Here is a 56,234-nt window from a genome sequence, read left to right on the forward strand (position 1 = left end):
CCGGCCGTTGTGCCCGCGGCGGGGTGCGGGCGGGCGGGCACCGCCCCCGCGGAACAGTTGCCCACAACGAGGGTGGCGGGGCTGGGGTGCGCCGACCGTTGCGTCCGCGGCGGGGTACGGGCGGGTGGGCACCGCCCCAGTGGTACGAATGCCCGCAACGGGCGGGTGGGCACCGCCCCGGCGGTGCGGACGCCCACCACGGAGGTGGGCGGGGCGCGTCGGCCACTGGGTGGGCACCGCGGGGTGGAAGGGCCGCAGGGTGCCGGGGACGGGGACGGCCCGAGCCCCGTGGGGCGGCGCTGGGCGCCGGCCTCACGGGGCTCGGGGTCGTACGGAAGGGTGCGGGGCCTCCGCTCAGGGGCCCGTCAGTGGCCGCCGCCCTGCTGTTCGTCGCGGCGGCGCTGCCACCGCTCTTCGATCCGGTTCATCATGGAGCGTCGCTGCCGGGTCTGACGGCCACCGGCCGCCACCCCACCCTTGGCCTGCTGCTCGCCCGGCTTCGGCGCCTTGCGCCATCCGGTGACCGCCAGGACCGCGCAGCCCAGCATGACGAGGAACCCCACCACGCTGATCCAGATCTGCTGTGCGACCATTCCGGCCATGAGGAGCGCGATACCCACCAGGAAGCCGGCGACTGCCTGGTAGACCCGTCGCCGGGTGTACGTACGCAGTCCGCTTCCCTCGAGCGCTGTCGCGAACTTGGGATCTTCGGCGTACAGCGCTCGCTCCATCTGCTCGAGCATTCGCTGCTCGTGCTCCGAGAGCGGCACGGAGTCCTCCTAGTCGTCGGTCGCGGGGGCGACCGGTTTGCGGCCCTTTCAGGATAGGCAGGGAATCGCCCCCGTGAAACCCGCCCTCAATGCCGAATAGCCAATCCGGGCCGCCATGCGGATCGGTTGCTGAGGCGTTGATTCCCCAGCCCCTCGTCCGTCATGCCGGATGCTGTCCCCCGATCATACGGGGCGGAGCCCGTTACGGGGTGGGCTGTGGCGTACTCCATGGAGTGCCGTCGCCCGCGCCGCCGATCGGGTGGCCGTCCTGCTCAGGCCCGCTTCTCGCCCAACAGGTGCAGTTGCGTGGCGATCGCGTGGAAGGAGGGCAGCTCCGCGGCGGCCGCCTCCAGCTTGAGCAGGGCCTCCGCCGCACCGGGCTCGGTGTCGACGAGGACGCCGGGGACGAGGTCCGCGAAGACCCGGACGCCGTGCACCGCGCCGACCGCGAGCCCGGCCCCGTCGGCGAGTTCGGTGAGCTGCTCGGCGGTGAAGCGCCGGGGCACGGGGTCGCCGGCGCCCCAGCGGCCCGCCGGGTCGGTGAGCGCGTGCCGGGCCTCGGTGAAGTGGCCGGCGAGGGCGCGGGCGAGGACGGCGCCGCCGACCCCGGCGGCGAGCAGGCTGAGGCTGCCGCCGGGCCGGAGCGCGGCGGCCGCGTTCCGTACGCCCTCGACGGGGTCGTCGACGTACTCCAGGACACCGTGGCAGAGCACGGTGTCGTGGCTCTCGCGTCCGACCACGTCGAAGAGGCCGCTGATGTCGCCCTGGACCCCGGTCACCAGATCGGCGACGCCGGCCTCGGCGGCCCGGCGCTCCAGCGCGAAGAGCGCGTTGGGGCTGGGGTCGACGACGGTGACCCGGTGGCCGAGGCGGGCGACCGGCACCGCGAAGTTCCCGGAGCCGCCGCCCGTGTCGAGGACGTCGAGGCTGTCCTTGCCGGTGGCTTCGACCCGGCGGTCGAGGGCCTCCTTGAGGACGTCCCAGACGACGGCGGTACGCAGGGAGGCGCGCGACGGGCGCGACGTCGCCTCTCGGCCGAAGGCAGCGGAAGGGTCCGGCACGGCTGTTGACTCCTCGGTGACGGGTACGGACGCTCCCCACCCTATGGCCTCGGCCTGGCCTTCCGGATCATCCTCCGGCTCCGTCCGCCCCCGGTCGGCGGGGCGGGACGGGCTGGAGGGCGAGGAGCCGCTCGACCAGGCGCAGGAAGAAGGAGGCGTCCCTGAGGAGGTCGTCGGCCTCGCGCCGGGTGGCGGCGCTCGCGATGCCGGCCTCGGCGCGGGCCCTGCGCTCGGCGCCCGAGGCGAAGAGGGCGCTCCACTCGGTCAGCTCGGGGGTCAGCTCGGCGAGGAGCTCCCAGGCGCTCCGTATCCGCTGCCGGCGGCGGGGGCCGGTGTCGGGTCGGGCGCGGGCGGCAAGGACGGCGGCGGCGGCCCGCAGAGCGGCGAGGTGGGCGGCGGCGTACCGCTCGTGGGGGCGGTCGAGGGTCGCGGCCTCGGCCAGCCCCGCCCGGGCCTTGGCGAGGAGGTCGAGCGCGGCGGGCGGGGCGGCGGAGCGGCGCGGGACGGCGTGGACGTCCGACGCGGGTCCTGACTGCGCGGGGACGGTACGGCCCCCGGGGTGGCGGTGGGGCGCGGCTGCTGCGGAAGGGCTTGCCATGACGAGTCCTCCTGTCGTCGCGTGACGGCACTGTGGCCGTATGTGCCCATCGTGCCCGGCCCCACTGACAACGCCGCCGACCTGGGCTTTTGCCTGGAAACCACGTCCGGGGGTAGTTTTTGCACTGACCAGTCAGTGCAAAAACGGGGAACAGGGGGGTGGGTCCGTGGAAGCGGAAGCCGAGGAGCGGCCGCACGGTGCCGCCGTCGTCGCGGACGGCTTCGGACTGAGGGGGCCGCGCGGCTGGGCCTTCCGGGAGGTCTCCTTCCGGGCCGCGCCGGGCTCGCTGACGGCGATCGAGGGGCCGTCGGGTTCGGGCCGCACCTGTCTGCTGCTCGCGCTCACCGGCCGGATGAAGGCCACGGAGGGCACCGCGGAGGTGGGCGGGCTCCCCCTGCCCCGGAAGATGGCCGGGGTCCGCCGGATCAGCGCCCTCGGGCAGGTGCCCGGCGTCAGCGAGCTCGACCCCGCGTTCACGGTCGCCGAGCACCTGCGCGAGCGGGCCCTGCTCCAGCGCCGTTACGACGGTTCCGTCCGGGCCCTCCTGCGGCGCCCGGCCGAGCGTGCCGCGGCGACCCGGGCCCGGATCGAGGAGGCCGTGGCGGCGGCCGGGCTCGACCTCTCCGCCCTGCCGAAGGGCGAGCGGACCTCCGTACGGGATCTGGAGCGGCTCGAAGCACTGCGGCTCTCGACCGCCCTGGCCCTGATCGGCCGCCCCCGGCTGCTCGCCGTGGACGACACGGACCTGAAGCTCTCGGACGCCGACCGGGCCGAGGCCTGGGCACTGCTGCGCGAGGTGGCCGCCGCCGGGACGACCGTCCTCGCCGTCTGCAGCGAGGCCCCCGAGGACGCCCTGCGCATCACCACGCTCGCGGACCCGAAGGAGCCGACGGAACCGGAAGAGCCGGAGAACCCGCCGCCGAACCCGCCGCCGCCGACGGACCCGACCGACCCGGGAGAGCCGGAGACGCCCGCCTCCGATCCCGACGCGAACGACGACGACGACCACACGACCGAGGAGGGGGCGGCCGATGCGCTCGCCGAAACTGGCCGCGCTTGAGCTGAAGCGCTTCGGCAGGGGGAAGCTGCCGCGCGCCGCGCTCGTCGCGATCCTGCTGCTGCCCCTGCTGTACGGCGCCCTGTACCTGTACTCGTTCTGGGACCCGTACAGCAGGCTCGACAAGATCCCCGTGGCCCTCGTCAACGAGGACCGGGGCGCCACCGCCGACGGCAAGCGGATCAACGCCGGTGACGACATCACCAAGGGGCTCCTGGAGAGCAACACCTTCGCCTGGCACCGGGTGAGCGACGCCGAGGCACGCGAGGGCGTCGAGGACGGGAAGTACTACCTGTCCCTGACCATGCCCGGCGACTTCAGCTCGCGCATCGCCTCCAGCTCCGGCGACGCCCCCGAGACCGGCGCCCTCCGCGTGCGGACGAACGACGCCAACAACTACATCGTGGGGCAGATCTCCCGGACGGTCTTCTCCGAGGTGCGCACCGCGGCCTCCACCAAGTCCTCGCGGTCCTTCCTCGACAAGATCTTCATCTCCTTCTCCGACATCCACGACGCCACCGCGAAGGCCGCCAAGGGCGCCGGCGACCTCAAGCAGGGCGTCGACAAGGCGAAGAAGGGCTCCAAGGACCTGGCGGACGGCCTCACGACCGCCAAGACCGGCAGCGGCGACCTGGCCGCCGGCCTGAAGAAGCTGGACAAGGGCGCGAAGGACCTGGAGAGCGGCTCCCGCAAGGTCGCGAACGGCACGCAGTCGCTCGCCGACAAGGTGAACGGCACCGCCGACAAGGTCCGCCCCTACCTGGCGAACAACGGCAGGTCGATCCGCGACACCGCCCGGCTCGTCTCCGACTCCACCACCGCCGTCCAGCACCGGCTCGACGACCTGGTCGAGCGGGCCCCGGTGCTCCGTACGGCCGCGCACAAGGCCGACGACGGTCTGGCCGCGATCCACCGGGAGGAGTGCGAGCTGAAGCCGGAGGCCGACGAGCGGATCTGCGCCCGGCTCAAGGAGGCCTCGGTCACCGCGGACGACGTGGCCACGATCGCGGACGACGTGCACGCGCTGACCAAGGACAGCAAGGGCGACATCAAGACCCTGGACGCCCGGCTCGTCACGCTCAAGAAGCAGGCCGACGAGCTGGCCGCCCGCGCCCCGCACCTCGACGAGGACGTCGAGGACGCCATCAGGAAGATCAACGAGCTCAACGCGGGCGCGAAGCAGGTCGCGGCGGGTGCCGACAAGCTCCACACCGGCATCACCGAGGCCAAGACCGGTTCCGTCAGCCTCGACACCGGCGTCGGCAAGCTCAAGAAGGGCGCGGGCGACCTCGACGGCGGCCTGTTCAAGCTGGCCGACGGCTCCGGTGAGCTGGCCGGCGGGCTGCGCGACGGCGTCGAACGGATCCCGGACTACGACGAGCAGGACCGTGACCGGCGTACGGAGGTCATGGCGGATCCGGTGCAGTTGGCCTCCCAGTCCCTGCACAAGGCGCCGAACTACGGCACCGGTTTCGCCCCCTACTTCATCCCGCTCTCCCTCTGGGTCGGCGCGATGGTCGCGTACATGATCATCCAGCCGATGAACCGGCGCGCCCTCGCCGCCGGTGCCTCCGCCTGGCGGATCGCGCTCGCGGGCTGGTTCCCGGTGGCGGCGATCGGCGTCCTCCAGGTCGCGGCCCTCATGTCGGTCCTGCACTGGGGCCTCGGGCTCCAGATGGCCAGGGCGGCCGGCACGGTCGGCTTCCTCACCCTGGTCACCTGCTGCTTCGCCGCGATCATCCAGTGGCTCAACGCCCGCTTCGGCGCGGCCGGCCGGATCCTGGTCCTCGCGGTCCTGATGCTCCAGCTGACCTCGGCGGGCGGCACGTACCCCGTCCAGACCAGTCCGGGCTTCTTCAACGCCGTCCACCCCTTCCTGCCGATGACCTACGTGGTCGAGGCGCTGCGCCGGCTGATCACGGGCGGTGGGATCGGGCCCGTCTGGCAGGCCTGCGCGGTCCTGACCGCGTTCACCGTGGGCGCCCTGGCCCTGACCGCGGTCTCGGCCCGCAAGCGGCAGGTCTGGACGCTCGACCGGCTCCACCCCGAACTGACCCTGTGAGACGGGGCCTGTGACGCCCGCGACACCTGTGAGAATCGACCCCATGGACAGCAGCAGCACCCGACGCCAGGCCACGCGCGCGAAGCTCTACGAGGCGGCCGTCACCCTCATCGCGGAGCAGGGCTTCTCCGCGACGACGGTGGACGAGATCGCCGAGCGGGCAGGCGTGGCCAAGGGCACGGTCTACTACAACTTCAAGAGCAAGACCGAGCTCTTCGAGGAGCTGCTGCGCCACGGCGTGTCGCTGCTCGCGGCTTCGCTGCGCTCGGCGGCCGAGGAGACCGCCGAGCGCGGCGGGAGCAGGGTCGACGCGCTCGACGCGATGATCCGCGCGGGCCTCGTCTTCATCGACCGCTACCCGGCCTTCACCCAGCTGTACGTGGCCGAGCTGTGGCGCACCAACCGGGCCTGGAACTCGACGCTCCTGGTGGTCCGCCAGGAGGCCGTCGCGGTGGTCGAGGGGGTGCTGCGCGAGGGGGTCGCGGCCGGTGAGCTGAGCGACGACATCGACGTCCAGCTGACGGCGGCGGCGCTGGTCGGGATGGTGCTGGTGGCGGCGCTCGACTGGCAGGCCTTCCAGAGCGAGCGTTCGCTCGACGACGTGCACGCGGCGCTCTCCCGGCTGCTGCACGGCCGGGTGGGCGGCCGCCGCTGACCACGCGCCCGCGTGGAACCCCCGTAACACTCCTCACGCTCCTTCGTACGGCGTGCCCCGCGGCGCCGTGCGCGCACGGCGAGAAGGCCGGTCCGACGAGGCTCGATCCCCCCGAGCCCCGCCGCACCGGCCTTCCGCCGTCCTCCCCCGTGTGCCCCGTGCCCCCCGTATCCCCCGTGGCACCCCCGTGCCCCGTACCGGCAGGCGCGCGGTCCCGGTTCCGCCGCCCCGTGTCGGCGGTTCCCGGGGCCGCGCCCCTTCCGTGGACTCCACTCTTCCGTCCGGGCCCGCTCGCGCCCATCCGCGCACCTACTCATCTCGACCTCTAGGTACGGGTACTCAGACCTGGTTACGATCGCGGGCGTGTCCGTACTCCCCCTGGTGTTCACCAGCGGCTGGGCGAGCGGGATCAACGCGTACGCGGTGGTCCTGCTGTTCGGCGTCTTCGGCGCGACCGGGCTCACCGACGAGGTGCCCGAGTCCTTGCAGCGCACCGATGTCCTCGTCGTCGCCGGCGTGCTCTTCCTGTGCGAGGCGGTGGCCGACAAGATCCCGTACGTCGACTCGATATGGGACTCCGTCCACACGGTGATCAGGCCGGTGTCGGGGGCCGTCGTCGGCGCCCTGCTCGCCGGGCAGAACGGTTCGCTGCCCGAGCTCGCGGCAGGCGCGGTCGGCGGTTCGACGGCCCTGCTCAGCCACTTCGTCAAGGCGGGGACGAGGATGGCGGTCAACTCGTCGCCCGAGCCGTTCTCCAATGTCGCGCTGAGCCTGGCGGAGGACCTCGGGGTGGCGGCGATCATCACCTTCGCCGTCTTCCACCCGCTGGCGGCGGCGATCATCGCGGCCGTGCTGCTCGCCCTCGGACTGACGATACTGGTCTTCCTCGCGAAGAAGATCCGCCGCTTCCTGCGCCGCAGGTCCCAGCGCCGCGAGGAGAGACGGCTCGCCGACGTGACGACCAGAGCCCGGTCACGGCCACCGTCCGACGACGGGTCGGAGCACTTCTGACCGGCCGGCCCCGGACGCCCGACGGGACCGCCGACCGGGTTTCCACCACTGTCCGAGGCGCCGGATAAAGTCGCCGGCATGGCACGGATTGTGGTGATCGGCGCGGGACTCGGCGCCATGGCGGCGGCGGCCCGACTGGCCGTGGCGGGCCACCGGGTGACGGTGTACGAGCGGGGCGGGACGTACGGCGGCGCGGTCGGCCGCTTCGAGCGGGACGGCTTCGCCTTCGACACGGGCCCGGGGCTGCTGCATCTGCCCGCCGTGTACCGGGACCTGTTCGTGAAGACGGGCAAGGAACCCCTGGAGGAGTGCGTCACGCTGACGCAGGTCGACCCGGCGGCCCGTCATGTCTTCGCCGACGGCGCCCGCGTGGACCTGCCGAACGCCTCCCGGGCCGGCACGGTCGCCGCCCTGGACGCGGCGCTCGGCGCCGGCGCGGGCGAGCGCTGGGGCGACTTCCTGGTACGGGCCCGTGAGGCCTGGGACCGCACCCGCCGCCCGCTCCTGGAGGAGCCGCAGCCGACCGATCCCGCGCCCCTGGCCCGTGAGCCGTACCCGGCCCTGAAGCCGGGCCTGTTGCGGCGGCCGACGACGACGCTCGCGCAGGTGGGGGCGCGGGAGCTGCGCGACCCCCGGCTCGCCGCCCTGCTCGACGCGTACGCGTGGACGTACGGCTTCGACCCGGCCACGGCCCCCGCCTCGGCCGCCGTCCTGCCGTACATGGAGCAGACCTTCGGCAGCTGGTACGTGGGCGGGGGGCTGCGGGCGCTCGCCGACGCGGTGTACGAGCGGTGCCGGAAGCGGCGGGTCGAGTTCGTCTTCGACACGCCCGTCGAGGGCGTCCTGGAGAAGGACGGCCGGGCGGTGGGCGTCCGGCTGGCCGGCGGCGACACCGTCGAGGCCGACCATGTCGTCTCCGGGGCCCCGCTGCCCGCCCTCCACCGGGACCGGGTCGTCGAGTGGGGCCCCGGTGACGACCGGCCGCGCCACCAGGCCCTCACTACGGGCCGGGTGACGGTCTGTCTGGCGCTGCGCGGGGCCCGCGAGCCGGAGGCGGTCCACCGGACCGTGGTGCACGCGGCCGGCGAGCGGCCGACGGTGACCGTGCTGCGCCCGGACGATCCGGCGCTGCGCCCGGACGCGGACCACGAGTCGGTGACGGTCACGGCGACCGTCCCCACGTCCGGGGAGCAGGAGTGGGAGGCCCTCGCCGGGCGGATGGTCGAGGCGGCCGGACACGCGGTGCCGGGGCTGCGGGAGCGGCTGCTGTGGCAGCACGTCCGCACCCCGGAGGACGTACGGCGGGACACCGGCGCCGCCGAGGTGCCGGGGCCCGCGCTCGCCGGGGCCGGCGGGCGGCTGCTCCCGGCGGACAACCGCTCCCCGCTGCCGGGCCTCTGGTTCGCGGGCGGCTGGTCCCACCCGGGCGGCGGGCTCGCCCACGCGGGCATGTCGGGCGCGCTTGTGGCGGGGTTCATCGTGGAGGGCGCGGACTTCCGCGGCTCGCAGTGAGCGCGCGGGGCCGTCGGCGCGATTCGCCGACGGCCCCACGGTCACTCAGTAGCGGTACTGCTGCTGGTCGTCCGGGTGCGGCTCGTAGCCGTACGGGCTCGGGGCCTGCGGCGGCTGCTGCGGCTGGGGCGCCTGCTCGGTGTCGCGCTGCTGCGGGACCCAGACCCCGCCGGGAGGCGTGTCGTAGGTGTACGAGGGGGCGTACGGATCGGTGTAGTACGAGCCGTACTGCTGGCCGTCCGTGCCGGGGCCGATGTACGGGTCGGAGTAGGCGGCGTACTGCTGCTGCGCCGCGGCGGCGCCGTAGTCGTAGGCGGGCTGCTGCTGGCCGTAGGCCGGCGCGTAGGGGTCGTACCCCGTGTCGTGACCCGTCTCGTACCCGGTGGCGTGGCCGTGCGCCGTGTCCTGGCCCGTGCCGTAGACCCCGTACTGGCCGGTGTCCTCGGGCAGGGGCAGGGGCTCGTAGACCGCGGTGCTCTCCGCTGCGGCGGGCTGCTGCTCACCGTCGCCTTCCGGCACGGCGTACGCGGTGTCCTCGCCGCCGTAGGACAGCTCGGTGACCTCAAGGGTGGGCCCGGCCTGCGTGGGAGCGCCGGACCTGCGGCGACGGCTCGCGCCGGGGCTGCCGCCGATCGCCCAGCCGGTGGAGAAGCCGCGGCGGAAGGACAGCGTCACGTACGTCTGGCCGACGGCGAAGGCGACCGCCCCCGCGATGATCACCGCCACCAGGGACAGCAGGACGCCCGCGACCACACCGAGGAAGCCGCAGAAGGCGAGCACCCGCCAGCGCAGCCGTGCCTTGTACTGGAGGAGCACCTCCCCCAGCAGCCACAGTGCGACCACGCCGAACGCGATGTAGAGGACCGTCCACCCCATGCCCCGCCGCCCCTCTCCACGGTCACCGCCGCGGGTCGGGGCGGGTACGACCGGTCACGACTGCTGGTGCAGTCCGAGATTCTCGTAGATCTCGAGCGTCGCGGTGGAGCTGTTCAGCGTGATGAAGTGCAGTCCGGGGACACCCTCGGAGAGCAGCCGCGCGCAGAACTCCGTCGCGAACTCGATACCGATGGAGCGTACAGCGGCGGGATCGTCCTTGACGGCGAGGATGCGCTCTTTCACATCGTCGGGGAAGGCCGCGTTGCTCAGCTGGGGCAGTCGGTCGAGGGTCTTCACGTTCACGACGGGCATGACTTCGGGGATGATCGGGGTCTCGCAGCCCGCCTTCGCGACGCTGTCGCGGAGCCGCAGGTAGTTCTCCGGATCGAAGAACATCTGGGTGATCGCGTAGTCGGCGCCCGCGCGGCACTTGTCCACGAAGTGCCGGATGTCGGTGTCCCAGTCGGTGGAGCGGGGGTGCATCTCCGGGAAGGCGGCGACGCCCACGCAGAAGTCACCCGACTCCTTGATCAGCCGGACGAGGTCGGCCGCGTACCGCACGCCCTCGGGGTGCTCGATCCACTCGCCGAGCGGGTCACCGGCCGGGTCGCCGCGCAGCGCGAGCATGTTGCGGATGCCGGCGTCGGCGTACTGGCCGAGGACGTTCCGCAGCTCGGCGACCGAGTGGTCGACGGCGGTGAGGTGGGCGACCGGGGTGAGCGTGGTGTCGGAGGCGATCTTCTGGGTGGCCTTCACGGTGCCGCCGCGGGTGGAGCCGCCGGCGCCGTAGGTCACGGAGACGAAGCTCGGTCCGACCGCCTCGACCCGGCGCATCGCGTTCCAGAGGCCCTGCTCGCCCTTCGCGGTCCGGGGCGCGTAGAACTCGAAGGAGTACGACGTGCCGCCGGAGGCGAGGATCTCGCGGACCGTGCGGGCGCGGTCCGAGCGGACAGAAGCGGTACCAAGGGCCATACCGGCAGGTTAGACGGGGTGCGCCGAGCGGCGTGAACGGTGTCCGGCTGATGGACACCTTTTCGGACAGGCGGCCGGGCGGATCCTTGGACGAACGCCCTACTCCCCCGCCCGCTCCCGGACCCGCTTGGCGAGGGCGGCCGTGGCGGCGGCCGGGTCGTCGGCCTCGGTGATGGCCCGGACGACGACGATCCGGCGCGCGCCGGCGTCCAGGACCTCGTCGAGGTTGGTCGCGTCGATGCCGCCGATGGCGAACCAGGGCCGGTCCTGGGCGAGGCCCGCCGTGTACCGCACGAGGTCGAGGCCCGGCGCGTACCGTCCGGGCTTGGTCGGGGTGGGCCAGCAGGGGCCGGTGCAGAAGTAGTCCACGCCCGGTTCGGCGGCGGCCGCGGCCGCCTCGCTCTCGGCATGGCAGGACCGGCCGATCAGGACCTCGTCGCCGAGGATCGCGCGGGCGGCGGGCACGGGCAGGTCGCCCTGGCCCAGGTGGAGCACGTCGGAGCCGATGGCGTGGGCGACGTCGGCCCGGTCGTTCACGGCGAGGAGCTTGCCGTGGCGGCGGGCGGCGTCGGCGAGGACGGCGAGGTGCTCCAGCTCCTCACCGGCCTCCATGCCCTTGTCGCGGAGCTGCACGATGTCCACGCCGGAGGAGAGCACGGCGTCGAGGAAGTCGGGCAGGTCGCCCTGGCGCTTCCGGGCGTCGGTGCACAGGTAGAGCCGGGCGTCGGCAAGCCGCTCACGAGGCGTGGGCATGGGTGGGGTCCCCCCGTCGGTGTCGCCGGTGCCGCGGTGGCCGGCCCGTGAGGGACCGGCCACCGCGGCACCCGCTGGTGGTGTCTTCGGTGCGTGCGCGCGTCAGAGGGCGAGCGCCTGGGCGCGGCGCTTCACCTCCGTGCCGCGGTTCTCGTTGAGCGCCTGCGCGGGCGTGCCGGGCAGGCTCTCGTCCGGAGTGAAGAGCCACTCCAGCATCTCCTCGTCGGTGAAGCCGTCGTCCCGCAGCACGGTCAGGAGCCCGACGAGGCCCTTGACGATCCTGTCGCCCTGGATGAAGGCGGCGGGGATCTGCAGGGCGTTGTTCTCTCCGCGGCGCACGGCGATGAGCTGGCCTTCATTGATCAGCTGCCGCACGCGCGTCACCTCGACATCGAGCATCTCCGCGATGTCGGGCACGTAGAGCCAGGCGGGGACGAGCGCATCGATCTTCACGTCAATCTTGGTCACAGGACAAGCCTGCCATCCCGGACCGACAGCCGGTACTCGGGCCCTACAGGACCGCCGCCTTCAGGGGTACGGACGGGTCGGCGGCCCGCGCCGGGTCGACGGGGACGGCCGCCTCGACGAGCTTGCGGCCCTGGGCCAGGTCGCGGGGGCGGCCGACGGCGAGGAGCGCCACCGGCACGCCGGCGCGCAGCCAGAGCACCGACCAGGCCTCGTCGGCCGGGTCGCCGCGCCACAGCAGTTCGTCCGCGTCGGCGTGGTGGCCGGCGTACTGGACGAAGCGGCCGAACTGCTCGGACCAGAAGTACGGGACGGGGTCGTACGGCGTGTCGGCGGACCCGGTGATCGCCGCGGCGACCGTACGGGGGCCCTGGAGGGCGTTGTCCCAGTGGTGGACGAGGAGGCGCTCGCCGTAGCGGGCGGAGGGGAAGGAGGCGCAGTCGCCGACGGCGTACACGTCGGGCAGGGAGGTGCGCAGCCGCTCGTCGGCGGTGATGGCGCCGCTCGGGTCGAGGGCGATGCCGGAGCCGGTGAGCCAGCCGGTGGCGGGGCGGGCGCCGATGCCGACGACGACGGCGTCGGCGGGGAGCTCGCGTCCGTCGGCGAGGAGGACGCGGCCGGGTTCGACGGTGTCCACGCGCGCGTGGGTGAGGAGGGTGGCGCCGTTCGCCCCGTACCACTCGGCCATGGGGGTGGTGACCTCGGCGGGCAGGGCTCCGGCGAGGGGGCGGTCGGCGGCCTCGACGACGGTGACGGCGCAGCCCGCCTCGCGCGCGGCGGTGGCGAACTCGGCGCCGATCCATCCGGCGCCGACGACCACGACGGTGTGGCGGCGCTCCAGGACGGGCCCGAGGCGTACGGCGTCGTCGAGGGTCCGCAGCAGGTGGACACCGGGGACGCCGTCGGCGCCGGGCAGGGTGACCGGCTGGGCGCCGGTGGCGACGACGAGGGTGTCGTAGCGGACGGGTCCGGCCTCGGTGTCGATCTCGTGGTCGGCGGCGCGCAGGCCGGTGACGTCGAGGCCGAGGCGGAGCTCGACGCGGAGGGCCTCGAAGTCGACGCCGAAGGCGGAGTCCTCGGCCTTGCCGAGGAGGATGGCTTTGGAGAGCGGGGGGCGGTCGTAGGGCTGGTGGGGTTCGGCCCCGATGAGGGTCACGGGGCCGGTGAAGCCCTGTTCGCGCAGGGCGACGGCGGTCTGTACGCCCGCCATCCCCGCGCCGACGATCACGACGTGCTGCTCGGCCTGCTTCTGCTCGCTCACCCGACCACCTTACGCATCTGACATACCGTCAGGAAGGGAGGGGTCTACGGCCTCCCGGAGGCGGAAGCTAGTCTGGCGGGCGTAAAGCACTCGCGGGAGCCCGGACGCACCGGGCTGAGAGGGAGGCTGGGACGGCCTCCGACCGTACGAACCTGATCCGGGTCATGCCGGCGAAGGGAGGGGCTGGACGCCCATGCGTTCTTCCGAAGTCTCACGCACCTCCGACACCTCCGACATCTGCGATGTCCTCGTGATCGGGGGCGGGATCATCGGTCTGGTCACGGCCTGGCGGGCCGCGCGGCGCGGGCTGCGCACCGCCGTCGTCGACCCGGACCCCGGCGGTGGCGCCGCGCGGGTCGCGGCCGGGATGCTCGCCGCCGTCACCGAACTCCACTACGGCGAGGAGACCCTGCTCGGGCTCAACCTCGCCTCCGCCGCGCGGTATCCCGCCTTCGCCGCCGAGATCGAGGAGGTCACCGGCCTCGACGTCGGCTACCGCGCCTGCGGCACCCTCGCCGTCGCCCTCGACGCCGACGACCGGGCGCACCTGCGCGAGCTGCACGCCCTGCAGACCCGCTGCGGGCTCGCCTCCGAGTGGCTCAGCGGCCGTGAGTGCCGCCGCCTCGAACCGATGCTCGCCCCCGGGGTGCGCGGCGGGCTGCGGGTGGACGGCGACCACCAGGTCGACCCGCGCCGGCTTGCCGCCGCGCTCCTCGTCGCCTGCGAACGGGCCGGGGTGGTCTTCCACCGCGCCCTCGCGCGGAGCCTGACGGTGGTACGGGACCGGGCGCGCGGTGCCGTGCTCGCCGGGGGCCGGGAACTGTCGGCCGACCAGGTCGTCCTGGCCGCGGGGAGCCTGAGCGGGCGGCTCGCGGGCGTCCCGGCCGAGGTGCTGCCGCCCGTACGCCCCGTGAAGGGCCAGGTGCTGCGGCTGCGGGTGCCGGCCGCGTACGCCCCCTTCCTCTCCCGGACCGTCCGGGCCGTCGTCCGGGGCAGCCACGTCTACCTGGTGCCCCGGGAGAACGGCGAACTCGTCGTCGGCGCCACCAGCGAGGAGCTGGGCTGGGACACCACGGTCACCGCCGGCGGGGTGTACGAGCTGCTGCGCGACGCCCACGAGCTCGTCCCCGGCATCACCGAGCTGCCGCTCACCGAGACCCTGGCGGGGCTCCGGCCCGCGTCCCCCGACAACGCGCCGCTGCTCGGCCCGACCGCGCTGCCCGGCCTCCACCTGGCCACCGGCCACTACCGCAACGGGGTCCTGCTCACCCCCGTCACCGGCGACGTCATGGCCGAGGTCCTCACCACGGGCGTCCTCCCCGACGAGGCGCGTCCCTTCACCCCCCGCCGTTTCTCCCCCGCCCCTCCCGTACGTCAGGAGCAGCCCGTATGAACGTGTCCGTGAACGGAGAACCGCGCGAGCTCTCCGGCCCCCTCACCCTCGACGCCCTCGTCGCCACCCTGACCACGTCCCGCTCCGGGGTCGCCGCCGCGCTCAACGAGACGGTCGTGCCGCGCGGGGAGTGGGCGTCGACGCCGCTCGGCGAGGGCGACCGGGTCGAGGTCCTCACCGCGGTCCAGGGAGGCTGAACGCGATGTCCGACGACGTTTTCACCCTCGGCGGTACGGAGTTCTCGTCGCGCCTGATCATGGGCACCGGCGGGGCGCCCAGCCTCGACGTCCTGGAGCGCTCGCTGGTCGCCAGCGGCACGGAGCTGACGACGGTCGCCATGCGGCGCCTCGACCCCACCGTCCAGGGCTCCGTCCTCTCCGTCCTGGACCGGCTCGGCATCCGCGTCCTGCCCAACACGGCGGGCTGTTTCACGGCAGGCGAGGCGGTCCTGACGGCCCGGCTCGCGCGGGAGGCGCTCGGCACCGACTGGATCAAGCTGGAGGTCGTCGCCGACGAGCGGACGCTGCTGCCGGACGGGGAGGAGCTCCTCGCCGCGGCCGAGACCCTCGTCGACGACGGCTTCACCGTCCTCCCCTACACCAACGACGACCCGGTCCTCGCGCGGAAGCTGGAGGACGCGGGGTGCGCGGCGATCATGCCGCTCGGCTCCCCCATCGGCTCGGGCCTCGGCATCCGCAACCCGCACAACTTCCAGCTGATCGCGGAGCGGGCGGGGGTGCCGGTCATCCTCGACGCGGGTGCGGGCACGGCGTCCGACGCGGCCCTCGCGATGGAGCTGGGGTGCGCGGCGGTGATGCTGGCGTCGGCGGTGACGCGGGCGCAGGAGCCGGTGCTGATGGCGGGGGCGATGCGGCACGCGGTCGAGGCGGGGCGGCTGGCGTACCGGGCGGGCCGGATCCCGCGCCGGCACTTCGCGGAGGCGTCGTCCCCGGCGGAGGGCCGAGCCGCCCTGGACCCGGAACGCCCAGCGTTCTGATCCCCGGCCGGGCCGGACGCCCGGCCGGAGCGGACGCCCGGTCGGAGCGGACGCCCGGTCGGCGGGCGACGGCGCGCGGCCGGGCCCGGGGGTCCGGGCGATGCTCGTCACAGGTGCGCTGCAACAGCGGGACGACCGCGCGGGGGCCCCGTCCACGGCTCGTAGACTCGACGCCGTGGACACGACCCTTCAGGACCCCCTCGTCGGGCGGCTGCTCGACGGCCGCTACCGCGTCGACGCGCGCATCGCCGTCGGCGGGATGGCCACGGTCTACCGGGCCGTGGACACCCGCCTCGACCGCGTCCTCGCGCTCAAGGTGATGCACCCCGCCCTCGCGACCGACGCCGCCTTCGTCGAGCGTTTCATCCGCGAGGCGAAGTCCGTGGCCCGCCTCGCGCACCCCAACGTCGTCGGCGTCTTCGACCAGGGCGCCGAGGGCGCCTACGTCTACCTGGCGATGGAGTACGTCGCCGGCTGCACCCTCCGCGACGTCCTGCGCGAGCGCGGCGCCCTCGCCCCCCGCGCCGCCCTGGACATCCTGGAGCCCGTGCTCGCCGCGCTCGGCGCCGCGCACCGGGCCGGGTTCGTGCACCGGGACATGAAGCCGGAGAACGTCCTGATAGGGGACGACGGCCGGGTCAAGGTCGCCGACTTCGGTCTCGTACGGACCGTCGGCTCGGCGACCGCCACCACCGGCTCGGTCCTCGGCACCGTCTCGTACCTCGCGCCGGAGCAGATCGAGCACGGCACCGCCGACACCCGCGCCGACGTCTACGCCTGCGGTGTCGTCCTGTACGAGATGCTGACCGGCGGCAAGCCCCATTCCGGCGACACCCCCGCCCAGGTGCTCTACCAGCACCTCAACACGGACGTGCCCGCCCCCTCGGCCACCTTTCCCGGCCTCGCCCTGGAGCTGGACGAGCTGGTCGCGGCGGCCACGGCCCGCAACCCCGACGTCCGCCCGCACGACGCCGTCGCCCTGCTCGCCCTCCTCCGCGAGGCCCGCACCGCGCTCGGTGAGGAGCAGCTGGACGCCGTACCCCCGCAGGCGCGGTCCGGGGCCCGGGACACCGCCGAGGACCGGACCAGCGTGATCGCCCGGCCCGTCCCGGCGGCCGTGGCGGAGGACCCGCAGCCGGTGCTGCACACGAACCGGCTGCCCGCGCCGGAGCCCCCCGCGCCCACGGCCACGGCCCGCCGGCGGCCTCCGCGCGGCCCGCTCCTGATCGTCCTCGGCGTCCTGCTCGCCCTCGGCCTCGGCGCCGGCGTCTGGTACATCAATTCCGGCCAGTTCACCCGGGTCCCCGCCGTCCTCGGCCAGACCGAGTCGGCCGCGACGAAGCGGATCACCGACGCCGGCCTGGAGGTCGGTTCGACGAAGCGCGCGTTCAGCGACGTGTACGAGCGCGGCACCGTCATGGCCGTCGACCCGGCACCGGGCGAGCGCCTCCGGGGCAACGCGGCGGTCACCCTGACCCTCTCCCGCGGCCCGGAGATCGTGAAGGTGCCCAACCTCAGGAACAAGCCGCTCGCCGAGGCCCGGCGCCTGCTGGAGCGGGAGGGCCTGGCGCCCGGGGTGACCAGCTCCGCGTTCAGCGAGTCCGTCGCCCGGGGCTCCGTGATCAGCTCCGACCCCGAGCCCGGCACCGAGCGCTCCCCCGACTCGGCCGTCGCCCTGGTGGTCAGCAAGGGCGCGCCGATCGACGTGCCCGACGTCACCGGCGAGACCGTCGGCGCGGCCACCGCCCGCCTCCAGGAGGCCGGGCTCACCGTCCGGGTCGCCCCGGAGCGGATCAACTCCTCCGAGGTCGCCGGCGCCGTCGCCGCGCAGTCCCTCGCCGAGGGCAGCCGGGCCGCCGAGGGCGACACCATCACTCTCACCGTCTCCAAGGGGCCGAAGCTGGTCACGGTGCCGGACGTGACGGAGAAGACGACCGACGACGCCCGCGCGGCCCTGGAGGACGCGGGCTTCGAGGTGGAGGTCAAGAAGTCCTTCCCCTACCTCGGCGACACGGTCTCGGGCCAGTCCGTGGCGGGCGGCGGGACCGCGCCCGAGGGCTCCACCATCACCCTCACGATCAAGGGACTGTAGAGACTCATGCGCAACCCCGTCGGCGGCCATGTCCCCGTGGCCGGAGGCCTCGCCACCACCGGCCTCGGCTACGCCCGTGAACTCGGCGCCGAGGCCGTGCAGGTCTTCGTCGCCAACCCGCGCGGCTGGGCCACCCCGCCCGGCAACCCCGCCCAGGACGAGCGGTTCCGCGCCGAGTGCGCCGCCGAGTCGATCTCGGCCTGGGTCCACGCCCCGTACCTGATCAACTTCGGCTCCGGCACCGAGGCCACCGTGGAGAAGTCGGTGGAGTCGATGCGGCACTCGCTGCGGCGGGGCCGGGAGATCGGCGCGAAGGGCGTGGTGGTGCACACCGGCTCGGCGACCGGGGGCCGCCCGCGCGCGGAGGCGCTCGCCCAGGTACGGGAGCGGGTGCTGCCGCTCCTCGACGAGCTGACGCACGAGGACGATCCGTATCTGCTCCTGGAGTCGACGGCGGGCCAGGGGTTCTCGCTCTGCTCCCGCGCGGAGGACTTCGGGCCGTACTTCGACGCGCTCGACCGTCATCCGAAGCTGGGGATCTGCCTCGACACCTGCCACATCTTCGCCGCCGGCCACGATCTGACCGGTCCGCACGGCGCGACGCAGACCCTCGACCAGCTGGTGGCGACCGTGGGCGAGGGGCGGCTGAAGCTGATCCACGCCAACGACTCCCAGGACGTGGTCGGCGCCCGCAAGGACCGGCACGCGAACATCGGCGTGGGCCACATCGGCGAGGACGGGTTCCGGAACCTGCTCCGGCACCCGGCGACCGACGGCGTGCCGCTGATCATCGAGACGCCGGGCGGCAAGGCGGGGCATCTCGCGGACGTGGAGCTGCTGAAGAAGCTCCGGGGCGTCATTTCGCGTTGAGGAATACCCTAGGGGGGTATACGGTTCCTGTGACGGCAGGAACCGCTACCCGCCTTTGGGGGCACCCGATGCAGCACGACGCACACACCCACCACGACCACCACACCGACCACGAGGGCCACGCGGGCCACGAGGGCCACGCGGGCCACTCCGGCAAGGTCTCCTGGTCCATGGCCGCCAAGGCCACCCTGCACTGCCTCACCGGCTGCGCCATCGGCGAGGTGCTCGGCATGGTCATCGGCACCGCGCTCGGCTGGGGCAACGTGCAGACGATGATCCTCGCGATCACCCTGGCCTTCTTCTTCGGCTACGCGCTCACCCTGCGCGGCATCCTGGCCGCCGGCGTCGACTTCAGGACGGCGTTCAAGGTCGCCCTCGCCGCCGACACCCTCTCCATCGCGGTCATGGAGATCATCGACAACGGCGTCCTCGCCCTCTGGCCCGGAGCCATGGACGCGCACCTCTCGGAGCCGTTCTTCTGGATCGTGCTCGCCATCGCCCTGGGGGCGGCCTTCGTGATCACCACGCCGGTCAACAAGTGGATGATCGGCCGCGGCAAGGGCCACGCGGTGGTCCACCAGTACCACCACTGACGGCCTGGCGCCCGACCCGCGCCTACAGCTCCGGGCCGTCCCCCGGCTCCTCCTGGTACGAGTAGCGCTGCTCGGTCCAGGGGTCGCCGAGGTTGTGGTAGCCGCGCTCCTCCCAGAAGCCCCGGCGGTCGGCGGCCATGTACTCCACGCCCCGGACCCACTTCGGGCCCTTCCAGGCGTACAGATGGGGGACGACCAGACGGAGCGGGAAGCCGTGCTCGGCGGTGAGCAGCTCGCCGTCCATGTGGGTGGCGAAGATCGTGCGGTCCGCGGCGAAGTCGGCGAGGCGCATGTTGGCGCTGTAGCCGTACTCGGCCCAGACCATCACATGGGTGACCTGGGGCGCGGGCGGGGCGAGGTCGAGGATCGTGCGGGCCGGGACGCCACCCCATTCGGCCCCGAGCATGCTGAATTTCGTGACGCAGTGCAGATCGGCCACGACCGTGGAGAACGGGAGGGCCGAGAACTCCTCGTGGTTCCAGCACCGCTTGTCGCCGTCGGCCGTCGCCCCGAAGACGCGGAACTCCCAGCGGTCCGGCTTGAACTTGGGGACGGGCCCGTAATGGGTGACCGGCCAGCCGCGCTGGAGCCGCTGGCCCGGCGGAAGGTCCGGTGAACGATCCGGCTGCCCCGCTTCCCGGTGTACTCCGCTCTCCGGCTGACCCATGTCATCCATGGTGACAGACGGCGAGGGGTGGTCATGACCAGGAGACCACCCCGCACCAGCGGATTCGGGCAACTCCGACTAAGCCTGCACTTACTGGACGACCCCCATTCGGGGTGCGAGGATGCGGCCATCCTGCCCAGTGACGGCATAGACACGTAACGTGGAAGGAGCCTCTGCGATGCAGGGCGACCCCGAGGTCCTCGAGTTCCTCAACGAGCAGCTGACCGGCGAGCTGACGGCCATCAACCAGTACTGGCTGCATTACCGCATCCAGGACAACAAGGGGTGGACGAAGCTCGCCAAGTACACCCGCGAAGAGTCCATCGATGAGATGAAGCACGCGGACAAGATCACCGAGCGCATCCTCATGCTCGACGGTCTGCCCAACTACCAGCGGCTCTTCCACGTGCGGGTCGGCCAGACCATCACCGAGATGTTCCAGGCGGACCGCCAGGTCGAGGTGGAGGCGATCGACCGCCTCAAGCGCGGTATCGAGGTCATGCGCGCCAAGGGCGACATCACCTCGGCGAACCTCTTCGAGGAGATCCTGGCCGACGAGGAACACCACATCGACTACCTGGACACGCAGCTGGAGCTGATCGAGTCCCTGGGCGAGGCGCTCTACATCTCGACGCTCATCGAGCAGCCGAGCTAGGCGGAGCCGGACCGGGCTAGGCGGCTTCCTCGAGCTCCACGGCGGGCTCTGCGACGGACTCAGCCGCCAGCGCGGGCATCCCCTGGTCCAGAAGGTCACGCCGGGGGCAGTTGCCGCGCCCGAGGATGGCCTGAATGCGACGGACGCAGGAACCGCAGTCCGTGCCGGCCTTGCAGGCCGAGGCGATCTGGCGGGGCGTGCAGGCGCCCGCGTCGGCATGCTGCTTGACCTGCTTCTCCGTGACACCGAAGCATGAGCAGACGTACAACGCGGTTCACCTCCCGCCGTGATCGATAAGGCTAACCTAACCTTACCCGGCGCGGCGGGACCGTAAAAGCCCTGGAAACGACGATGGGGCGCGGATCACATGGATCCGCGCCCCGTCGTCGTAGGTACCTACTTACTGATCGCGGTACATCTCCGCCACCAGGAACGCCAGGTCCAGGGACTGGCTGCGGTTGAGCCGCGGGTCGCAGGCGGTCTCGTAGCGCTGGTGCAGGTCGTCGACGAAGATCTCGTCGCCGCCGCCCACGCACTCGGTGACGTCGTCACCGGTGAGCTCGACGTGGATGCCGCCCGGGTGGGTGCCGAGGCCCTTGTGGACCTCGAAGAAGCCCTTGACCTCGTCGAGCACGTCGTCGAAGCGGCGCGTCTTGTGGCCGGAGGCGGCCTCGAAGGTGTTGCCGTGCATCGGGTCGGTGACCCAGGCGACGACCGCGCCGGAGGCGGTGACCTTCTCGACCAGCTCGGGGAGCTTGTCGCGGACCTTGTCGGCGCCCATGCGGACGATGAAGGTCAGCCGGCCGGGCTCGCGGTCGGGGTCGAGGCGGTCGATGTACGTCAGCGCCTCGTCGACCGAGGTGGTCGGGCCCAGCTTGATGCCGATCGGGTTCGCGATCCGCGCGGCGAATTCGATGTGGGCGTGGTCGAGCTGGCGGGTGCGCTCGCCGACCCAGACCATGTGGCCGGAGGTGTCGTAGAGCTTGCCGGTGCGCGAGTCCGTACGGGTCAGGGCGCCCTCGTAGTCGAGCAGCAGCGCCTCGTGGGAGGCGTAGAACTCGACGGCCTTGAACTCGGCCGGGTCGGTGCCGCAGGCCTTCATGAAGTTCAGCGCGTTGTCGATCTCGCGCGCCAGCTGCTCGTAGCGCTGGCCCGAGGGGGACGCCTTCACGAAGTCCTGGTTCCAGGCGTGCACCTGGCGCAGGTCGGCGTAACCACCGGTGGTGAAGGCGCGCACCAGGTTGAGCGTGGAGGCGGAGGCGTTGTACATCCGCTTCAGGCGCTCGGGGTCCGGGATGCGGGACTTCTCGTCGAAGTCGAAGCCGTTGACCGAGTCGCCGCGGTACGTCGGCAGGGTCACGCCGTCACGGGTCTCGGTCCCCTTGGAGCGGGGCTTGGAGTACTGCCCGGCGATGCGGCCGACCTTGACGACGGGCACGGAGGCCGCGTACGTCAGGACGGCGCTCATCTGGAGCAGCGTCTTGAGCTTGGCCCTGATGTGGTCGGCGGACACGGCGTCGAAGGCCTCGGCGCAGTCGCCGCCCTGGAGCAGGAACGCCTCGCCACGGGCGACGGCTCCCATCCGGGCGCGCAGCTGGTCGCACTCGCCGGCGAAGACGAGCGGAGGATACGACTCGAGGTCCGCGATCACATCGCGCAGAGCCTCGGCATCGGGGTACTCGGGCTGCTGCGCCGCGGGCAGGTCTCGCCAGGTCGCCTTGGCGACGGCGTGGGATTCAGCGTTCACGGTCACACGGACCACATTACGGGGTTCTTCGTCCGGTCCTGTCCCCCTGCCCAGTGGCTGAGACACGCGCCCGAAATGTCCAGCGGCGATCTTCACGCCATCGAGTGGTGTTACCCTCTGGCCCGTTTCACAAGTTGACACTCGAACCACAGGGGTGGGCGTGACCCAGAGGCACCGCAGGGACCGCAAGAAGAAACGAATCTTGTACGGAGCGGCGGCCGCCGTCGTGGCCACGGCCACGATCGGCACCATCGCGGTCGCCTCCCCCGGCCTCCTGGGCGTGGCGGCGAGCGGCGGCAAGGCTGCTGGGGACTCTTCCCTGCAGTCGCAGTTCGCAAACGCGGCGCGTGAGTTCGATGTGCCGCAGAGCGTGCTGATGGCCGTGTCGTACAACCAGACGCGGTGGGAGTCGCACGACGGCGAGCCGAGCGTCACCGGCGCGTACAACGTCATGGGCCTGACGAAGGTCGACGCCGATGACGTGGAGCAGGAAGTCACCGACGAGCAGATCGATCACTTCAACGGCTCCGGCCGCCCGGAGATCGAGAAGACCTTCGACCGTGAGAAGGTCCGCAGCATTCTGGAGAAGGCGATCGTCGACACCGACGACCCCCGCCTCCACACCCTGGACAAGGCCGCCGAGCTGATCGACAGCTCCACCGAGGCCGTCCAGAACGACTCCGCGGCCTCCATCCGGGCCGGTGCGGCGCTGCTCGCCGACTACCAGAAGCAGGCGGGCGCCGAGCTGTCGGAGGAGCCGGGCGACTGGTACCCGGCGGTGGCCCGCTACGGCCAGTCCTCCGACCGGAAGGGCGCCGACCTCTTCGCGAAGCGCGTCTTCGAGTCGATCAAGACCGGTGAGCGGGAGCTCACCCTGGACGGCGAGCAGGTCTCCCTGCCGGCCGACGCCACGGTCGAGCCGGTCAAGCCGGCGAACGTGCCGCTGGCGGCGAGCTTCGCGGCCACGACGGCCGCCGCGCTCCCCGAGTGCCCCACCGGCCTGAACTGCAACGTCAAGCTGTCCGTCCCCGATGCCGAGGGGAGGAAGAACTACACCGCGGGCGACCGCCCCAACCAGGGCGTCGACATCCGCCAGATCGTCATCCACGACACCGAGGGCGGCTACGACGGTTCGCTCAAGGTGCTCACGACCCCGACGAGCGGGGCCAGCGCGCACTACCTGATCAAGGCCTCCGACGGCCTGGTCACCCAGATGCTCGAGAACAAGAACCTGGCGTGGCACGCGGGCAACTGGACCCACAACATGCACTCCATCGGCGTGGAGCACGAGGGCTTCGCCATCAAGGAGGGCAGCTGGTACACGGAGCAGCAGTACCGTTCCTCCGCGGAGCTGGTGAAGCACCTGGCGAAGACGTACGGCGTGCCGCTCGACCGTGAGCACATCATCGGTCACGACGAGGTGGCGCTCCAGACGGACGCCGGCCTCGGCAAGCTCCACTGGGACGCGGGCCCGTACTGGGACTGGAACTACTACATGTCCCTCATGGGCGCCCCGCAGGGCGACAAGGGACCGGGCGGTCTGCTCAAGGCCGGCCAGGTGGTCCGTGTCGTGCCGCCGTTCACGACGACGAACCAGCCGAAGCTGACCACGGGCGGCAACGCCGTCCCGCCGCGTCCGTCCAACTTCGGCTACCTGTACACCTCGCCCACGACGACCGCGACGACGCTGAAGGACCCGTACTTCAGCTCGCTCTGGTCCGAGGGCTCGAACTACGGGAACAAGGTCAGGGCGGGCGGCTCCTACGTCGTCGCCGAGGCCCAGTACAACTGGACGGCGATCTGGTACGCCGGCCAGAAGGCCTGGTTCTACAACCCGGGCGGGCAGTACACGGCGCCGGTGACCGGCGCCACGACCGTCAAGGTGAAGTCGGGGCTCACCTCGGCCAGGATCTACGGCCGTTCCTTCCCGGAGACCGCCGCGTACACGGCGGCCGGTCTGGCCGCTCCGCAGGACGACGGCGCCTACCTGACCAAGTTCACCTTCGCCCCCGGTCAGGCGTACGTGAAGGCCGGTCCCGCGGTGAAGGGCGACGACTGGTTCGGCTCCGCCCAGAAGAACGTCGTCGGCAGCACGATGTACGTGCCGATCCGCTTCCACCACAAGGTCGTCTGGGTCAAGCAGAGCGACATCGCGGAGGCGCCCGGCGCTTCCCCCGTCGCCACGACCAACCGCTACAACGTCATCGCCCGTGACGCCTCCGGTGTCCTCTGGCAGTACCAGGGCACCGGCAACGCCTCCGCGCCGTTCCTGGCCCGGTACCGGGTCGGCAGCAGCTGGGGCGGCTACAACGTCGTCACCCCGATGACCGCTCTCCGGGCCGACGGCACCGGTGACGCCGTCGCCCGGGACACCTCCGGTGTGCTCTGGTACTACCAGGGCAGCGGCAACCCGTCCTCCCCGTTCAAGGGCCGGCTGCGGACCGGTGGCGGCTGGGGGGCCTACGACCGGATCGTCGCCGTCCGCGACGTGACCAACGACGGCAAGCCGGACCTGATCGCGCGCGAGAAGTCGGGCCTGCTGTGGCTGTACCAGGGCACCGGCGTCCCGGCCACCCCGTTCGCCACCCGGACCCGGGTCGGCGCCGGCTGGCAGGCGTACAACGCGATCGTCAGCACCGGCGACCTCTCCGGTGACGGCAAGGCCGACCTGATAGCCCGCGACACCGCCGGTGTGCTCTGGTCGTACACCGGTACGGGCAAGGCCACCTCGCCGTTCGCCACCCGCGTCAGGGTCGGCTCGGCCTGGGGCGGGTACAACAGCATCGTCGGTCCGAGCGACCTGTCCGGTGACGGCAAGGTCGACCTCATAGCCCGCGACGGCTCCGGCACGCTCTGGTCGTACAAGGGTCTGGGCAGCGCCTCCGCGCCGTTCGCCACCCGCGCCAACGTGGGCCCGGGCTGGCAGATCTACAACCTGATCTTCTGATCGGGTAGTCGAGACGCCCTCACGGGGCCCGGCTCGCACCGTCCACGGTGCGGACCGGGCCCCGTTTCCGTGCCCCCCTGGGTTACAGTGCTCGCATGTTCGCGCCTCAGATCCAGAACTGGTGGTGGACCGCTCATCCGGCGGCCCACTGACTGCGCGTACACCGACAGACGCAAAGGCCGCCCGAGGGGCGGCCTTTTCTCGTACCCGGGCCGTTCCTCTCCGCACTCCGCCGGAAGGAACCACGGATCCCATGGACCTCTCCCGTCTCCTCGACGACTCCGCCCCGCCCTTCGCCCTGCTGCGCCGCCGCACCCCCGGCCGTGACCACGACACCGTCGAGGTGCTGGTCGGCCGGGTCCACGAGGCCGAGCGCCTCGCGGAGCTGCCCGTCGGACCGCTGCCGACGCTCGCCCTCGTGCCCTTCCGGCAGATCCGGGAGCGCGGCTTCGACGTGCGCGACGACGGCACCCCGCTCTCCGTGCTCGTCGCCGACGAGGTGTACGAGCTGCCGCTCGCGGAGGCCGTCGAACGGCTCCCCGCGCACGACGTGACCGTCGAGGACGGCGGCTTCGACGTCTCCGACGAGGAGTACGCCGGCATCGTGCGGCGGGTCATCGACGAGGAGATCGGCTCGGGCGAGGGCGCGAACTTCGTCATCCGCCGCACGTACACGGGCGAGATCCCCGGCTTCGGGCGCGCCGACGCCCTCGCCCTGTTCCGTCGGCTGCTCACCGGCGAGCGGGGCGCGTACTGGACCTTCGTCGTGCACACCGGCGACCGGACCCTGGTCGGGGCCAGCCCCGAGGTGCACGTACGGATGTCGGGCGGGACGGTCGTGATGAACCCGATCAGCGGCACGTACCGCTACCCGGCCGGGGCCGTCCCGACCGCCGAGGGCCTCCTCGCCTTCCTCGCCGACCGCAAGGAGACCGAGGAGCTGTCGATGGTGGTCGACGAGGAACTCAAGATGATGTGCACGGTCGGCGACATGGGCGGCGTGGTGGTCGGCCCGCGGCTCAAGGAGATGGCCCATCTCGCGCACACCGAGTACGAGTTGCGGGGCCGCTCCTCCCTGGACGTGCGGGAGGTGCTGCGGGAGACGATGTTCGCGGCGACCGTGACCGGCTCACCGGTGCAGAACGCCTGCCGGGTGATCGAGCGTCACGAGGTCGGCGGGCGGGGCTACTACGCGGGGGCGCTCGCCCTGCTCGGCACCGACGCGAACGGCGCCCAGACCCTGGACTCCCCCATCCTGATCCGTACGGCCGACATCGGCACCGACGGGCGGCTGCGGGTCCCGGTCGGCGCCACCCTCGTCCGGCACTCGGACCCGGCGGGCGAGGTGGCCGAGACCCACGCGAAGGCGGCCGGGGTGCTCACCGCCCTCGGGGTACGGGACTGCCGGCCGGCGGCGGACCCGGCGGACACGAAGGCTCCCGCTCCCCTCGCCGACGACCCCCGGGTACGGGCCGCCCTGGACGCGCGGCGGGCCGACCTCGCGCCGTTCTGGCTGAAGATGCAGGTCCGGTCGGCCGACCTCGCGGGCCACGCCCTGGTCGTCGACGCCGAGGACACCTTCACGGCGATGCTGGCGCACGTCCTGCGCTCCTCGGGCCTCGACGTGTCGGTCATCCGGTACGACGAGCCGGGCCTCCGGGAGCTCGCGCTCGCCCACGAGGGTCCCGTGGTGCTCGGCCCCGGCCCCGGGAACCCCTCGGACGCCGCCGATCCGAAGATGCGCTTCCTGCGCTCCCTGACGGCCGACCTCGTGCGGGACCACCGGTACGGTCTGCTCGGCGTCTGCCTCGGGCACGAGCTGATCGCCGCCGAGCTGGGCCTGGAGATCGTCCGCAAGCGGACCCCGTTCCAGGGGGCCCAGCTGCGGATCGACCTCTTCGGTCAGGAGCGGACGGTCGGCTTCTACAACAGCTTCACCGCCCGCTGCGACGAACGGACGGCGACGGAACTGGCGCTGCACCGGATCGAGGTGAGCCGGGACGCGGAGACCGGCGAGGTGCACGCGCTGCGCGGGCCGGGCTTCGCCGGGGTCCAGTTCCACCCCGAGTCGGTGCTCACGACGGACGGCGCGGCCCTGACGGCCTCGCTGCTCGCGGGTGTTCTGGTCTAACCGGCGTCCCTCGGGACCAGGACGTTCTCGCCGCGCCGCCCCGCGGTGTAGTCGAGGACGTTCTGGACCGTGGTGTCGACGATCTGGCCGACCGCGTCCACCGTGTAGTACGCCTGGTGGGAGGTGACCACCACGTTCGGGAAGGTGACGAGCCGGGCCAGGGTGTCGTCCTCGACGACCTCCAGGGACTTGTCGAGGAAGAAGAGCCCGGCCTCCGCCTCGTACACGTCGAGCCCGACCCCGGCGAAGCGTCCGGCCCGGAGTTCGGCGACCAGCGCCTCGGTGTCGACGAGCCCGCCCCGGCTGGAGTTCACCAGGATGGCGTCGTCCTTCATGGCCTTGAGGGCCCTGGCGTCGACGAGGTGCTGGGTCGACCGGAGCAGCGGTACGTGCAGGCTGATCAGGTCGGCCTCGGCGAAGAGCTGTTCCTTCTCGACGTACCTCATGCCGAGGGCGGTGCAGGCGGGGTTCTCGGCGACGTCCCAGCCGAGCAGGTTCATGCCGAAGCCGTGGGCGATCCGGGTGAAGGCCTCGCCGATCTTGCCGGTGCCGAGGACGCCGACGGTACGGCCCCGCAGGTCACGGCCCATCAGCCCGTCGAGCCGGAAGTCGAAGTCGCGGGTCCGGTTGGAGGCGCGGACGATCCGGCGGTTGACGGCGGTCGCGAGGGTCCAGGCGAACTCGGCGACGGAGTACGGCGAGTAGTACGAGACCCGGGCGACGGTGAGGCCGAGGCGCTCGGCCACGTCCAGGTCGATGTTGTTGAAGCCCGTGGAGCGCTGGGCGATCATCTGGGTGCCGCCGGCGGCGAGGGTCTGCAGGACCCGGTGGTCAAGGACGGCGTTGACGCTGGTGGAGACGATCTCGTAGCCGGCCGCGATGGGGGCGGTGTCCTCGGTGAGGAAGACGTCCAGACAGCGGATGTCGTGGTGCCCCGCGAACGCCTTCTCGATCAGGGGCTTCTCGTCCGCCTGCACGCCGAATGCCAGGATTTCCACGAATACCCCTCGCTGCGGTGATGGGCCGTATATGCCGGAATATACGGCCCACCGTCACACCGGGCGCCTCAGGCGTCGTCGAGGCCGCGCTCGATGGCGTACCGGACGAGCTCCACCCGGTTGTGCAGCTGGAGCTTGCCGAGGGTGTTCTGGACGTGGTTCTGGACCGTGCGGTGCGAGATCACCAGGCGCTCCGCGATCTGCTTGTAGCTGAGGCCCTTGGCGACGAGCCGCAGGACCTCCGTCTCGCGCTCGGTCAGCTGCGGGGCCTTCGGCTCGTCGGCGCCGGCCGCGGGGGCGGGCTCCGAGGCGAGCCTGCGGTACTCGCCGAGGACCAGGCCGGCGAGGCCGGGGGTGAAGACGGGGTCGCCGACCGCCGTCCGCCGCACGGCGTCGATCAGCTCCTCCGTACTGGCCGACTTCAGGAGGTAGCCGGTGGCGCCGGACTTGACCGCCTCCAGGACGTCGGCGTGCTCGCCGCTCGCGGAGAGCACGAGGACCCGCAGCTCGGGCCGGGCCCCCACGAGCTCCTTGCACACCTGGACGCCCGGCTTCACCGGCAGGTTCAGGTCGAGGACGAGGACGTCCGGGGTGACGGCCTGGGCGCGGCGCACCGCCTGCTCGCCGTCGCCCGCGGTGGCCACCACGTCCAGGCCCGCCTCGGCGAGGTCGCGGGCGACCGCGTCCCGCCACATCGGATGGTCGTCGACGACCATCACCCTGATCGGCCGCTCGGTCTGCTGCTCGCTCATCTTCCTCGTCCTGCCTTCCCCCGTGGGACCTTCAACTCGACTTCCGTGCCCTGCCCGGGGACCGAGATCAGCTCGGCGGTGCCGCCGAGCTCCCGCAGTCTCCCCCGGATGGAGAGGGCGACGCCCATCCGGCCCTCGCCCTCCGCCTGCGCGAGACGGCCCTCCGGGATGCCGGGGCCGTCGTCCCGGACGGTGACGATCACCTCGTCGGGCCAGTCCTCGACGAGGATCCAGGCCCGGGCGTCCGCCCCCGCGTGCACCCGCACATTGTCCAGGGCGGCGCCGACGGCGGCGGCCAGCTCGCGGGCCGCGGGCGGCGGCAGCAGGACCGGAGCGCCCGGATCGGCGAGGGTGACCCTGGCCCCGGCGCGCGGGGCGAGCAGGAGCCGCAGGTCGACGGGCGAGTCGTCGTCGGCCTCGTCGTCCACGTCGACGACCCGGACGACGGCGCCCTCCGACTCGTCCTCGGAGACCAGACTGGGCCGGGCGAGACCGCCCGCGACGAGGGTACGGAGGGCGACCTCCTGCTCCCCCGCCATCCTGCCGAGCTCGGCGGCCTCACCGCCGATCGCCGTGCCGCGCCGCTGCACCATCGCGAGGACCTGGAGCACGCTGTCGTGGATGTCCCGGGCGAGCCGCTCGCGCTCCCGGGTCGCGGCCTCGATCTCCAGGGCGCGGGCCAGGGTGCGCTCGGAGGCGCGGGCGACCTCGACGACGTATCCGATGGCGATGGAGGCCACACAGACGAGCAGGACGTTGTGGAGGGTGTCCCGGCTGGGGTGGCCGCGCTCGACGATGTTGGCGACGGCGACGAGGGAGGAGGCGGCACCGGCCCAGCGCCAGCCGCCCTTGATCGCGTACGCGAGGACGGATCCCGCGGTCCATATCGACGGCAGGGTGGGGCCGTCGACGGTCTGGGCGTGGGCGTCGGCGAGCGGGGTGAGGAGGATGCCGACGAGGGCGACGGTGAGGTCGGCGCCCAGGAAGCGCTTGGTGCAGCTGGCCGCGTTCGCCACCTTGGGCAGCGTCGCCAGCGTCCAGACGCACATCACCGCGAGATAGGCGACGGCGATCCAGGGCCGCTCGTACGCGTCCCGGGTGAAGGCGAACAACAGGACCGCGTAGACCATGGTCAGCACGCGGTAGCCGGTCAGCGCACGCCACAGCGGCTGCTCGACCGACATGCGCACGACACGCTCGCGCTTGGCCATCTCCCCCACCCCCGGACGTCCCTCGCGGGGACGCCTACGCGCCGAACGCCTACGCGCCGGACTCTTCCCGAGCCGCGATCTCGGCCTTGACGGCCTCCTTGGCCGCCTTCTCGGCGTCCGCGATCTGCCGCTTGGCGGCGGTCGCGTAGATGTCGACGTACTCCTGGCCGGACAGCTTCATGATCTCGTACATGACCTCGTCGGTCACCGAACGCAGGATGAAGCGGTCCCCCTCCATGCCCTGGTAGCGGGTGAAGTCCAGCGGCTTGCCGATCCGGATCCCCGGGCGCATCAGCTTGGGGACGACCTTGCCGGGCGGCTGGATCTTCTCGGTGTCGATCATGGCGACCGGGATCACGGGCGCGCCGGTGGCCAGGGCCACCCGCGCGAGACCGCCGGGCTTGCCCCGGTAGAGACGCCCGTCGGGCGAGCGGGTGCCCTCGGGGTAGATCCCGAAGAGGCCGCCCTTCTCGATGACCTGGATGCCGGCCTTGATGGCCGCCTCGCCCGCGCCGCGGGCACCCGAACGGTCCACCGGGAGCTGGCCGACGCCCTTGAAGAAGGCGGCGGTGAGCTTGCCCTTCACGCCCGGCGAGGTGAAGTACTCCGCCTTGGCGATGAAGGTGACCTTGCGGTCGAGGACGGCGGGCAGGAAGAAGGAGTCGGAGAACGACAGGTGGTTGCTCGCCAGGATCGCGGGCCCCTCGGCGGGAATGTTCTCCAGACCCTCCACCCAGGGCCGGAAGGCAAGCTTCAGGGACCCTCCGAGGGAGAACTTCATTGCGCCGTAGATCAACTCGCCATGCCTTCCGTGTGCCGTGGCGACGACTTTATCCCGTACCGGCGTACGGCCCCCGCTACGGCCCTGGTCGGTGTCGGTCCGGTCGCGTACCGTGAAGGTCCTTCCCCTTTCTCCGTCGCTTCGGCGCACCCGAAGCCGCCGGAGACGCAACCGAACAGGAGATCCCGGTGCCGGTCCTTCCCGGAGCCGAGCCGTACCGCCACGAGGGCGGAGAGGTCGGCGTCCTTCTCTGTCACGGATTCACCGGTTCCCCGCAGTCACTGCGCCCGTGGGCGGAGTATCTCGCCGAGCGCGGGCTCACGGTGTCGCTGCCCCTGCTGCCCGGCCACGGCACCCGCTGGCAGGACATGCAGCTCACCACCTGGCGCGACTGGTACGCGGAGGTGGACCGGGCGCTGCGCGAGCTCCTGGAGCGGTGCGGGACCGTCTTCGTCTTCGGCCTCTCCATGGGCGGGGCGCTGACGCTGCGGCTCGCCGCCCAGCACGGGGACGCCGTGAAGGGCGTCGTCCTGGTCAACCCGGGCAACAAGGTGCACGGCGTGGCGGCGCACGCGCTGCCGGTCGTCCGGCATCTGGTCCCCTCGACGAACGGGATCGCCAGCGACATCGCGAAGGAGGGCGTGAAGGAGATCGGGTACGACCGGGTGCCGCTGCACGCCGCGTACTCCCTGCGGCAGTTCTTCCGGACCGTGGACCGGGAGCTTCCGCAGGTCACGCAGCCGGTGCTGCTGCTGCACAGCCCCCAGGACCATGTCGTACCGCCGGCCGACTCGGCGCGGATCCTCTCCCGGATCTCCTCGGCGGACGTCCGGGAGGTCCTGCTGGAACAGAGCTACCACGTGGCGACGTTGGACCATGACGCGGAGCAGATCTTCGACGAGAGCCTGGCCTTCGTCGAGCGTCTCGCCCCGGGTCTGGTCGGCGGAAAGGGGAGCAGGAGCGGTGGCTGAGCAGCAGGACGGCGGCGAGCGGGAGCCGCAGCCCATCGACGAGGAGGCGGCCTGGGCCGCGATCGTCGCCGGGTACGGTGACGAGCCCGTGGACCCGCCGGGGGCGAAACCGTTCCGGAAGGTCGAGAACCTGTCGTTGCCGGAGCCGGAGGACGAGGGGACGGGCTCCTCCGACGGGCCCGGGAGCGGAACCTCCCCGACCGGAACCTCCCCGACCGAGAAGTCCCCGACCGAGAAGTCCCTGACCGAGAAGTTCAGGATCGAGGCGTCCCGGCCCCCGGAGGACCCGAAGCCGGAGGACCCGAAGGCGAAGGACCCGAAGCCGGGCGACGGCGAGCAGGGCGACTCCGAGGAGGGCGGGAGCGAGCCGGAGGACGGTCCCGCGCGGCCCGCGCTCGGGAGTTCCGTCGTGTTCGCGCCCGGGGTGCGGCCCAGCGGCCCCCGGGACTACTCGCCCGCCGACCCGGAGGACTCCCCCGGCGGCTCAGGCGACCACTTCGTACCGCCGGAGCCGCCCCCGCTGCCCGAGGCGGACGCCACGACCAAGTTCGCGTGGCTGGCCGTGATCGGCGGCCCGGTGCTGATGCTGATCGCCGTCCTGCTGCGCTGGGAGATGACCTGGTGGCTGACCACGCTCTGCGTCGGCGGCTTCCTGGGCGGCTTCGCCACCCTGGTGGCGCGCATGAAGCAGGACGACGAGGACGACGACGGCTTCGACGACCCGGGCCGCGGCGCGGTCGTCTGATCTCTTGACGCCGGACTCCGTCCGCCGAGCCGGTGGGCGGGCGGGCGGCCCTCAGGTCGCCGGGGGGACGCGGACCGCCGCGAGCACCGGAAGGTGGTCGGTGGCGGCCCGCAGATCCGCCGGGTCGAGGTCCTCCGGCACCCCGCAGCCGAGGAACTCGACGCCCGGGGTGGCCAGGATCGCGTCGATCCGCTGGTGCGGGTCGGCGGGGGTCGAGGTGTGTTCGCCGCCCCACGGGCTGACCTCCCAGCCGTCCTGGAGCTCCTTGGTGAGGCGGCGGAAGGCGGGGCCGTCGGGCCGTTCGTTGAGGTCCCCGGCGACCAGCGCGTACGGGGTTCCCAGGGCGGCGACCCGGTCGAGGACCATCCCCGCCTGGGCGTACCGCTCCTCCTGCCGCAGGCTCAGATGGCAGCTGACGAGTCCGACCCTGGCTCCGCCGAAGCGGACGACGGCGGTCGCGAGACCGCGCCGGTGGAGGCCGGGGGTGAGCGGCAGCAGGACGTCCTCGGTGCGTTCCACGGTGGCCCGCAGGGAGCAGAGCAGCAGCGGTCCCGCGGCGGTGGCGCCGCCGCCCAGGACGACGAGGTCGCTCTTGGCGGCGAGCCGGGCGGCGTGCTTGCGCCAGCGGAAGAAGCGCGGGGCCTCCTGGACGAGGACGAGGTCCGGGGCGCAGGCCCGGATCACCCGGGCGAGGGCGTCCTCGTCGTCGCGCATCGAGCGGACGTTGTAGCTGAGGACCCGCAGGACGGCCGAACCGTCCGCCTCGGTCCGGGAGTTGGGCAGCTCACTGATCGCCATGCCACGTAACGTACGACAACCGCCCGCCGCGTCCGCAAGGACGCGACGGGCGGTCGCCGTATGCCTTCGTACGGGTGCTCAGCCCTGGCGGGCCAGGTCCGCCGCGCCGACGAGTCCGGCCTTGTTGCCGAGCTGGGCCGCGAGGACCTGCGCGTGCGGGCGCCACTGGCCGCCGATCAGCCAGCGCCGGAAGGACTTGCGGATCGGGTCGAGGACGAGGTCGCCCTCGTCCGAGACGCCGCCGCCGACGATGAACGCCGACGGGTCGAACAGCGAGGCCAGGTCGGCCAGACCGGCGCCGGCCCAGCGGGCCAGCTCGCGGAAGGAGTCGACGGCGACCGGGTCGCCGGCGCGGGCGGCCTGGCTGACGTGCTTGCCCTCGATGCCGTCGGGGGTGCCGTCGCCGAGGCCGAGCAGGACCTCCGCGCGCTCCGGGGTGGCGTTGGCGCGCTGCTTGGCGTAGCGCACGAGGGCGCGTCCGGAGGCGTACTGCTCCCAGCAGCCCTGGCTGCCGCAGCCGCACAGCAGACCGTCGGGGACGACCCGGATGTGGCCGAACTCGGCGGCCACGCCGAAGCGTCCGCGGCGCAGCTTGTTGCCGATGATGATGCCGCCGCCGAGGCCGGTGCCGAGGGTGATGCAGATGACGTCCTCGTGGCCCTGGCCTGCGCCGAACCTGTATTCGCCCCAGGCGGCCGCGTTGGCGTCGTTCTCGACGACCACGGGCAGGCCGACCCGCTGCTCGACCTTGTCCTTGAGCGGCTCGTGCCGCCAGTCGATGTTCGGCGCGAAGAGGACGGTGGCACGCTTGTCGTCGACGTAGCCCGCGGCTCCGATGCCGACGGCCTCGATCGAGTGCCCCTTGCCGGCCTCGGAGACGGCCGCGCAGATCGCGTCGACGATGCCCTCGGGGGTCGGCGGGGTGGGCACCTTGTGCGTGTCGAGGATGTTGCCCTCCTCGTCGACCACGCCGGCCGCGATCTTCGTGCCGCCGATGTCGACGCCGATGGTGAGTCCCATGTGTCCCTCAGTTTTCGGTCGAGCCCCGCTAGGGCCCACCGTACCCGAGGGGGACGGGGCTACTGATCAGTCGAGGTCGATGTGCTGGCCGGTTCCGGGCCCCTCGTCGTCCTTGCGGTCGTCCTCGCGGTCGTCGTCGCGCGGGTCGTCCGGGGATCGCGGGGGCACCGTGCCGTCGCGGGTCCAGCGGCGCTCGTGGCCCTCGACGGCGGAGCGGTAGGCGGCGAGCAGTTCGTTCCCGGCGGCCGCGAGGTGGTCGAAGACCTGCGGGTTGCGCTCGATGACGGGCTCGACGGCGGCCTTCGCCTGGTCGACGAGCTGCTGCACGGTCTGCGCGGCCTGGCCGCCGAGCAGCGGGGTCCCGAGGCTGCCGGAGACCTTGTCGGCGACGGCCTCGAAGAGCTTGCGGAACTCCTCGGCGGGCGAGCCGGGAACGTCCCCGCGCTGGGCCCTGCGGCGGGCCTTCTCCGCCTCCAGGTCCTCGGCGCACGCCTTGGCCCAGGCGTCCGAATCGCTCATGGCGTACTCCTCAGTGGCTGGTACTTCGACGGTACACGCCCTCTCAGGGGGTGCGGGGCCACAGGCCGGGGTCCGGCGTGAAGCGCACCCGGAGGTCCCCTTCGACGAGTCCGGCCCCGGTGACGGTGCAGCGGCGCAGGGCGCCCGGCAGGGGCACGTTGCGGCGGAAGGCGCCGACGGTCAGGAGCAGTTCGTCGCCCCGCCGGACGAGGGACAGCTCCTCCTTGACGGCACCGGGGAGGGCGATGTGCCAGACGAGGACGCCGTCCTCCTCCCGCCGGTCCTCGACGGACCACCGCGGTACGGGGGCGGGTGCGGCGGCGGGCCGTGCGGGCGCGAGGAGCGCGAGGTCCTCGGGGCCGCGGGGGTCCCGGCCGAGGTGGGGGATCTCATCGACGACGCCGCCGGCGCCGCCGATCCCGCCGACCCCGCCGGCGCCGGCGGCGGTACGGAGCTCCGCGAGGTGCCGGTGCTGCTGGGCGGTGAGGCCGGCGAGCCAGGGGTCGTCGGAGTCGGCGGGCAGCAGCCGGTTGGCGACGACGGTGTCGAGGGCGAGGCCCTGGAGTGCGAGGCCGAGCCGTGCGGTGCGCAGGGCGCGGCCGGCGGCGGGGCCGGGTTCCAGGACGAGACGGACGCTGGTGGTGGGGGCTTCGACGACGGCCTGGACGGCGGCGAGCTCGGCCTCCCAGCGCGCGGTGGTCTCGTACAGCCACTGCGCGGGCATGGGGACCCCGGCGAGCTGGGCGAGCATCGGGCGCAGGGCGCGGGCGGCCTGCCGTTCGGTGGGCAGGAGGCGGCGCAGATAGCGGCGGAGCTGCTCGGGCAGGGCGAGGACGGCGAGGGCCTCGGGGAGCGGCGGCAGGTCGACGACGGCGAGGTCGTGGTCGCCCTCGGCGGCGTCACGGAGGGAGCGGAGCAGGGCGAACTGGCGGCTGCCGGGGAGTTCGGTGAGTTCGGCGTCCTCGAAGGGGGCGGCGCCGAGGAGGTCGAGGGCGGCGCCGGAGCGGGCCTGGAGGGCGAGGAACTCGCGGCGGAAGTCGGCGGCCGGGGCGGGGCGCAGGATCCGGAGGCCGCCGCCGCTGCCCCCGCTGTCGCCTCCGTCACCGCCGAAGAGCGGGTCGGCGTCCTCGGAGACGAGCAGGACCTGGCGGCCTGCGCGTGCCTCGGCGAGGGCGGTGGCGGCCGCGACGGTGGTACGGCCGGCGCCGCCGAGGCCGGTGACAAGGATGATCCGCATGGCGGGGAACGTTACCGCTCCCCCTCACGGGGCTTTACGCGCGGGATTCGACCCGCTTCTTCAGGCCGGCGAGCGCGCGGTCGATGATGACCTTCTCCGCCTTGCGCTTGATCATGCCGAGCATGGGGATCTTGACGTCGACGGTCAGCTGGTACGTGACCTCGGTCCGGTCGCCGCCGAGCGGGGCGAGCCGGTAGGAGCCGTCGAGGGAGCGGAGCATCTGGGACTTGACCAGGGTCCAGCTGACCTTGTCGGTGCCGGTCCAGGTGTAGGCGAGGGTGTGGTCGTCCTTGATCGCGCCGGCGTCGAGCAGCAGCCGGACCTTCTCCGCGCGGCCGGAGTCGTCGGTCTCCAGGACCTCGGCCTCCTTCACCTCGCCCGTCCACTCGGGGTAGCGGGCGAAGTCGGCGATCACGCCCATGACGTCGGCCGGCGCCGCCTCGATGGTGATGCTCGAGCTGGTGTGTTCGGCCATCGCGGTGGCTCCTCCACTGTGCGGTCCGGCAGACATCGAGGGAAATCGCAGGGCACGAACGTGCAGATGTGCCGACGGAAGGCTATCGCGCCGCGACCGGGCGCCCGTCACCACTCCAGCGCGAAGGGCCTGCCCGTGGAGGCGAAGTGGCCGACGTTCACGCACTCGGTCGAGCCGATCCGCATCCGCCGGGCCAGCGGCTGGTGGACGTGGCCGAAGAGGGAGTAGCGGGGCCGGGTCCGCCGGATGGCGTCGAGCAGGGCGCGGCTGCCGCGCTCGAAGCGGCGGGCGACGGTGTCGTACGTCAGGTCGGGGACGTCCGGCGGGATGTGGGAGCAGAGGACGTCGACGTCGCCGAGGGCCTCGACCTTCGCCGCGTACTCCTCGTCGGAGATCTCGTACGGGGTGCGCATGGGGGTGCGCAGGCCGCCGCCGACGAAGCCGAACACGAGTCCGCCGAGCTCGATCCGCTCGCCGTCGAGGACGGTCGTCCCCGGCCGGGCGAATTCGGGCCAGAAGCGGGGGATGTCGACGTTGCCGTAGGTGGCGTACGTGGGGGTGGGGAAGGCGGCGAAGAGTTCGGCGTACTGGCGGCGGACCGCGGCCTCGATCGCGGTCTCGCGGTCGACGTCGAGCTCGGCCCAGAGGCGGCGGCCCAGGTCACGGGCCTCGTCGAAGCGGCGGGCGGTGCGGAGCTCCACGAGCCGGTCGGCGTTCTCGACGCCGAAGAGCTCGGGGAAGATCCCCCGGCTGTGGTCGGCGTAGTCGAGGAAGAGGACCAGGTCGCCCAGGCATATGAGGGCGTCGGCACCGTCCCCCGCCCTGGCGAGGTCTCCGGCGTTCCCGTGCACGTCACTGACCACATGGACTCGCATGCGCCCTACCTTAGGGGGTGCGACCTGCGGTTACTTCCGAGTCGGGAAAGCTGTGGATTACTCTGCGCAGAGCACCGCCATACATGTGTGACGCACCGAACATCTGGCCGGGACCCCCTATCGGGAACCTAGTACTGATGGGTAACGTCCGGGCAGTCCAGTCGTGCTCATCCCCACTGAGCACCTGCCAGTTCTTGGACTTCACCGGTGCATCACACAGAGCCGTGGCGCCGGCGCCCGATGAGGAGCAGCAGTCTTGCGCGAGTTCAGCCTTCCGGCCCTGTACGAGGTCCCCGCGGACGGCAACCTGACGGATCTCATCCGCCGCAACGCCTCCCAGCACCCAGACGTCGCCGTGATGGGCCGCAAGGTCGGCGGTGAGTGGACCGACGTGACCGCCACCCAGTTCCTCGCGGAGGTCCGCGAGGCCGCCAAGGGTCTGATCGCCGCCGGGGTCGAGCCCGGCGACCGGGTCGCGCTGCTCTCCCGTACGCGCTACGAGTGGGTGCTCCTCGACTTCGCGATCTGGAGCGCGGGCGGCGTGACCGTACCGGTGTACGAGACGAGCTCGCCGGAGCAGATCCAGTGGATCCTCGGCGACTCGGGCGCGACCCTGGTGATCGTCGAGAGCGCGGCGCACCAGGCGGCGGTCGTGTCGGTCCAGGAGAACCTGCCGGACCTGAAGGGCATCTGGCAGATCGACGACGACGCGGTCGCGCACCTGACCGGCACCGGCCTGGACGTCTCCGACGAGCTGCTCGACGAGCGCATGTCGGCGGCGAACGCGGACGACCCGGCGACGATCGTCTACACCTCGGGCACCACGGGCCGCCCCAAGGGCTGCGTCCTGACCCACCGGGCCTTCTTCGCCGAGTGCGGCAACGTGGTGGAGCGGCTGAAGCCCCTCTTCCGTACCGGTGAGTGCTCGGTGCTCCTTTTCCTGCCCGCCGCGCACGTCTTCGGGCGGCTCGTCGAGGTCGCGTCCGTGATGGCGCCGATCCGGCTGGGCTGTGTCCCGGACATCAAGAACCTCACCGACGAGCTGGCCTCGTTCCGGCCGACGCTGATCCTGGGCGTGCCCCGGGTCTTCGAGAAGGTCTACAACTCGGCGCGGGCGAAGGCGCAGGCCGACGGTAAGGGCAAGATCTTCGACAAGGCCGCGCACACGGCGATCGCGTACAGCCGGGCGCTCGGCACCCCGCAGGGCCCGTCCTTCGGTCTCAAGCTGAAGCACAAGATCTTCGACAAGCTGGTCTTCTCCAAGCTGCGGGCGGTGCTCGGCGGGCGCGGCGAGTACGCGATCTCGGGCGGCGCGCCGCTCGGCGAGCGGCTCGGCCACTTCTTCCGGGGCATCGGCTTCACGGTCCTTGAGGGCTACGGCCTGACGGAGTCGTGCGCGGCGACGGCGTTCAACCCCTGGGACCGGCAGAAGATCGGCACGGTCGGTCAGCCGCTGCCGGGTTCGGTGGTGCGGATCGCCGACGACGGCGAGGTGCTGCTGCACGGCGAGCACATCTTCTCGCGGTACTGGAACAACGAGACGGCCACGGCCGAGGCGCTGGCGGACGGCTGGTTCCACACCGGCGACATCGGCACCCTCGACGAGGACGGCTATCTGGCGATCACCGGCCGGAAGAAGGAGATCCTGGTGACGGCGGGCGGCAAGAACGTCGCCCCCGCGGTCATCGAGGACCGGATCCGGGCGCACGCGCTCGTCGCGGAGTGCATGGTGGTCGGCGACGGTCGCCCGTTCGTGGGCGCGCTGGTCACGATCGACGAGGAGTTCCTCGGCCGCTGGGCCGCCGAGCACGGCAAGCCGGCGGGTTCGACGGCCGTGACCCTGCGTGATGACGCGGACCTGGTGGCGGAGGTCCAGCGGGCGATCGACGACGGCAACGCGGCGGTCTCCAAGGCGGAGTCGGTCCGCAGGTTCCGCATCCTCCCGGCCCAGTTCACGGAGGAGGCGGGTCACATCACGCCGTCCCTGAAGCTGAAGCGGAACGTGGTGGCGAAGGACTTCGCGGACGAGATCGAGGCGATCTACACGGCGTGAGCCGGGAGCGCTGAGCACGGAACGCTCAGCACTGGACGCTGTACGAAGGGGCCCGAGGCGAGTGGATCGCCTCGGGCCCCTTCGTACACCTTTCGTAGAGCTGCGATCGCCCCTCAGAGCAGCTCGCGCAGCTTCTCCGCCAGCAGGTCCCAGCGCCATTTCTCCTCGACCCAGGCGCGGCCCCGCTCGCCCATGCGGGCGCGGAGTTCGGGGTCGAGCAGGAGGGTGCTGACGCGGTCGGCGGTGTCCTCGGGGGACTCGCCGCGGACGACCCAGCCGGTCTCACCGTCGAGGACGGCGTCGGGGGCGCCGCCGGAGTCGCCGGCGACCACCGGGAGGCCGGTGGCGGAGGCCTCCAGGTAGACGATGCCGAGGCCCTCGACGTCGAGGCCGCCGCGCCGGGTGCGGCAGGGCATGGCGAAGACGTCACCGGCCCCGTAGTGGGCGGGCAGCTCGGACCAGGGGACGGCGCCGGTGAAGCGTACGGATCCGGCCACGCCGGTCTCGGCGGCGAGACGGCGCAGGTCCTTCTCGTACGGGCCGCCGCCGACGATCAGGAGGACCGCGTCCGGGACCCGGCGGAGGATCCGCGGCAGGGCCCGGATCAGGGTGTCCTGGCCCTTGCGGGGGACCAGCCGGGAGACGCAGACCACGACGGGCCGGTCGCTGAGGCCGAGGCGGGCGCGGACCTCGGCGCCGCCGGAGCCGGGGTGGAAGGTCTTCTCGTCGACGCCGGGCGGGAGCTGCGTCATCCGGCCGGCGGCGGCGGGTGTGAGGGCCGCCGCGATGCGGGAGCGGGTGTACTCACCGAGGTAGGTGATCGTGTCCGTGCCCTCACCGATCCGCCGCAACAGCTGCCGGGACGCGGGCAGTTGGGCCCAGCCCGCCTCATGGCCGTGAGTGGTGGCGACGAGCCTCCTGGCGCCCGCCCGGCGCAGCGCGGGCGCCATCAGACCGAGGGGGGCGGCGGCGCCGAACCACACGGACTCGCAGCCGTGCTCGCGCAGGAGCTCGGTGGCCCGGGCGGTCACCCTGGGGGTGGGCAGGAGCATGGTGGTGCGATCACGGACAACCGTGAAAGGCTGTTCGGCGTCAAACAGAGCGGTCGCCTCGACCCCTTCGCGGCTGCGCTTCCACGTGGAGGCGTAGACCACGATCCGTTCGGGATCCAGGCGGAGCGCCATGTTGTGCAGGAAGGCCTGGATTCCGCCGGGACGCGGCGGGAAGTCGTTGGTTACGATCAGGGTCTTGTGCATCGTGGCCGACAGTACCGCGAGCGCACCCACCGCCCAGCACCACCACTCCCCCGCGTGAGCGGGGCCGACAGGACAAGGACGAACCAGTGATGACGGGCGCAGTGGGGAAGTGGTCACGATCACGCACGGGTCTGGGGCTTCCGCTCGGACTCTGGGGTCTCAGCCGGGTCATCCTGCTCCTCCTCGTCTTCAAGGTCGTGGTGATCCCCGGGCCGGACATCACGTTCGACATCGCGGACATCTACCAGGGCTGGTACGAGGTCCTGCGGACGGGCACGTATCCGCTGGACGACGTGACCTGGCAGTACCCGCCCGCCGCCGCGTTCGCGATCCTCGCCCCGGGGCTGCTGCCCTTCCTCTCCTACTCGGCCGCGTTCTTCGTCCTCGCCTTCCTCTGTGACGCGCTCGTCTTCGGGCTGCTCGTCCACACCGGCCGCAGGGCCGGCCGTTCGATGCGGGGCGCCTGGATCTGGATCGCGGGCGTCGCGCTGCTCGGCCCGACCGCGTACGCCCGTTACGACGTGATGGTGACCGCCGTCGCGGTGGCGGCGCTGCTCGCGGCGGGCCGCAGTCCCCGCGTCCTCGGCGCCCTCGCCGGGTTCGGCGCGGTCCTCAAGGTGTGGCCGGTGCTGCTGCTCGCGGGTACCCCGAAGGGGCGGGCGACCTTCCGCGCCTGGCCGACGGCGGTGGGCGCGGCGGCCGCCGTGCTGCTGTTCTGCGTGCTGTGGATGCCGGGGGCGCTGGCCTTCCTCTCCTTCCAGCGCGACCGGGGCACCGAGGTCGAGTCGCTGGGTTCGATGGTCTTCCACGTGGCCCGGCACTTCGGCTGGGACGGCGAGGCGCGGATGAACTACGGCTCGATCGAGTTCCTCGGGCCTTACGTCTCCACGGTGTCGACGGCCGCCATGGTGCTCACCTTCGCCGCCTTCGGCTGGCTGCTGCTCTGGCGGTTCAAGGCGCGCCGCTTCACCTCGTCGACGGTGGCGGACGCGGCCTTCGTCGCGGTGCTGCTGTTCACGACGACGAGCCGGGTGCTCTCCCCGCAGTACATGCTGTGGCTGGTCGGTCTCGCGGCGGTGTGCCTCGCCTACCGGGCGAGCCGGATGGAGCGGCCCGTGCATCTGATCGTGTGGGCGACGGCGGTCACGCAGTTCGAGTTCCCGGTGTGGTTCTCACACGTGACGCGGAGCGATCCGCTGGGTATGGCGGTGCTGTTCACCCGGAACGGTCTGCTCATCGCCGCCACCGTCATGGCCTGCCGGATCCTGTGGCGGCAGACGGTGACGGAGCCCCGCCTCGCCGAGACCGCGAAGGTACCCGCCCAGGCGTCCGAGCCGGAGCGCGAGAAGGCCCTGTCCGGCACGTTCTGACGCCCCGCGAGGGACCCGCTGGGCGAGCGGCGCGAGCCGCTTAGCCGAGCAGCTCCCGCAGGTGGTCCCGCCAGTCGGCGGTGAAGTCCTCCGGGGTGGTGCCGAGCACCTCCTGGAGGGCCTTCTCCACTGCGCCTGGGCGGCCTGGGTGCGCCCCGACCGTCCGGTAGAAGTCCGTCAGCTTCTCCTCGCCCCAGCGGTCCGCGATCAGCTCGCAGGCCAGCCAGCCGCCCTCGTAGGCCCGCGCCAGGGCCTCCGCGTCGCCGCCGAAGCCGAACTCGGGGTCCTCGGGGAGCCGGGCGGGCAGCTCGCCCGCGCGGACCGCGCGGCGCAGCGCGGGCGCGGCCTGGGCGGGGGTGCGGCCGGTGCCGCGGTAGGCGACCCAGTCGGCGAAGCCCTCGGAGAGCCAGATCGGAGTGGCCCCGGTGGTCTGGGCCCGGGTGGCGACATGGGTGGCCTCGTGGGTGAGGACCAGCTGCCGGCCGAAGGCGCCGAGCACCGCGTACGCCTCGGGGTTCACGATCACCCGGTCGGCGGGCGCCCTGGGGCCGCCGCCCGTCTCACCGGTGGTGACGGCCGCGATGCCCCGGTAGGAGGCGGCCGGCCCGCCGAGGAGCCGTCCCATCGCCTCGACCGACGCGGGGACGAGGACGACGACGCGGCCCGCCCAGTCGCCGTGCCAGGCGTCCCCGACGGCGGGCACCGCCCGGTCCGCGGCCGCCGCGATCTCCCGGAGCCGCTCGGTGCTCTGGCCGACGCCGAGGACGAGGCTGCTGCGGCCGGTCACCGCCTCGACCTCGCCCTGCTGCCACAGCTGCTGCGGGGCGCCCTCGGCGGCGCGGTCGCCGGTCACGTACCAGCGGCCGTCCCGCTCGGCGAGGTCCAGGATCCGTTCGGTGGTGACGGGCCCGGGGTCGTAGCCCTCGATCCGGTACCCCAGCTCGGCCTCGGCGGTGGCCGTGCCCTCGCCGGTCCGGTCGACGTCGGTGACCCGGTAGCCCAGGTCGCCGAGCGGGACCTGCGCGACCCGGTCGAACTCGATGCGCGCGGCGGGTGCGAGCGAGGGGTCGAGGGCCGCGAGGTAGCCGGCCTCGTCCCGGTCGAGCAGCGCCCGCGCGTGCCGGTCGAGCAGGCTCTGGATCTCCCGGGGCGCCGGGTCGGCCGGCGCGGGGGCGGTGCACCCGCCCACGGCCAGGAGGGCGGCAAGCAGACACCCGGCCGCGCCGCGCGCCGCTCCACTCCCCTGACCTGCCACGCCCCGATCGTACGGTCGGAACGGCCGGCCCCGCTTCCCGTACGGGACGGGAGCGGCGGGGCCCCCGGCTCAGACCCGGGTCACCGTCACGTGCGACATCATGTTCACCGGGTCGTAGCGGACCCGCGCGCCCGGGTAGGGGGCGTGGATGACCTGCCCGCCGCCCGCGTAGATCCCGACGTGGCTGGCGTCGCCGCGGTACGTGACGAGGTCGCCCGGCTGCGCCTGCGACAGCGGCACCTGGCGCCCCGCGTGGCGCTGCGCCGCCGAGGTGCGCGGCAGGCTGATCCCGGCCTGCCGGTACGACCAGACCATCAGGCCCGAGCAGTCGAAGGCGGAGGGGCCGGTCGCCCCCCACACGTACGGCTTGCCGATCGCGCTGCGGGCGGCGATCACCGCGGCGGAGGCCCGCGAGGAGGCCGGACCGGGGTCGGCCATGGGCGGCGGATCCTCGGCGGGTCCGCCGTCGAGTCCGGCTTCCCGTCCGCCGTCGCGTCCGCCGGACCTGGAGGCCCGGTCGAAGTCGGCGCGCTCGGCGGCGGTGAGGCTCGCGAGGACCCGGCGGGCCTCGGCGAGCTTGCCCTCGACGGTGCGCTTGTGGCGGGCGACCTCGGCGCGGCTGCGCTCCAGATCGACCAGGGCGGTGTGGGCCTCGGAGCGCTTCTGGTTCAGCCTGCGCTGCTCCCGCTGGAGTTCGGCGAGCGCGGCTCCCTGGCGGGCGGTGATCCGGTCGAGGGCGGCGGCCCGGTCGAGGTAGCTGTCCGGGTCGGAGGAGAGCAGCAGGGCGAGGGCGGGGTCGATGCCGCCGGAGCGGTACTGGGCCCCGGCGACCGAGCCGAGCGCGCCCCGCATGTGGTTGATGCGCTCCTGGCCCTGGGCGAGGTTGTCGCGGGCCTGGGAGACCGTCCGGCGCAGCGCGTCCGCCTTCTCGTCCGCCTTGTTGTAGCCCTCGGTGGCCCGCTCGGCCTCCTCGAAGAGGCGGTCGACGGTGGCGCGGGTGGCCTCGGTCCCGGCTCCGGGGTCGGCGCTCGCGGGGACGGCCCCGAGGGACGCCGCCGCGGTGGCCGCGGCGGCGGTGAGGACGGTGACCCTGGCGGGTCGGCGGTGGGACGCCACGAATCGCGCTCCGTTCGGCTCGACGCTGACTGGCGCGGCAGACAGTAGCCGCTGTTCAGTGCGCGTCCAACGAAGCCGATGGGCACAGAAAGTGACGCCCCGCCGGAGAACACAGGTCACCGGCGGGGCGTCAGGTCAGTGCGGGTCGCGGCGAACCACCCGTTCGGGCGGCATACCGGGGCGGTTCAGCCGCCGATGCGGACGCCGAACTGGAACGTGCCCATGTAGTTCATGGACTCGTAGCGGACGAAGGCACCCGGCTTGGGGGCGTGCAGGATCGTGTTGTTGCCCGCGTACAGGCCCACGTGCGAAAGGCCGTTGAAGAAGACCAGGTCGCCCGGCTTGAGCTGGCTGCGGCCGATCTTCGTGCCGTCATTCTGCTGGGTGTAGGTGGTGCGCGTGAGGTCGACGCCCGCCTTGCCGTAGGCCCACTGGGTCAGACCCGAGCAGTCGAACGAGCCGGGGCCCTCGGCTCCGGGGTCGTACGGCATGCCGACCCGGGTGGCGGCGGCGCTGAGCGCGGCGGCGCCGAAGCCGTTCGCGGGGGCTTCCTTGCCCAGGTCGAGCCGCTCGCCGGCGTCGCGGCTGGCGCGCTGCTCCTTCTCGCGCTCCTGCTCCTGGATCTTGGCACGCTCGGCGGCGGTGAGGGTGTTGAGCAGCCTCTGCGCCTCGGCCAGCTTGGCCTGGAACTTCTTCTTCTTCGCGCCGAGGGTCTTGCGGACGTCCTCGAGGTCGGCCAGCTTCGTGGTGGCCTCGGCCCGCTGCTGGGCGAGCGTGCGCTGCTTGGCCTGGATCGAGGTGAGGACGTCGGCCTGCTGGGCGCTCACCTGGTCGATCGCGGACGCCTTGTCGAGGTACGTGTCCGGGTCGGCGGAGAGGAAGAGCTGGAGCGCCGGGTCGATGCCGCCGGAGCGGTACTGGGCGCTGGCGACCGAACCGATCTGGTCGCGCAGGGTGTTGAGCTCCTGCTGACCGCGGGCCACCTTGTCCTGGAGCTGGCCGATCTCCTTCTGCAGCGTGCCGCGGCGCTCCTCGGCGAGGTTGTACTGCTCGATGGCCTCTTCGCCCTGGTGCTGGAGCTCCTCGACCTGAGCCTTGACGTCCTCGATCTTCGGCTTCGGAGCCGCCTGGGCGCCGGTCTGGGCGGTGATGGCGACGGCCGCGGCGGCGGCGGTGGTGAGCACGGTCACGCGGGTGCGGCTCGGCTGCTTGGGTCGACGGTGGGACGCCACGAAGGCGAGCTCCTTCTTCCTCGAGCCGCCCAACCGGTCAGGGGCAGGCGGTTCCTCCGCCGTCATCCCGGATGGATGATCAACCGCGCGAAGGTTCGAAGGCCGACCTTAGTGACCAACTTGTGATCAGTTCAAATCCCACTGGCAAAAATATCGCTCAGGCACCACTTTATTTACGCGCATCGCACGGGCAGTGATGACCACTTGACGGTCCGCCGTCCAGAATTCGGGCATAAGGCCCAGGAGTTGTGATGTGTCACGAGAGCCGCGAAAGCCGCTTCAGCAACAAGGCGGACGCGACCGGACGCGCCCCCGCCTTCGCCACCCCGTCGGCCACCTCACGGTCCGTGGAGACCACCACGACCGGGCGGCCGGGCGGCTCCGCCCGTACCAGCTGGCGGATCAACTCGTCGGCCGTGACACCAGGCTTGGAGAACAGCACCCGCACCCCGCGCGGCGGCGCGAGCAGCACCGGGGCCGCCAGCTCCGCCCCGTCGAAGACACAGGTGACCTCGGCGCCCGAGCGGGCCGCGAGGGCCGAGAGGGAGCCGAGCAGCCTCAACCGCTGCTTCTCCAGCGGCATCGTCGGATAGCCGGTCTTGGTGACGTTGTAGCCGTCGACGACCAGATGGGCCTGCGGCAGCGCGAGGAGTTGGTCGAGCAACGCGGGATCGGTCTCGGAGAGCGCCCGCGCCGCGATGTCCTTCGGGGACATCCGCCCCGGCTCCACCGCGTCCACCGTGTCCGCGGGGTGCGTCGAGACGGGCGGCAGCGCGAGTTCACGGCGCAGCCCCTGGGCGGCGTCGAGGACGGTGTCGAGCAGCAGCCGCAGCCGCATGTCCTCCACCGAGCGCCCCTCACGGGCGGACCTGCGGCTGGCCTCGAGGGCCGCCTCGACCTCGCCGAGCCGGGACTTGAGCCGCCGGCTCTCGCTCTCGGCCGAGGACACCTGGGCGGCCGCCTCCGCCCGCGCGCTCTCGATCTCGCCCTGGACGCGGCGCAGCGCGGCCTCGCCGCGCTTCACGTCGCTCTGGGCGCTGCGCAGCTTGCGGTGAAGCGATTCCGCTTCCTTCCTGGCCGTCTCCAGGTCGCGCCGCAGCTGCTCGGTCTCGTCCCGGGACCGGTCGCGGGCGGCGGCGAGTTCCTCGCGCAGCCGCTCCAGTTCGCGCCGGCCGGCCTCGTCGGCCCGCTCGGCGTCGACGCGCAGGGCCTCCTCGCCCGCGGCGGCCACGAGCTTGACCCAGCCCGGCGGGCGCAGCACATAGGCGGCCGCCGCCACGTCGAGGGGATCGGCGGCGGCGGGCGGGGTGCCGGTCTCGACGGCTCCGGCCAGTTCGGGCTGGCCCTGCTTGAACCGTTCGCCGATCCGCTGCCGGAACAGCGGGTCGCTCTCCAGGGCCGCCGCCATCGCGTTGCCGGCGAACTTCGCCCGGCGGCTCGCGGTGAACCGGGCGTACTGCCTCAGGGGGGCGGGCAGCTCCGCGACGGTCAGCCCGCCGAAGGCGTCCGCGACCAGCGCGACGACCCGCCGCCGTACGCCTTCGGGCAGTGGGTGGTCGAGCGTCTCGGCAGCGTCACCTGCCGCGCCGGCCGGCTCACCACCGTGCGCGGGCTGCTCCACGATCCGTCACCCCTATGTCGTCCGCGCCGTCCCTCAGGAGGCGGCGCCCGGCCTGTCCACCAGTTCGATCTGGTCCACCGCGTTGCACCAACGGCAGCGGACCGACTCGATGGTCTCACTGACCACCTGCCGCTCCTCGACCGTCGGCTCCCCCGCGAGGTCCAGATGGACGTACTCGACGACCTTGGAGGAGCGGGTCACGTCGAAGCGGGTCAGGTTGCCGCAGAGCGTGCAGCGCCAGCGGGTCTCGGCGGTCGGCAGGGGAACCGTCGTCATCGAGCCGTCCTTCTTCCTGTTGCGTGGTACCAGGTGCGGGAGCCGCGGTGCGCCGTCGAACTGCGGTCGTACTGCCCGCAACCCTACGGCCTCACGGGTCGGCGGGGGCACGGCGAGGCACTCTGTCCACTTCGTCCCGGGTACGCCATGATCTGTCCATGATCGATTGGCGAGGAGCGGCTCTCGGGGCCTGGCGCGGCGCCCGCGGCGGACCCACGGTGACCTACGGACTGATCGCCGCCTGCTGCCTCCTCTTCCTGGTCAGTCCGGTCTCGGGGCTCAACCCGGTGCACGGCACCGGGGAGCAGCTCCTCGCGGCGCAGGGCACGTACTTCCGCCGCTGGGGCGTCGTTCCCGCCGAGCTGATGAGCGGCGAGCCGCGCGCCCTGCTCACCCCGCTGACCGCGCTCTTCGTCCACGGCAGCTGGCTCCACCTGCTCGGGAACATGCTCTTCCTGTACGTCTTCGGGGCGATGACCGAAGAACGCATGGGCGCCTTCGGGTTCGCCCTCTTCTACCTGGGCACCGGCTATCTCGCGCTCCTCGGGTACGCGGCGGCGCACGCGCACAGCGAGCAGACGCTCGTCGGGGCGTCAGGGGCGATCTCGGGGGTGCTCGGGGCCTTCCTCTTCCTCTTCCCGCGGGCCCGGGTCACCAGCCTCTTCCCCTTCCTCTTCTTCCTGCCGCTGCGCTTCCCCGCCTGGATCGTGCTGATCTTCTGGTTCGTGCTCCAGTGGCTGGCCGCGCGGGCGGCGGGCGCCGGCCCCGGCGTCGCCTATCTGGCCCATGTGGTGGGCTTCTCCGTCGGCTTCCTCTACGCCTGGGGGCGCTACCGGGGTGGGGATAGAGTGAAAGCCCAAACCGCGGCGACCGAGGGAGAAAGCCAGCCGTGATCACCGCGATCGTGCTCATCAAGACCAGCGTGGACCGCATCCCCGAGATCGCCGAGTCGATCGCCGCGCTCGACAGTGTCAGCGAGGTCTTCTCGGTGACCGGTACGTACGACCTGATCGCCATGGTCCGGGTGCCGCGCCACGACGACCTGGCGGACGTGATCCCCGGCAGCATCAGCAAGATCCCGGGCGTCGAGGCCACGGACACCCACGTCGCCTTCCGTACGTACTCCCAGCACGACCTGGAGGCGGCCTTCGCCATCGGTCTGGAGTCCTGAAGGCGCGCACGACCCATGAGTGAAGGGGGCCTCCCGGTCGGGAGGCCCCCTTCACCCGTACGAGTGAGTGCTCAGCCGCGGTCGGGGACGCAGCGGCCGTCCTCGGTGCGGTAGTTCCACCGGGCGCCGTCGCGGACGAGCTCCTTCACGGCGCCGACGAACCGCTCCACGTGCTCGTCGGGCGTACCGGCGCCGAAGCTCACCCGGATGGCGTTGAGGGACTTCTCGCCGGGCGCGGCCTCGGGGGCGCCGCACTCGCCCTGGGTCCCCGGGTCGCTGCCGAGCAGCGTGCGGACCAGCGGGTGGGCGCAGAACAGCCCGTCGCGGACGCCGATGCCGTACTCGGCGGAGAGCGCGGCGGCGAAGTGGGAGCTGTTCCAGCCCTCCACGACGAAGGAGATGACGCCGACGCGGGGGGCGTCGTCGCCGAACAGCGAGAGCACCTTGACCTCGGGGACCTCGGCGAGGCCCGCGCGGACCGTGGCGATCAGGTGCCGCTCCCGCTCGACGAGGCTGTCGAAGCCGGCCTCGGTGAGCGCCTTGCAGGCGGAGGCGATGGAGTACACGCCGATGACGTTCGGGGAGCCGGCCTCGTGCCGGGCCGCGGTGGTGTGCCACTCCACGTCCACCCCGCCGTCGGCCCGGCGCGCCACCTTGCGGGAGGCGCCGCCGCCCGCGAGGTAGGGCTCGGCGTCCTGGAGCCAGTCGGCGCGGCCCGCGAGGACACCGGAGCCGAACGGCGCGTACAGCTTGTGCCCGGAGAAGGCGATCCAGTCCACGTCGAGGTCCTGGACGGAGACCGGGTGGTGGGGGGCGAGCTGGGCGGCGTCGAGCACGATCCGGGCGCCGTGGGCGTGGGCGGCGGCGGCGAGTTCCCTCACCGGCCACAGCTCACCGGTGACGTTGGACGCGCCGGTGACGCAGACCAGGGCGGGGCCGTAGGGGTCGCGGTCGGCGAGGGCGCGCTCCAGGGTCGCGACGGCCTGCTCGGGGGTGCGCGGGGCGTTGAGGTAGGTGACGCGGGCGTCCTGCCACGGCAGCAGCGAGGCGTGGTGCTCGGTCTCGAAGACGAAGACCTCGCAACCGGCGGGGAGGGTCGCGGCGAGCAGGTTGAGCGAGTCGGTGGTGGAGCGGGTGAAGACGACCTGGTCGCCGGGGCGGCAGTCGAGGAACTCGGCGACGGTGGCGCGGCTGTTCTCGAAGAGGTCGGTGGAGAGCTGGGAGAGGTAGCCGGCGCCGCGGTGGACGCTGCCGTAGTAGGGGGCGTACGCGGCGACATCGTCCCAGACCCGCTGGAGGGCCGGGGCGCTGGCCGCGTAGTCGAGCGCCGCGTAGGTCACCTCGCCGCCGGTGACGAGCGGGACGGTGACGTCCCGGCCGAGGACGGGCAGCGGGGCGGCGCAGCAGGCGTCGGCGGACTCGGCGGCGGTCTCGGCGGTGGCGGCGGCGTGGGGGTGTGCGGACATGGCGGTATCTCCCGGCGGGCGGTGCGGAATGGCTTCGGTGATCCCGTACGCGGCCGGAGACGGCGGGGTACGGGTGATGCCTCGGAGACGACGGGGACGCGCACGGGTACGGGTGGGTGCGTGGGTACGCAGGTACGCCGGGTACGCGGAAGAGACCCTGTTCCGAGGGGTGAAGAAGGGGCGGACTCGCCCTATCGCATTCGCTTGCTCACGGAAAATGCTCCTCGAGAGACCAGGACCCCTGGTGTTCGAGGGGTCCGCGCTTGCCGTAGACCTCGCTGCCTACGGCCTGGTCATCACCCGGGGCACCCCGCCACGGACGGAGGGTTGCCGGACAGCAAGCCGGGGCCAAAACGCTGTCACTCGTGACCTGTAGAGCATCCTGCCACATGATCGCCGAAGCGCAAGACCCCGGTCCGCATGCTGGACCGGGGTCGTACGGCGGGGATCAGTTCCTACGCGTTGCTGACCGCGATCCAGCGCTCCAGGGCCCGGCGGGCCTCGCCGGAGTCGATCGCCTCCGCGGCCTGCTCGATGCCGGTACGGATCTGCTCCACGAGGGTGCCCTCCCCCGGTGCGAGCGCGGTCAGCGCCGCCGCCGAGTTGAGCAGCACCGCGTCCCGTACCGGTCCGGTCTCCCCCGCGAGCAGCCGGCGGGCGACGTCCGCGTTGAACGAGGCGTCCGCGCCGCGCAGCGCCTCCACCGGTACGAGGTCGATGCCGACGTCCCGGGGGTCGAAGGCCTCCTCGCGCACCGAGCCGTCGCGGACCACCCAGACCCGCGAGGTGGCGGTGGTGGTCAGTTCGTCGAGCCCGTCGTCGCCGCGGAAGACGAGCGCGGAGGAACCGCGCTCGGCGAGCACCCCGGCCATGATCGGAGCCATCCGGGCGTCGGCGACACCGGTGGCCTGGGCCCGCACCCGGGCGGGGTTGGTGAGCGGACCGAGGAAGTTGAAGGTGGTCCGGATGCCGAGTTCCTTGCGGGCCGCGGCGACATGACGCAGCGCCGGGTGGAACTTCACCGCGAAGCAGAAGGTGATCCCGGCTTCCTCCGCGACCTCGGCGACCCGCCGCGGGGTCAGCTCCAGGTTGACGCCGAGCTTCTCCAGGACGTCGGAGGCGCCGGAGGCGGAGGACGCGGCCCGGTTGCCGTGCTTGACGACCTTGGCGCCGGTGCCGGCGACGACGATCGCGGACATGGTGGAGATGTTGACGGTCTTGGCGCCGTCGCCGCCGGTGCCGACGATGTCGACGGAGGGGCCGGGCACCTCGATCGTGTTGGCGTGCTCGTACATGGTGCGGACGAGCCCGGAGATCTCCTCGACGGTCTCGCCCTTGGCACGCAGGGCGACCGCGAAGCCGGCGATCTGGGCGTCGGTGGCCTCGCCGCGCAGGATCCGGTCCATCGCCCAGGCGGTGTCCTCGGCGCTCTGGTCGCGGCCGGTCAGCAGGCCTTCCAGGACGACGGGCCAGGAGCGGCCCGCCGACGTAGGTCCTCCAGCGGGGGTCGCAGCGCTCATGGCAGCTCCTGGTCGTCACGTGACGGGTACGAGGGCCACCCTATCGACCCCGGGGGGCGGCAAAGAGCCCCGTCCATCGAATGGACGGGGCTCTCGCCGTGGCGACTTCAGAAAGTCGGAAGTGTCAGGTGATCAGTGGTGGCCGTGGCCGTCCTGGATCGCCTTGTACTCCTCGACCGTGGGCTTGGCGATCTGGTTGTCGTCGCCGTAGTAGCCCTTGTTGAGCTTGATCCGGAGCTTCTCCATGCGACCGGTCTTGCGCTCGACGCCGTTCTCGTCGACCGCCGGCGGGAGGGCCGCGGGCTCGTACTGCTCGTGCGCCGTGAGGCGGTGCAGCTCGCCCTGGCTGAGCGGCTGGTGGACCTCGACGAACTCACCGTGCGGCAGGCGCTTGATGATGCCGGACTCGCGGCCGTGCAGCACCTTGTCCTTGTCGCGGCGCTGGAGGCCGAGGCAGATCCGCTTGGTGACGATGAACGCGATGACCGGACCGACGAAGAAGAAGATCCGCACGAACCAGGTGATCGCGTTGAGCGACAGGTGGAAGTGGGTCGCCCAGAGGTCGTTTCCACCACCCACGAGCATGATCATGTACGCGGTGATCCAGGCGACACCGAAGGCGGTGCGCGTCGGAGCGTTGCGCGGGCGCTGCGCGATGTGGTGCTCGCGCTTGTCGCCGGTGATCCACGACTCGATGAACGGGTAGACCGCGATGGCCGCGAGGACCGCCGGGAAGATGGCCAGCGGGATCATCACGCCGAGGACCAGCGTGTGGCCCCAGAGGTTGATCTCCCAGCCCGGCATGACGCGGATCAGACCCTCGGCGAAGCCCATGTACCAGTCGGGCTGGGCGCCGGTGGACACCTGGTCCGGGCGGTACGGGCCGAGCGCCCAGATCGGGTTGATCGAGGCGATCGCCGAGATGATCGCGATGACACCGAAGACCAGGAAGAAGAAGCCTCCGGCCTTGGCCATGTAGACCGGCAGCAGCGGCATGCCCACGACGTTGTTGTTCGTGCGGCCGGGGCCGGCGAACTGCGTGTGCTTGTGGAAGAACACCAGGATGAGGTGGGCCACCACGAGGCCGAGCATGATGCCGGGCAGCAGCAGCACGTGGGCCGAGTAGAACCGGGCCACGAAGTCGCCGCCGGGGAACTCGCCGCCGAACAGGAACATCGACAGGTACGTGCCGATGACCGGCACGGACAGGATCGCGCCCTGCATGAAGCGGACACCGGTGCCGGAGAGCAGGTCGTCCGGGAGCGAGTAACCGGTGAAGCCGGTGAACATGCCCAGGAAGAACAGCAGGAAGCCGAACAGCCAGTTGATCTCACGCGGCTTGCGGAACGCGCCCGTGAAGAACACGCGCATCATGTGCACGAACATGCCGGCGAGGAAGATCAGCGCCGCCCAGTGGTGGATCTGCCGGATCAGCAGACCACCGCGCACCTCGAACGAGATGTGCATGGTCGAGTTGAACGCCTCGGACATCAGCTGTCCCTGGAGCGGGACGTACGGTCCGGCGTACTCCACCTCGTTCATCGACGGGTGGAAGAACATCGTCAGATAGACGCCCGTCAGGATGATGATGAGGAAGCTGTAGAGGCAGATCTCGCCCAGCATGAAGGACCAGTGGTCCGGGAAGATCTTCCGCATGTTGGCCTTGGCCAGCGAGTAGATCCCCAGCCGTCCGTCGGCCCAGTCGGCGACCCGCTCACCCGCGGGCGCCTTCTTCGGTGAATCGGTCACGGTGCTCATCCGCGCTCCCAGAAGGCAGGACCGACGGGCTCGTCGAAGTCGCCGAGCGCCTCCAGGAAGCCCTTGTCGTTCACGCCGATCCGCAGCTGCGGGAGGGCGTGACCGGCCGGGCCGAAGATGACGCGGGCGCCGTCGGAGAGGTCGAAGGTGGACTGGTGGCACGGGCAGAGGACGTGGTGCGTCTGCTGCTCGTACAGGGAGATCGGGCAGCCCACGTGGGTGCAGATCTTCGAGAAGGCGACGATGCCCTCGTGCGACCACTCGAGCTCGCGCTTGTCCTTGATGTCCTCCGGCTGGATCCGGACGATCATCAGGGCGGCCTTGGCGATCTCCACCTGGAAGTGGTGGTCGTGCTCCGAGAGGCCCTCGGGCATCGCGAAGGTCAGCGAACCGACGGCGACGTCCTCGGGACGCAGCGGCTCGTGCGTGTTCATGTTGATGAGCTGAAGACCCTTGGCCCACATGGTGGTCCGGAGCTTCTTCTCGGGCAGCGGGCCCATGTCACGCAGCAGCACGATGCCGGAGAGCGGTACGAGCGACAGCGCGCCGAACATCGTGTTGCGGATGAGCTTGCGGCGGCCCATGCCCGACTCCGCGGCACCGGCCGCGAAGTCCGACATGACCTTCGCCTTGACCTCGGGCGACGCCTCGATCGGGTGACGCTCGTCGGCGACCTCGACGTCGGACATCAGGGTGCGGGCCCAGTGGACCGCTCCCGCGCCGATGAAGAAGAGGGCGAGACCGAGGGTCCAGCCGAGCGCGAAGTTGAGCGCGGACACCCGGCCGAAGGGCCAGATGTACACGATCTTGTCGACCGGGAAGATCACGTACGAGGCGATGAAGCCGACCGTGGCCAGCATCGACAGCACGAACATGAAGGCGACCGCGCGCTCGGACCGACGGGCGGCCCGCTCGTCGATGTCCTGGATGCGGGGCTTGTGGGGCGGGAGGCCCGGGTCGGCGAACGGGTCGTCGGCGACCTTCACCGCGCCGTGCGCGGTGTCCTGCCCTGCCGGCAGGTTCTCTTCTGGAATCTCTTGGGTACTCATGACTTCTTGGCCTTAGCGGTGTGGGCCGCGACCCAGATGGCAACTGCGATGAGCCCACCCAGACCGAAGATCCAGGCGAACAGGCCCTCGCTGACGGGGCCGAGGCCACCGAGCTTGAGACCGCCCGGGTTGTCGGCCTTGTCGCTGTTGACGGCCTGGACGTACGCGATGATGTCCTTCTTCTCCTTCTCCGGCATGGTCGTGTCCGGGAAGGAGGGCATGTTCTGCGGGCCGGTCTGCATGGCCTCGTAGAGGTGCTTCGGGCTCACGCCTTCGAGGCTGGGGGCGTACTTGCCGTAGGTCAGCGCGCCACCCTCACCGGTGAAGTTGTGGCACTGGGCACAGTTGTTGCGGAACAGTTCGCCACCGCGGCCGATGTTGGCGCCGGCCGTGTCGTACTGGCTCTCGGCGGGCGTGACCGGGCCGGAACCGAGAGAGGCGACGTACGCCGCGAGCTGATCGATCTCAGCCTGCGAGTAGATGACCTTCTTCTTCGGGACCTGGGCGCCCGGCTGCTGGGCCGGCATGCGGCCCGTGCCGACCTGGAAGTCGACGGACGCCGAACCGACGCCGACGAGGGACGGGCCGTCAGTGGTGCCCTGACCGCCGGTTCCGTGGCAGCTGGCGCAGCCGACGGAGTAGAGCTTCTTCCCCTCCTCGATGGCGAGGGACTGGGCGGTCTCGTCGGCCTTCGCCGTGCCCGCGGGCGCGAACGCGGCGTACAGCCCCCCAGTGGCCGCCAGCGCGAGAAGTAGGACGACGACCGCCGCCAGCGGATGGCGTCGTCGTGCGGAGAGCTTTTTCACGGATTACCCCGGTGTCAGGATCTTCTGCGTCGGTGCTTGCTGGATGTCTCGGTCCGCCGTGACGGCGGCGCCGATTACTTGATCATGTAGATCGTGGCGAAGAGGCCGATCCAGACGACATCGACGAAGTGCCAGTAGTAGGACACGACGATGGCGGCGGTTGCCTGCTCGTGAGTGAACCTCTTGGCGGCGTACGTCCGGCCGAGGACCAGCAGGAAGGCGATGAGTCCGCCCGTCACGTGCAGGCCGTGGAAGCCGGTGGTCAGGTAGAACACGGAGCCGTACGGTCCGGACGAGAGCGACATGCCCGCGTCCTTGACCAGCTCGGTGTACTCGAAGACCTGGCCGCCGATGAAGATCGAACCCATCACGAACGTGACGATGAACCACGTCCTGAGCTTCTTCACATCGCCCCGCTCCGCGGCGAATACGCCGAGCTGGCAGGTGAGGGAGGAGAGCACCAGGATCGTGGTGTTGGTCGCCGAGAACGGGAAGGCCAGGTGTTCCGCCTGGGCCTTCCAATAGTCGGCACCCGTCACCGATCGCAGGGTGAAGTACATCGCGAAGAGGGCCGCGAAGAACATCAGCTCGGAACTCAACCAGATGATGGTTCCGACGCTGGTGAGGTTCGGTCGATTGACCGACGGGTGCGCGTGCCCTGTTTCTACTGTCGTTACTGTCGCCACGACCGACATTATGTCGGTCGCTTATCCCGCCCTCACTCCGGGGGGTGCCGTTCGGAGTGTCAGAGGGGTGTG

At 72.1% G+C, this 56,234-nt stretch carries 54 protein-coding genes and 2 riboswitches; of the genes, 21 read left to right on the plus strand and 33 right to left on the minus strand.

Features of this window, described 5'->3' with window-relative positions; translation table 11 throughout:
• Positions 1-365: 365 nt before the first annotated feature.
• The 3 genes from ABT034_RS13880 to ABT034_RS13890 all read right to left on the minus strand — a co-directional run bounded on the left by ABT034_RS13880 (position 366) and on the right by ABT034_RS13890 (position 2,429).
• Positions 366-770: an SCO2097 family morphological protein gene (locus tag ABT034_RS13880; protein ID WP_351214675.1), complete on the minus strand. Its 405-nt coding sequence runs from the start codon at positions 768-770 to the stop codon at positions 366-368.
• A 272-nt stretch (positions 771-1,042) separates the two neighbouring features.
• Complete coding sequence (locus ABT034_RS13885) at positions 1,043-1,831, minus strand: methyltransferase (RefSeq protein WP_351214677.1); 789 nt, start codon at positions 1,829-1,831, stop codon at positions 1,043-1,045.
• A gap of 67 nt (positions 1,832-1,898) precedes the next feature.
• Positions 1,899-2,429: an SAV_6107 family HEPN domain-containing protein gene (locus ABT034_RS13890; RefSeq protein WP_351214679.1), complete on the minus strand. Its 531-nt coding sequence runs from the start codon at positions 2,427-2,429 to the stop codon at positions 1,899-1,901.
• Between the two features lie 166 nt (positions 2,430-2,595).
• Between ABT034_RS13890 and ABT034_RS13895 the strand changes: the two genes are divergently transcribed.
• From ABT034_RS13895 to ABT034_RS13915, 5 genes are all read left to right on the plus strand, one after another.
• Positions 2,596-3,489 (plus strand): ATP-binding cassette domain-containing protein, encoded by an 894-nt coding sequence (locus tag ABT034_RS13895; RefSeq protein ID WP_351214681.1) that lies wholly within the window; start codon positions 2,596-2,598, stop codon positions 3,487-3,489.
• Complete coding sequence (locus ABT034_RS13900) at positions 3,461-5,548, plus strand: YhgE/Pip family protein (RefSeq protein ID WP_351214683.1); 2,088 nt, start codon at positions 3,461-3,463, stop codon at positions 5,546-5,548. The genes ABT034_RS13895 and ABT034_RS13900 overlap by 29 nt, the downstream gene beginning before the upstream one ends.
• A 43-nt stretch (positions 5,549-5,591) precedes the next feature.
• Positions 5,592-6,203 carry a TetR/AcrR family transcriptional regulator gene (locus tag ABT034_RS13905; protein WP_351214685.1) on the plus strand — a complete coding sequence of 204 codons (612 nt, stop codon included), beginning with the start codon at positions 5,592-5,594 and terminating at the stop codon, positions 6,201-6,203.
• Between the two features lie 363 nt (positions 6,204-6,566).
• Positions 6,567-7,214 (plus strand): DUF4126 domain-containing protein, encoded by a 648-nt coding sequence (locus tag ABT034_RS13910; RefSeq protein ID WP_351214687.1) that lies wholly within the window; start codon positions 6,567-6,569, stop codon positions 7,212-7,214.
• 78 nt (positions 7,215-7,292) lie between these two features.
• Positions 7,293-8,726 carry a phytoene desaturase family protein gene (locus ABT034_RS13915; RefSeq protein WP_351214689.1) on the plus strand — a complete coding sequence of 478 codons (1,434 nt, stop codon included), beginning with the start codon at positions 7,293-7,295 and terminating at the stop codon, positions 8,724-8,726.
• 45 nt (positions 8,727-8,771) lie between these two features.
• Here the strand turns inward: ABT034_RS13915 and ABT034_RS13920 are convergent, their stop codons facing one another.
• The 5 genes from ABT034_RS13920 to ABT034_RS13940 all read right to left on the minus strand — a co-directional run bounded on the left by ABT034_RS13920 (position 8,772) and on the right by ABT034_RS13940 (position 13,053).
• Positions 8,772-9,602 carry a hypothetical protein gene (locus ABT034_RS13920; protein WP_351214691.1) on the minus strand — a complete coding sequence of 277 codons (831 nt, stop codon included), beginning with the start codon at positions 9,600-9,602 and terminating at the stop codon, positions 8,772-8,774.
• A gap of 54 nt (positions 9,603-9,656) precedes the next feature.
• Positions 9,657-10,574: a methylenetetrahydrofolate reductase [NAD(P)H] gene (gene metF / locus ABT034_RS13925; protein ID WP_351214693.1), complete on the minus strand. Its 918-nt coding sequence runs from the start codon at positions 10,572-10,574 to the stop codon at positions 9,657-9,659.
• Between the two features lie 99 nt (positions 10,575-10,673).
• The gene (gene thiE, locus ABT034_RS13930; RefSeq protein WP_351214695.1) at positions 10,674-11,327 is read right to left on the minus strand and encodes a thiamine phosphate synthase; all 654 of its coding nucleotides are present in this window, start codon (positions 11,325-11,327) and stop codon (positions 10,674-10,676) included.
• Positions 11,328-11,429: 102 nt separating this feature from the next.
• A complete protein-coding gene (locus tag ABT034_RS13935) occupies positions 11,430-11,795 on the minus strand; it encodes an Rv2175c family DNA-binding protein (protein WP_351214697.1) in 366 nt (121 codons plus the stop codon).
• Positions 11,796-11,838: 43 nt separating this feature from the next.
• On the minus strand, positions 11,839-13,053 hold the full coding sequence (locus ABT034_RS13940) for an NAD(P)/FAD-dependent oxidoreductase (protein WP_351214699.1): 1,215 nt from the start codon (positions 13,051-13,053) through the stop codon (positions 11,839-11,841).
• A gap of 82 nt (positions 13,054-13,135) precedes the next feature.
• A riboswitch (TPP riboswitch) is annotated at positions 13,136-13,249 on the plus strand.
• On the opposite strand from ABT034_RS13940, the gene thiO reads away from it, so the two are divergent.
• The 6 genes from thiO to ABT034_RS13970 all read left to right on the plus strand — a co-directional run bounded on the left by thiO (position 13,247) and on the right by ABT034_RS13970 (position 18,998).
• Positions 13,247-14,446 carry a glycine oxidase ThiO gene (thiO, locus tag ABT034_RS13945; RefSeq protein WP_351214701.1) on the plus strand — a complete coding sequence of 400 codons (1,200 nt, stop codon included), beginning with the start codon at positions 13,247-13,249 and terminating at the stop codon, positions 14,444-14,446. (Overlaps the previous riboswitch by 3 nt.)
• Positions 14,443-14,643, plus strand: coding sequence for a sulfur carrier protein ThiS (gene thiS / locus ABT034_RS13950; protein WP_351214703.1), 201 nt, complete (start codon positions 14,443-14,445; stop codon positions 14,641-14,643). Before thiO ends, thiS begins: the two co-directional genes overlap by 4 nt.
• A 5-nt stretch (positions 14,644-14,648) precedes the next feature.
• Positions 14,649-15,443: a thiazole synthase gene (locus ABT034_RS13955; RefSeq protein ID WP_351214705.1), complete on the plus strand. Its 795-nt coding sequence runs from the start codon at positions 14,649-14,651 to the stop codon at positions 15,441-15,443.
• A gap of 175 nt (positions 15,444-15,618) precedes the next feature.
• Positions 15,619-17,535, plus strand: a complete 1,917-nt coding sequence (gene pknB / locus ABT034_RS13960; protein ID WP_351214707.1) for a Stk1 family PASTA domain-containing Ser/Thr kinase — start codon at positions 15,619-15,621, stop codon at positions 17,533-17,535.
• Between the two features lie 6 nt (positions 17,536-17,541).
• Complete coding sequence (locus ABT034_RS13965) at positions 17,542-18,405, plus strand: deoxyribonuclease IV (RefSeq protein ID WP_351214709.1); 864 nt, start codon at positions 17,542-17,544, stop codon at positions 18,403-18,405.
• Between the two features lie 68 nt (positions 18,406-18,473).
• A complete protein-coding gene (locus tag ABT034_RS13970) occupies positions 18,474-18,998 on the plus strand; it encodes a DUF4396 domain-containing protein (RefSeq protein ID WP_351214711.1) in 525 nt (174 codons plus the stop codon).
• Positions 18,999-19,020: 22 nt separating this feature from the next.
• Here ABT034_RS13970 and ABT034_RS13975 read toward each other — a convergent pair whose 3' ends face one another.
• Positions 19,021-19,665 carry a sulfite oxidase-like oxidoreductase gene (locus ABT034_RS13975; protein WP_351214713.1) on the minus strand — a complete coding sequence of 215 codons (645 nt, stop codon included), beginning with the start codon at positions 19,663-19,665 and terminating at the stop codon, positions 19,021-19,023.
• Between the two features lie 178 nt (positions 19,666-19,843).
• Between ABT034_RS13975 and bfr the strand changes: the two genes are divergently transcribed.
• Positions 19,844-20,320: a bacterioferritin gene (gene bfr / locus ABT034_RS13980; protein WP_024755581.1), complete on the plus strand. Its 477-nt coding sequence runs from the start codon at positions 19,844-19,846 to the stop codon at positions 20,318-20,320.
• A 16-nt stretch (positions 20,321-20,336) separates the two neighbouring features.
• On the opposite strand, the gene ABT034_RS13985 is transcribed toward bfr, so the two are convergent.
• A complete protein-coding gene (locus tag ABT034_RS13985; protein WP_351214715.1) occupies positions 20,337-20,588 on the minus strand; it encodes a (2Fe-2S)-binding protein in 252 nt (83 codons plus the stop codon).
• Between the two features lie 132 nt (positions 20,589-20,720).
• The gene (locus ABT034_RS13990) at positions 20,721-22,073 is read right to left on the minus strand and encodes a class II 3-deoxy-7-phosphoheptulonate synthase (RefSeq protein ID WP_502972915.1); all 1,353 of its coding nucleotides are present in this window, start codon (positions 22,071-22,073) and stop codon (positions 20,721-20,723) included.
• 154 nt (positions 22,074-22,227) lie between these two features.
• Here ABT034_RS13990 and ABT034_RS13995 point away from each other — a divergent pair, with 154 nt between their 5' ends.
• The 3 genes from ABT034_RS13995 to ABT034_RS14005 all read left to right on the plus strand — a co-directional run bounded on the left by ABT034_RS13995 (position 22,228) and on the right by ABT034_RS14005 (position 27,145).
• Positions 22,228-25,014, plus strand: coding sequence for an N-acetylmuramoyl-L-alanine amidase (locus ABT034_RS13995; protein WP_351214717.1), 2,787 nt, complete (start codon positions 22,228-22,230; stop codon positions 25,012-25,014).
• 95 nt (positions 25,015-25,109) lie between these two features.
• Positions 25,110-25,166, plus strand: coding sequence for a trp operon leader peptide (locus ABT034_RS14000; RefSeq protein ID WP_071892416.1), 57 nt, complete (start codon positions 25,110-25,112; stop codon positions 25,164-25,166).
• A 101-nt stretch (positions 25,167-25,267) separates the two neighbouring features.
• Positions 25,268-27,145: an anthranilate synthase family protein gene (locus tag ABT034_RS14005; protein ID WP_351214719.1), complete on the plus strand. Its 1,878-nt coding sequence runs from the start codon at positions 25,268-25,270 to the stop codon at positions 27,143-27,145.
• On the opposite strand, the gene ABT034_RS14010 is transcribed toward ABT034_RS14005, so the two are convergent.
• The 4 genes from ABT034_RS14010 to ABT034_RS14025 all read right to left on the minus strand — a co-directional run bounded on the left by ABT034_RS14010 (position 27,142) and on the right by ABT034_RS14025 (position 30,887).
• Positions 27,142-28,143: a 2-hydroxyacid dehydrogenase gene (locus tag ABT034_RS14010; protein WP_351214721.1), complete on the minus strand. Its 1,002-nt coding sequence runs from the start codon at positions 28,141-28,143 to the stop codon at positions 27,142-27,144. The two genes, ABT034_RS14005 and ABT034_RS14010, sit on opposite strands and share 4 nt — an antisense overlap.
• A 68-nt stretch (positions 28,144-28,211) precedes the next feature.
• Positions 28,212-28,895: a response regulator gene (locus ABT034_RS14015; RefSeq protein ID WP_351214723.1), complete on the minus strand. Its 684-nt coding sequence runs from the start codon at positions 28,893-28,895 to the stop codon at positions 28,212-28,214.
• Positions 28,892-30,106: a MacS family sensor histidine kinase gene (gene macS, locus ABT034_RS14020; RefSeq protein WP_351214725.1), complete on the minus strand. Its 1,215-nt coding sequence runs from the start codon at positions 30,104-30,106 to the stop codon at positions 28,892-28,894. Before macS ends, ABT034_RS14015 begins: the two co-directional genes overlap by 4 nt.
• Positions 30,107-30,155: 49 nt before the next feature.
• The gene (locus ABT034_RS14025; RefSeq protein WP_403603469.1) at positions 30,156-30,887 is read right to left on the minus strand and encodes a lysophospholipid acyltransferase family protein; all 732 of its coding nucleotides are present in this window, start codon (positions 30,885-30,887) and stop codon (positions 30,156-30,158) included.
• 188 nt (positions 30,888-31,075) lie between these two features.
• Between ABT034_RS14025 and ABT034_RS14030 the strand changes: the two genes are divergently transcribed.
• A complete protein-coding gene (locus ABT034_RS14030; protein ID WP_351214729.1) occupies positions 31,076-31,858 on the plus strand; it encodes an alpha/beta hydrolase in 783 nt (260 codons plus the stop codon).
• The gene (locus tag ABT034_RS14035; protein ID WP_351214731.1) at positions 31,851-32,603 is read left to right on the plus strand and encodes a hypothetical protein; all 753 of its coding nucleotides are present in this window, start codon (positions 31,851-31,853) and stop codon (positions 32,601-32,603) included. Before ABT034_RS14030 ends, ABT034_RS14035 begins: the two co-directional genes overlap by 8 nt.
• A 51-nt stretch (positions 32,604-32,654) precedes the next feature.
• On the opposite strand, the gene ABT034_RS14040 is transcribed toward ABT034_RS14035, so the two are convergent.
• The 6 genes from ABT034_RS14040 to ABT034_RS14065 form a co-directional block, all read right to left on the minus strand.
• Complete coding sequence (locus ABT034_RS14040) at positions 32,655-33,401, minus strand: endonuclease/exonuclease/phosphatase family protein (protein WP_351214733.1); 747 nt, start codon at positions 33,399-33,401, stop codon at positions 32,655-32,657.
• Between the two features lie 78 nt (positions 33,402-33,479).
• Positions 33,480-34,421, minus strand: a complete 942-nt coding sequence (locus ABT034_RS14045) for an ROK family glucokinase (protein ID WP_351214735.1) — start codon at positions 34,419-34,421, stop codon at positions 33,480-33,482.
• Positions 34,422-34,487: 66 nt separating this feature from the next.
• Complete coding sequence (locus tag ABT034_RS14050; protein ID WP_351214737.1) at positions 34,488-34,940, minus strand: DUF5304 domain-containing protein; 453 nt, start codon at positions 34,938-34,940, stop codon at positions 34,488-34,490.
• A 43-nt stretch (positions 34,941-34,983) separates the two neighbouring features.
• On the minus strand, positions 34,984-36,177 hold the full coding sequence (locus ABT034_RS14055; protein WP_351214739.1) for an ArsA family ATPase: 1,194 nt from the start codon (positions 36,175-36,177) through the stop codon (positions 34,984-34,986).
• Positions 36,178-36,211: 34 nt separating this feature from the next.
• Complete coding sequence (locus tag ABT034_RS14060) at positions 36,212-36,652, minus strand: SRPBCC family protein (RefSeq protein ID WP_351214741.1); 441 nt, start codon at positions 36,650-36,652, stop codon at positions 36,212-36,214.
• Positions 36,653-36,759: 107 nt separating this feature from the next.
• Positions 36,760-37,527, minus strand: coding sequence for a metallophosphoesterase family protein (locus ABT034_RS14065; protein WP_351214743.1), 768 nt, complete (start codon positions 37,525-37,527; stop codon positions 36,760-36,762).
• 256 nt (positions 37,528-37,783) lie between these two features.
• Here ABT034_RS14065 and ABT034_RS14070 point away from each other — a divergent pair, with 256 nt between their 5' ends.
• A complete protein-coding gene (locus ABT034_RS14070) occupies positions 37,784-39,580 on the plus strand; it encodes an AMP-dependent synthetase/ligase (RefSeq protein ID WP_351214745.1) in 1,797 nt (598 codons plus the stop codon).
• Positions 39,581-39,693: 113 nt separating this feature from the next.
• Here the strand turns inward: ABT034_RS14070 and ABT034_RS14075 are convergent, their stop codons facing one another.
• Positions 39,694-40,836: a glycosyltransferase family 4 protein gene (locus tag ABT034_RS14075; protein ID WP_351214747.1), complete on the minus strand. Its 1,143-nt coding sequence runs from the start codon at positions 40,834-40,836 to the stop codon at positions 39,694-39,696.
• A gap of 89 nt (positions 40,837-40,925) precedes the next feature.
• On the opposite strand from ABT034_RS14075, the gene ABT034_RS14080 reads away from it, so the two are divergent.
• The gene (locus ABT034_RS14080; protein ID WP_351214749.1) at positions 40,926-42,206 is read left to right on the plus strand and encodes a glycosyltransferase 87 family protein; all 1,281 of its coding nucleotides are present in this window, start codon (positions 40,926-40,928) and stop codon (positions 42,204-42,206) included.
• 40 nt (positions 42,207-42,246) lie between these two features.
• Here the strand turns inward: ABT034_RS14080 and ABT034_RS14085 are convergent, their stop codons facing one another.
• The 5 genes from ABT034_RS14085 to ABT034_RS14105 all read right to left on the minus strand — a co-directional run bounded on the left by ABT034_RS14085 (position 42,247) and on the right by ABT034_RS14105 (position 47,706).
• Entirely contained in the window at positions 42,247-43,461 is a 1,215-nt protein-coding gene (locus tag ABT034_RS14085; RefSeq protein ID WP_351214751.1) for a hypothetical protein, read from the minus strand.
• 69 nt (positions 43,462-43,530) lie between these two features.
• Positions 43,531-44,577, minus strand: a complete 1,047-nt coding sequence (locus ABT034_RS14090) for a C40 family peptidase (RefSeq protein WP_351214753.1) — start codon at positions 44,575-44,577, stop codon at positions 43,531-43,533.
• 185 nt (positions 44,578-44,762) lie between these two features.
• Complete coding sequence (locus ABT034_RS14095; protein WP_351214754.1) at positions 44,763-45,809, minus strand: C40 family peptidase; 1,047 nt, start codon at positions 45,807-45,809, stop codon at positions 44,763-44,765.
• A 256-nt stretch (positions 45,810-46,065) separates the two neighbouring features.
• Positions 46,066-47,430 (minus strand): NYN domain-containing protein, encoded by a 1,365-nt coding sequence (locus tag ABT034_RS14100; protein ID WP_351214756.1) that lies wholly within the window; start codon positions 47,428-47,430, stop codon positions 46,066-46,068.
• Between the two features lie 33 nt (positions 47,431-47,463).
• Positions 47,464-47,706, minus strand: a complete 243-nt coding sequence (locus ABT034_RS14105) for a hypothetical protein (protein ID WP_015033005.1) — start codon at positions 47,704-47,706, stop codon at positions 47,464-47,466.
• A gap of 158 nt (positions 47,707-47,864) precedes the next feature.
• Between ABT034_RS14105 and ABT034_RS14110 the strand changes: the two genes are divergently transcribed.
• Both ABT034_RS14110 and ABT034_RS14115 read left to right on the plus strand, forming a co-directional pair.
• Positions 47,865-48,599, plus strand: a complete 735-nt coding sequence (locus ABT034_RS14110; protein ID WP_351214758.1) for a rhomboid family intramembrane serine protease — start codon at positions 47,865-47,867, stop codon at positions 48,597-48,599.
• Entirely contained in the window at positions 48,596-48,877 is a 282-nt protein-coding gene (locus tag ABT034_RS14115; protein WP_030205672.1) for an Lrp/AsnC family transcriptional regulator, read from the plus strand. Before ABT034_RS14110 ends, ABT034_RS14115 begins: the two co-directional genes overlap by 4 nt.
• A 71-nt stretch (positions 48,878-48,948) precedes the next feature.
• Here ABT034_RS14115 and ABT034_RS14120 read toward each other — a convergent pair whose 3' ends face one another.
• The 6 genes from ABT034_RS14120 to ctaE form a co-directional block, all read right to left on the minus strand.
• Positions 48,949-50,343, minus strand: a complete 1,395-nt coding sequence (locus ABT034_RS14120; RefSeq protein WP_351214761.1) for an aminotransferase class V-fold PLP-dependent enzyme — start codon at positions 50,341-50,343, stop codon at positions 48,949-48,951.
• A 254-nt stretch (positions 50,344-50,597) separates the two neighbouring features.
• Positions 50,598-50,714: riboswitch (SAM riboswitch) on the minus strand.
• 84 nt (positions 50,715-50,798) lie between these two features.
• Positions 50,799-51,863, minus strand: coding sequence for an anthranilate phosphoribosyltransferase (gene trpD, locus ABT034_RS14125; RefSeq protein ID WP_351214763.1), 1,065 nt, complete (start codon positions 51,861-51,863; stop codon positions 50,799-50,801).
• Positions 51,864-51,995: 132 nt separating this feature from the next.
• Positions 51,996-53,621 (minus strand): cytochrome bc1 complex cytochrome b subunit, encoded by a 1,626-nt coding sequence (gene qcrB / locus ABT034_RS14130; RefSeq protein WP_351214765.1) that lies wholly within the window; start codon positions 53,619-53,621, stop codon positions 51,996-51,998.
• Positions 53,618-54,670 carry a cytochrome bc1 complex Rieske iron-sulfur subunit gene (gene qcrA, locus ABT034_RS14135; RefSeq protein WP_351214767.1) on the minus strand — a complete coding sequence of 351 codons (1,053 nt, stop codon included), beginning with the start codon at positions 54,668-54,670 and terminating at the stop codon, positions 53,618-53,620. Before qcrA ends, qcrB begins: the two co-directional genes overlap by 4 nt.
• Positions 54,667-55,476 (minus strand): cytochrome bc1 complex diheme cytochrome c subunit, encoded by an 810-nt coding sequence (gene qcrC, locus ABT034_RS14140; protein ID WP_351214768.1) that lies wholly within the window; start codon positions 55,474-55,476, stop codon positions 54,667-54,669. The genes qcrA and qcrC overlap by 4 nt, the downstream gene beginning before the upstream one ends.
• A 74-nt stretch (positions 55,477-55,550) precedes the next feature.
• Entirely contained in the window at positions 55,551-56,171 is a 621-nt protein-coding gene (gene ctaE / locus ABT034_RS14145; RefSeq protein ID WP_351214770.1) for an aa3-type cytochrome oxidase subunit III, read from the minus strand.
• Positions 56,172-56,234 lie beyond the last annotated feature (63 nt).

The organism is Streptomyces sp. NPDC002773, from assembly GCF_040295605.1.
Taxonomy (GTDB): domain Bacteria; phylum Actinomycetota; class Actinomycetes; order Streptomycetales; family Streptomycetaceae; genus Streptomyces.

Excerpts from the sequence above, each read along its gene's own strand:
- ABT034_RS14110 (WP_351214758.1), top strand. The coding sequence starts at position 47,865 with ATGATCGATTGGCGAGGAGCGGCTCTCGGGGCCTGGCGCGGCGCCCGC.
- bfr (WP_024755581.1), top strand. The coding sequence starts at position 19,844 with ATGCAGGGCGACCCCGAGGTCCTCGAGTTCCTCAACGAGCAGCTGACC.
- ABT034_RS14050 (WP_351214737.1), bottom strand. The coding sequence starts at position 34,940 with ATGAGCGATTCGGACGCCTGGGCCAAGGCGTGCGCCGAGGACCTGGAG.
- ABT034_RS13920 (WP_351214691.1), bottom strand. The coding sequence starts at position 9,602 with ATGGGGTGGACGGTCCTCTACATCGCGTTCGGCGTGGTCGCACTGTGG.
- qcrB (WP_351214765.1), bottom strand. The coding sequence starts at position 53,621 with ATGAGCACCGTGACCGATTCACCGAAGAAGGCGCCCGCGGGTGAGCGG.
- qcrA (WP_351214767.1), bottom strand. The coding sequence starts at position 54,670 with ATGAGTACCCAAGAGATTCCAGAAGAGAACCTGCCGGCAGGGCAGGAC.
- ABT034_RS13975 (WP_351214713.1), bottom strand. The coding sequence starts at position 19,665 with ATGGGTCAGCCGGAGAGCGGAGTACACCGGGAAGCGGGGCAGCCGGAT.
- macS (WP_351214725.1), bottom strand. The coding sequence starts at position 30,106 with ATGGCCAAGCGCGAGCGTGTCGTGCGCATGTCGGTCGAGCAGCCGCTG.
- ctaE (WP_351214770.1), bottom strand. The coding sequence starts at position 56,171 with ATGTCGGTCGTGGCGACAGTAACGACAGTAGAAACAGGGCACGCGCAC.
- ABT034_RS13915 (WP_351214689.1), top strand. The coding sequence starts at position 7,293 with ATGGCACGGATTGTGGTGATCGGCGCGGGACTCGGCGCCATGGCGGCG.
- ABT034_RS13955 (WP_351214705.1), top strand. The coding sequence starts at position 14,649 with ATGTCCGACGACGTTTTCACCCTCGGCGGTACGGAGTTCTCGTCGCGC.
- ABT034_RS13905 (WP_351214685.1), top strand. The coding sequence starts at position 5,592 with ATGGACAGCAGCAGCACCCGACGCCAGGCCACGCGCGCGAAGCTCTAC.
- trpD (WP_351214763.1), bottom strand. The coding sequence starts at position 51,863 with ATGAGCGCTGCGACCCCCGCTGGAGGACCTACGTCGGCGGGCCGCTCC.
- ABT034_RS13890 (WP_351214679.1), bottom strand. The coding sequence starts at position 2,429 with ATGGCAAGCCCTTCCGCAGCAGCCGCGCCCCACCGCCACCCCGGGGGC.
- ABT034_RS14105 (WP_015033005.1), bottom strand. The coding sequence starts at position 47,706 with ATGACGACGGTTCCCCTGCCGACCGCCGAGACCCGCTGGCGCTGCACG.
- thiO (WP_351214701.1), top strand. The coding sequence starts at position 13,247 with ATGCGTTCTTCCGAAGTCTCACGCACCTCCGACACCTCCGACATCTGC.
- ABT034_RS14015 (WP_351214723.1), bottom strand. The coding sequence starts at position 28,895 with ATGAGCGAGCAGCAGACCGAGCGGCCGATCAGGGTGATGGTCGTCGAC.
- ABT034_RS14045 (WP_351214735.1), bottom strand. The coding sequence starts at position 34,421 with ATGGGACTCACCATCGGCGTCGACATCGGCGGCACGAAGATCGCGGCC.
- ABT034_RS14025 (WP_403603469.1), bottom strand. The coding sequence starts at position 30,887 with ATGAAGTTCTCCCTCGGAGGGTCCCTGAAGCTTGCCTTCCGGCCCTGG.
- ABT034_RS14040 (WP_351214733.1), bottom strand. The coding sequence starts at position 33,401 with ATGGCGATCAGTGAGCTGCCCAACTCCCGGACCGAGGCGGACGGTTCG.
- metF (WP_351214693.1), bottom strand. The coding sequence starts at position 10,574 with ATGGCCCTTGGTACCGCTTCTGTCCGCTCGGACCGCGCCCGCACGGTC.
- ABT034_RS14065 (WP_351214743.1), bottom strand. The coding sequence starts at position 37,527 with ATGCGAGTCCATGTGGTCAGTGACGTGCACGGGAACGCCGGAGACCTC.
- ABT034_RS13900 (WP_351214683.1), top strand. The coding sequence starts at position 3,461 with ATGCGCTCGCCGAAACTGGCCGCGCTTGAGCTGAAGCGCTTCGGCAGG.
- ABT034_RS14120 (WP_351214761.1), bottom strand. The coding sequence starts at position 50,343 with ATGTCCGCACACCCCCACGCCGCCGCCACCGCCGAGACCGCCGCCGAG.
- ABT034_RS14055 (WP_351214739.1), bottom strand. The coding sequence starts at position 36,177 with ATGCGGATCATCCTTGTCACCGGCCTCGGCGGCGCCGGCCGTACCACC.
- ABT034_RS14005 (WP_351214719.1), top strand. The coding sequence starts at position 25,268 with ATGGACCTCTCCCGTCTCCTCGACGACTCCGCCCCGCCCTTCGCCCTG.
- ABT034_RS14060 (WP_351214741.1), bottom strand. The coding sequence starts at position 36,652 with ATGGCCGAACACACCAGCTCGAGCATCACCATCGAGGCGGCGCCGGCC.
- thiS (WP_351214703.1), top strand. The coding sequence starts at position 14,443 with ATGAACGTGTCCGTGAACGGAGAACCGCGCGAGCTCTCCGGCCCCCTC.
- thiE (WP_351214695.1), bottom strand. The coding sequence starts at position 11,327 with ATGCCCACGCCTCGTGAGCGGCTTGCCGACGCCCGGCTCTACCTGTGC.
- ABT034_RS13965 (WP_351214709.1), top strand. The coding sequence starts at position 17,542 with ATGCGCAACCCCGTCGGCGGCCATGTCCCCGTGGCCGGAGGCCTCGCC.
- ABT034_RS13970 (WP_351214711.1), top strand. The coding sequence starts at position 18,474 with ATGCAGCACGACGCACACACCCACCACGACCACCACACCGACCACGAG.
- ABT034_RS14075 (WP_351214747.1), bottom strand. The coding sequence starts at position 40,836 with ATGCACAAGACCCTGATCGTAACCAACGACTTCCCGCCGCGTCCCGGC.
- ABT034_RS14080 (WP_351214749.1), top strand. The coding sequence starts at position 40,926 with ATGACGGGCGCAGTGGGGAAGTGGTCACGATCACGCACGGGTCTGGGG.